Below are 42,015 nucleotides of genomic sequence, written 5' to 3'. Positions count from 1 at the left end.
ACAAAAGGTAATTATAAAATTACATTTATTTTTATTTATAACAATTGGTTCTTTTAATTTTAAGAATGAAAATTTTGTTGAAAAAACATTATTATTATTTACAGCATGAGGAAAAATAGTTGTTTTTCCAATAAAAAGATTTGGATTATTTAAACTTATTGGAGATATTAATGATTCTAAATAAGATTTATTTATATAATTTTTTTCTAAAAGAGGTTTACAGGATAGAGTAATTGCCTCACTAATATCCTTACAATTACCATAACTAAATAAATCTTTTTCGATAAAATTATTATCAAAGCTTTTAGCGTTATCATTTTCAATAAAAAAATTTGAATAATTATTAAAAATAAAATCTTTAAGCTTATTTTTATCAAAATTTAGGTTATTATTTTTTAAATCTTTAACAAAAGAGTCAAAGCATATTTTTTCTCGTTGTTTTTTAAAATTAAATTGTTTTAAACTTTTAATATCTTTTTCATTTAGCAAAGGACTTACTTTGACTAAAGGAATATTACAAGAATGATTTCTTAGATTAATTGTTGTAATAATTAAATCAAAATATGAAAAATCTAGATTATAAAATTCATTTAAAGAAAATGTCTTAGTAGTTTCAATATAGAATGTATTATTTAAACGATCTTCTAAAAATTTAGATGCACTAAGTCCGTAATTACAAATAATCGCAATTTTTTTTATAGGTTTTTTTAGGGAGTTTCTTTCTAAAGCTCTATGAAACATAAGAGTTATAAAAGCAATTTCTTCATTACTTATTATAAAGTTTAGATTTCTTTCTAAATTATTAAAGCTAGATTTTATAGTATAAAAAAGATTTTCATAGATTTCTACAATTTCATTATAGATAGAATTTTCTAGAAATATTTTTTTAGAGCTTCTATAAATCATTGGTTTTATGTGGTTTATAAGTTCATTCATAAGAATTTTATCATGGATTAGATTAATAGAGTAAGATTTTGAAAAACTAACAATAGATTTATAAATTTCAATTTCAATGTTTATCCAATTATTAAAAATAATTAATGGATTACTCTTAGTATAAGATAATCCAATTAAAAAATCAGTTATTACTAATTTTTGATTTTGTGAAAATTCATTCATTTTAGAAATAATTTCAATATATTCAAAACTATTTAAATAAAAATCTTGATTTGTTTTAAAGTAAAGCTTTGGACAAAATTTTATAATTCCAATTAAAAAACAAAAAAATAAATTTAAGCTATTATCAGATATAGTATAAGAAAAATTTTTTCTTATATTTTTAAGAGTTTCATATGAATCAGAGAAAAATTCTAGAAATAAATCATGTATTTGCAGATTAAAGAAACTCATTTTTTTTAGTGCAAAATTGTTAAAAGCAAGATTTTCATATTTATTAAGATACGAAGATAAGAAGTAACATAGATCTAAGTCATTATATTTTAAAATATAAATTGAATTTTCTTTTTGAATAATATTAATATTAAACTTTTCTAAGTATATTTTTAATTTTTTTAAATCATTTCTAAGAGTAGGTTTTGTTATATCTAATTCTTTGGAAAGTCTATTTATATTAATAGACTCTTTCTTTAAAAGAGTCTTAAAAATAATAAGGTCAATTCTTTCTTGTGAGGAGTATGAATAAAAAATTTTCTCAAAATTTTTAAATATGTCATGAAGACAAGAGAAATTATTATTCAAAGTTATATCATTTTTATTAACTTTAATTTTATAATCTGATTTTAATTCATCATTTAGTTCATCAATTTGATATCTAATATTTCTTTCTGAAAGATTAGATTTTTTTATAATTTCTTGAAAAGAACAGTTTTGTTGAAGCATTTCTATTAATTCAAAATGTTTAAAATTAAGACTCATAAGAATCACCTCCAAGTATAAAAAGTATACCACTTAAATTAAAAACAAAAAAGTAAAAAATGTTTCAAAAAAAAAAGAAATGTTTTTTATCTTTTAAAAGTGTTCGTTATATTATACACTTATATTACAAAAGGTTACGGAGGTAATGAAATATGATACGAAAAATATTAAAAGAAGATAATATTCATTTGAATATAGAATCAAAGAATAAAGAAGACATTATTAATATATTAGCTAATTCTTTAGAAAAGACAGGAGATCTAGTGAATAAGAATATTTTTATAGAAGATATTTTTAAAAGAGAAAGCCAAGGAATAACTGGATTAGAAAGTGGATTAGCTATACCACATGGAAAATCTATGGGGGTTAAAAATACTTCGTTAGCTGTGGCAAGATTAAAGCATCCAATAGAATGGGAAACTTTAGATGGAGATCCTGTTGATTTAATAGTTTTATTTGCTGTAACTTTAGAAGATAAAAATGATACACATATAAAAATATTATCAAAAGTGGCAGGTAATTTAGCAGAAGATGAGAATGTAAAGTTTTTAAAAGAAGTACAAGATAAAAATGAAATAATAAAAATTTTAGGTAAGGAGTGGTGAATTATGAAAATAGTAGGAATTTGTGCATGTACCGCAGGAATAGCTCATACATTTATGGCTCAAAAAAAACTTCTTAGTGTAGGAAAAGAAAGAGGGCATGAGGTATTTATTGAAACCCAAGGATCTATGGGTGCAGAAAGTGTTTTAACAGAATGTCAAATAAATAATGCTGATTTTGTAGTTATAGCAGCAGATATCAAAATAGGTGTAGATAGATTTAAAGGCAAAAAATTAATAAAAGTTCCAACAAATGTCGCAATAAAGGGAACAGTTAAATTATTTGAGAAATTAGAGGATGCATACAAAAACTTTTAAGGAGGTTCAAAATGAAATTAAAAGATTTGCAAATAAAGAAACATTTATTAACAGGAATTTCTTTCATGCTTCCTTTGGTTGTTGCAGCAGGATTATGTATAGCGATAGGACAAATAATACCTAGGTTTGGAATTGAAACAAAAATAAGTGAAGTATTGGTTAATTTAGGTGTTTATGGAATGACATTATTAGTACCAGTATTTTGTGCATCTATAGCATATTCAATTGCAGATAAACCAGGTATAGCACCAGGACTTGTATTAGGTTATTTAGCAAATGAAATAAAAGCAGGATTTTTAGGTGGAATCTTATTTGGATTTGTTGTTGGATTCTTTGTTTTATGGTTAAAGAAAAATTTAAAAGTTCCTAAAACTATGGAGGGGCTAGTTCCAGTAATGCTAATTCCTTTAATTTCAATGGTTGTTTGTGGATTAGGAGCATATTTTATAATAGGAATTCCTATAGTTGCTCTTCAAAGTTTTCTATTAGAATTTTTAACTTCTTTAGATGGAAAAGCTAAATTTATAACAGGAGCTATTATAGGTGGTATGGTTGGATTTGATTTTGGTGGTCCTGTTAATAAAACTGCTTCAATATTCGCAGATGGATTAATTTTAAATGGTATTTATGGACCAGAAGCTGTAAAAGTTATGGTTGCGATGATTCCACCGATAGGGTTAGGCCTTTCAGTTCTACTTACTAAGCATAAATATACAAAAGCTGAAATAGAAGGTACAAAAGTTGCATTTCCAATGGGATTATGTATGATAACAGAGGGTGTTATACCAATTGCAGCAAGAGATCCATTTAGAGTTATAGCTGCGAGTGTAGCTGGTGGTATGATTGGTGGAGGATTATCGATGCTATGGGATGTAGGTTCATCTATTCCTTCTGGTGGAGTATTTATAATACCTTTTGTAGAGAATCCTTTAGGATTTGTAGCAGCATTATCAATAGGAAGTATAACGACAGCATTAGTATTATCGATTTCTAAAAAGGTTCCAAGTGAAGAAGATGAAGGAGAGCTTATTATAGAACAAGACATAGAACTTGATGATTTTAATATTGAAACAATTTAAAATAAATAGGAGGAATAAAAATGCTAGTAAATATGAAGGACTTATTAAGTGTGGCTCAACAAAACAATTTTGCGGTAGGTGCATACAATATTGGAAGTGCGGAGTTACTAAAAGTAGCTTTAGAAGAGTGTGAAAAAAATAATTCACCTATTATTTTAGCAATTCACCCAGATGAATTAGAATATTTAACAGATGAATTTGTAGAATATGTAAAAACTAGAGCTACAAATAGTAAAGTACCAGTTGTTTTACATATGGATCATGGTTCTAATAAAAATCAGATTTTAAGAGCAGTTAAATGTGGATTTACTTCTGTTATGATAGATGGATCTCATCTAGATTTCGAAGATAATGTAAAGTTAACTAAAGAAATTGTAGATATAGCTAAACCATTAAATATATCTGTAGAAGCTGAATTAGGGACAATAGGAAATTTAGGAAATTCAGCAGAAGGTGGAGCTAGTGAAATAATTTATACAGATCCTAAAAAAGCTAAAGAATTAGTTGAGAGAACTGGAGTAGATACTTTAGCTGTTGCTATTGGAACTTCTCACGGTTTATATCCAAAATGGATGAAACCAGAGTTAAACCTAGAACTATTAAAAGAGATAAAAAATGAAATAAATATACCTTTAGTTTTACATGGTGGATCTGCAAATCCAGACAACGAAATAGAAGAAGCAGTTCAATTAGGAGTATGTAAAGTTAATATATCGAGTGATATTAAAAATGCTTTTTTCCAAAAGACAAGAGAAGTATTAAGAAATAATGAAACAGCACTAGAACCGTTATTAATATTTCCAGAAGCAATAGAAGAAGGAAAAAAAGTTGTTAAACATAAATTAGGATTATTTAATTGTTTAGGAAAAGCTGATTTATATAATAATATATAAATTTTATAGATAAAAAAGCCCTTTCGGGCTTTTTTATTTTAAAATGAAAATAAACCTAATTAAATATTTTTCATAAAATATTTTTTATCTAAAACATATGCACATACTCTTATTTCATTTTCATATCCAGGAATTTTAATATAAAGATCACCCAATTCACCTTTATAAACATTCTCTATAAGTTCTCTTTCATTATAAATGTTAACATAAAAAGAATCTGTAGCTATAGCTCCATAAAATTTTGTATATTTTTTTAAATAAATTTTTACTTTTGTACAAATTATTGAGTTTTTATAAGGATACTTATACTTTTTTTTAGTTTCAGGATTATAACTCCATCTATAAATCATGTTCATCTCTTTATGTAAACTTAAATAAATTTCAATTGGATGATACATTTCTTGTGTATATGCTATTCCACCATCTTTTGAATAATTTATTAAATAATTTTTGGCTACTTCAAGTTCCTTATATAAATTTTCAAATTCAAATTTATCATATAACGTTATAGTATCTATAATTTTATCAAAATCAACTTTAATCTCATAAACTTTTTCCAATTGTGATAACTTTTTATATTTTTCAAAATATTCATTAGTTTTAGGATTTTTATAACAAATTTCTATAATTATGTAAGTTCCTTTATCTGTTTTTAAAACTATATCAGGAATATAAGTTCCTTTTAATAGATGTACTTCTGTTCTTGACGCAACTATATGATATTTTTCAAATTCTTTTAAGATTGAAAAATATTCTTTCCAATACCTATGAATAAGACTTTCTCCTTTATCTCCACAATCTTTTGATAGATGATAAAAATGTTTAATTTTAATTGTACCATTTCTAACTCTTAATACACTTCCACAATTTCCACAATAATAATCTGTTTTAACTAAAGCATTTTTTATATGAATAATTTCATTGTTTGAATTTAATGCAAACATCTTTACCTCCTTAATTTTTGACTGCAAAATAATTAATTTAAATTCACACAATATTTAGTATCATTATAATATTTTTTATACTTAACTCTTTGAAAAATTCTTTTGTTTGTAAAATCAAACATATTATCTATTTAAACACCTTCGTCATATTTTTTTAATCCTCTTTTACTCTAAACTCATCTAATAGCTTCCCATCAAAAGTTTTCCATTCAGTCCATCCATTAGCACTTCTACCTAAAACCACCCTTGCTGCTGTACTAGGAGATGAAAATAGATAGTCCTTTTCAAAAATATATTTATTATCCTCTTCCTTTAATATATTCAAATCTAGTAACTTTTCTATAATTTTTATATTCTTTACTCCGATACCTGCAGTTTGCTCCTTACTTGCTGTACTACCTTTTAAAACTAAAAAACTATTGTTTTTCAACTTTCCACTTCCTGAAGATCTAGGTCCTTTAGTAAAAAAGATTAAATCTTTTGCATCTACTGCAGCTTCTAAAAATGGTCTATGCCATATATTTAAAATATCTTCAAAAATATTTTCAAACCTTTCATCTAACTTCAAGATATTCCATTTTTCTTGTTGTCCTAACCATTTATTTAAATAAAGCTTACTATTTTTGTGGCCATGTTGCTCGTTATCTCTTTTATCTAAAAATGATTTATTTCCTAAATTAGAATTACTTCCTGTTAATGTTAGATTAGATATTGTATCTTTTAGTGAATTCATCTGTTCAAACTCTTCATTGCTAAAATTTTCATGCCACCCTTTTCCAGGATTTTGAGGAAAAATATGCTCTATAGTTATTTTTTCATTTTCAAAATCAATAAGTTCGTTATGATAGTAATTTTCTAGTCTTTCAAAAACATAGTTTATTTTATTTCTATCTTTATATACTGGCTTTACTTTTAATTGATATTTTAGCTCTTCACCTAAAGGAAAATTTTGTTTTATTATTATATCTGCAAATGAATTATAATAGTTGTTCTTATCAATTTTGGAATATAAACTCATAAATATTTTATTTAATGCATTAGATGGTTCTCCTGTAATATATCTTCTCCAAATATAACTTTCTAATAAGTCCACTATTTTAATCAACTCATCTTTAGAAACTGTTTTTTCTCTATAATCTTTTAGTATTCCCATTAAAAAAGGATTTAAAACTGTTTGATCTAGTGCTTTTAAATATTTTAATTTCTTTCTAACATCTTTATCTTTCTCTTCAATTGGTTTTAAAATAAGTGCATAGCATTCAGAATATTCCTTTATCTCTTTTAATATACAACTATCTTTTAAATAAAACTCTTTAAAGACCTCAAATACCTTTGATTTATTGGGTATCTTATTATTTTTTAATGTTAAATAGTCTCTTATAAAATCGGAAACATATGAGTTTAATTTTGAACCATCTGAAATTTTACAACTATTTTCAATAGGAACCCAAATTTCTTTATATATTTTATTTTGTTCACTTCTTTCTAAATCCATTAAAATATAGTTTCTTATTAAATCACTTTGAGAAAGATCTAATCCTGTAGAGTTTAAACTTTCAAAAATCTTTTGTGGATCATCTTTTCCTTTTTCAAGAGCTATATCTACATAAATTAATTTTTCAATTCCTACAATAATTTCTTTTAACTCATCTTCTGACAAATCTTTTAAACTTTCAAGAAAAAATCTATAGTTTTTAACCATATTTCTATCTCTAAATTCTTCCACCTTACTGCTATTTTCATTTATTATATTCTCTAGTAAAATTAAATTATCCTCTGGTGGAATTAATTTAAATTTAATATCTCTTTCAATATACTCATCAATAATATATCTATTATAAGTTCTATTAAACATTGCCACACTATTAATTTTTTTAAAAGAATGGCATATTGCTAAAAATAGAAGTGTTAATGTTGTCATTCTTTGTTGTCCATCTATAATATTAAGCTCTTTTACACCTAAAGCATAAACTCCTTCATGAATATACACAATGCTTCCCACAAAATGAGAAATTATATCTTTATTTTTAGCTAGAGTTACTATGTCATCTAATAATATTTTGCATTGTTTTTCTTCCCAATTATAATTTCTTTGATAAACTGGAATTGTAAATTGTGTATTTGCCTCTGAAAATAAATCAATTATCTTCCTTTGTTTTGCCTCCATTATTATTCCCCCAAATTTTATAGTAGCCTCCTACTCATTTTCTTCTAACCTCTCTTTTCTCCACTCATAATCTGGCATATGAGTCAACAAGTAGTTATAGAATCTTTTGCCATGATTTGGATACTTTAAATGTGCAAGTTCATGTAAAATAACATACTCAATACAGTATTTAGATTTTTCAATTAATTTTGTATTTAAGTTAATCTTTCTTTTTTCATAGTTACAAGATCCCCAACGAGTCCTCATATCTCTTATTCCAACTTTATCCAAAGATAAATTAAGTGTTTTTACATATTTTTGAACTATCTCATTAAAAATAATCTCACATCTTTTTCTATACCATGTCTCTAAAAGCAGTTTTTTACAATCTCTGTCTTCTATTTTTTCAGTATGAATATATATATATCCTCGATAAAACGTAACTTTTTCCTCTTTAGAATCCATAACTTTTAACCTATAACTACGTCCAAGATACCTAATGCTATCACCACTTATATAATTTTTTTCTTTAGCTACCACAAAGTTTTTTTTAAAAAATTCCAATTGTTCCTTTATCCAACCTTCTCTTTTTACCAAGAGTTTTTCAATATATTCATCACTAGTTTCTAAAGGCACAGTCAATACTATCTCTCCCGTAGGTCTAACCTTTATATTCGGATTTTTTATAACTTTTCTAATAATTTTAATATCCATATTTATCCTTTTTTTCCTAATCTACTCTTACCAATAGACATAATTATCTCTGCAGATTCCTCTATTTCAAACTTCACATTTTCAGAATTCTGTAACTCCCAAAGTTTGTCTTCAATTTCAAGTTCAATCTCATTATGTACATCAACATTTGTTTCCCAATCTGGCTTTTTAGATTTTTTTAAAAGTAACTCAGTACATTCCACTACAAACTCTACTAACTTTTCTTTATTGTTTAAACTCTCTAAAAAAACTTCTCCAACATTATCATATAACGCTTTTCCTAAACCAGAGTTTTTTAACTCTTCAGGATAAGAGTTTTGTAAAGAACTTTCCTCATTAGCTAATAACGTTCTAATCTCTTTAATACTACTTAGATATTCATCTTCTGAAATTCTTTTATTTTTATACTCTTCTAAAATTTTATTTATCTTTTGAACTAAAGAGTCATAAAAAACAGGGTTATCCTCTCTTTTTTCCACAATAGTTTTTGTTAGTGCATTTCTTATAGTATCAGCTTTTGCTCTACTTCCGCCTAAACGAGACACCTCTTTATCAAAATCCTCATGAAATATATTCATTAATTTTGTTAGCTGGTTAGTTTCTCCAGAGCTTATATAAGTATCTAGAAGTTTTTGCATCTGCCCTTCGTACTCTCCAAAATCTATATCTTCATAATAACGTAATCTTACAGCTTTTCTAAGTTTATTATAAAAAGCTGCATCTTTTTTATATTTTGTCATCTCTTCATCTGAAATTATCTCATAAGTTTTTTCACTACCCATTACAAGTTTTAAAGATTTTGAGAACTCTTTAAATAAAAGATAGAATTTTTCTCTAAGCTTTTCATCTTCTAAAAAAACACAAAAATCTTCAAAATCTTTATTTTTTACAGATTTAAACAGATCTGTTAAATGAGAATAGTTTGTTTTTATTTTAGCTATTTCATTTTTTATATCAATCACAGTTCCAATTAAATCATCCTCATCAAAACCATCTAAACTTGTATAACTAGTTAAAGCTTGGTCTAAGTTACCTAAAAGCCCTCTATAATCTAAAACGTAACCAAACTCTTTTCCTGTTGCTAATCTATTAACTCTAGCTATTGCTTGCAGAAGCTTATGCTCCTTCATCTGTTTATCTATATATAGTACTGCTGCTTTGGGTGCATCAAATCCTGTTATTAGTTTATCAGCTACTATAAGTATATCAATCTCATCACCATTTAAAAATTCATCAATTGCCCAGCTTTCGTAAGCCTCATATGAGCCAAACTCTTTTACCTTTTCTGCAATTTTTTTAGCTACATAATTTTTATTTTCACCATCCACAACTTCATGACCTTCTCTAGTATCCTCTTTAGATAAGATAAAAGCAGTTTTTACATCTCCATACTCTTCAAAGATCTCATGATATTTTACTGCTGGATATTTTCTTTCTGCAATTATCATCCCTTTAAATCCTGTATTCTTAAAGTTATTTTTGAAATGCTCATTTATATCCATAGCTATAACTTCAAGCCTTTTTTCACTACTAGCTACCTTCTGAAATCTAGCCCATTTTTCCTCTAAAGATTTCTTTTGCTCTTCGTTTAACCCTTTACATATCAGTTCAAACTTTCTTTCCATCCCTTTTTCATCATTTATCCATTGATCTACAAGTCTTCCCTCATAAAGAAGAGGTAAAACAGCTTTATCCTTTACAGCTTCATCTATTTTATAAGCATGAATTAAGCCACCAAATTTTTGAAATGAACTTTTTTCACTTTTTAAAAGTGGTGTTCCAGTAAATCCTAAATAACATCCTTTTGGGAAAACTTTTTTCATAGCAGCATGTAAATCACTACTTTGACTTCTATGTGCCTCATCAACTAACAAAAATACATTATTATCTTTTATCTCTTCTTTCTCTCTTCTAACAGTGACAAACTTATTTATAATTGTTGTTATCATAGTTTTACCCTGCTTTATCTTTAAAAGTAAATCTCTTCCACTTTCAGCATTTGAGACATCACCAAAATCACAATGAGCAAAAGTTTTACTAATCTGTTTATCTAACTCTTTTCTATCTGTTACAACAACTATTTTAGCTCCACTTACCTCTCTTTTTATAGCCATAGCTAACATAACCATAGTTAAGGATTTTCCGCTACCTTGAGTATGCCAGATAAGCCCGCCACCTCTTTTATTTTCATTGTCAAATGTTTTTATCTTTTTTAGTATCTCTTTTATAGCAAAATACTGTTGATATCTTGCTACCTTTTTTACATTTTTATCATAAATGATATAGTTTCTAATTATTTCCAAGAATCTATTTTTCTCAAAAAATGAAAACACTCCTTTATCAATCTCCGTAATCGATCTATTTCCAACTGGAGGAACTTCGAATTTTTTATCCTCCTCTTTCCAAATAGACCAAAACTTTTCTGGTGTTTCAGTAGTTCCATATCTATATGAGCTTGCATTTCCAGCCAAAAGAATTTGAGAGTATTTAAATAGGTCTGGTATTTCATCTTTTCCTTGGTTTCTTATCATTTGAGATATACCCTCTTTAATACTAACTAAGGCACTCTTTAGTTCAATTACTCCCAAAGGGATTCCATTTACAAAAAGAACAAGATCAGGTCTTCTAGTTTTTTCTCTTTCATCCTGATTTACCCTTTGAACTATAAACTCCTCAGTTACATGAAAAACATTATTTTCAATATTTTTAAAGTCTATGTATTTCATACTAAAAGATTGCCCTACTCCAGTTTGCTCCTCCTCTTTAAATGATTCCCCTAAATTTAAACTTCTATGGATATTTTCATTTATAATAACCTTAGAGTCACCATCTATTGATTCAATCTTATCTATAGCTGAATTAATATTTCTTTCTGAAAATTTAAACTCTTCACCTCTATATATAAATGTATTTATTCTACTCAAACTTTCTTTTAAAATTTTCTTTAAAATAATATCCTTTTCTCTATCTTTATATTTATTTATATCTTCAGGAGATATATAAGTATATCCCATATTTTTTAAAAGATTTATAACATCCTTTTGTGTTTTTATCTCTCTAGTATCCATAATGCCCCCTTAGACTTTTTTAAGCCTTAACTAATCTAATATACATGTTAATTATACTCCATTACTCTACTCTTTTCAATTTTTTCAAAATAAAAAGAGTACTAGTTAGTACCCTTAATAACAATTATATTTTATTGCTTATTTTAAATATTATATATTTTCTTTATTGTGAGCTATAAAAAAATCATCTGTATTTACCAAACAATCTTTTCCAATTTTTCTATTTAAAATGCTTAAAACTATTTTTACATTGTCACTATTACTTATATTCCAAGCATCATTATTAACAGTCAATCCAAGGTCTTTTGTTATATTTAATTCCATTAATTTGGTCATATCAATATCTTCATATTTTCTTAATTTATCAACTTTATAAAGCTCTTTACAATGAGATTTATTTGAAAGAACTTTATTTAAAATACAAGGTAAATTAAAAATTCTATCATGCCTAAAATTAGTTATAACATTTTGAGCATAATTTTTATACATCTCTGAGAACTCAAAAATAACTTCAAATCCCTTCTCTTTTGTAACAAGGAATTTCTCATCTTCTTCAAGAGCAAAAGCCACATCAGCTTCTGGAATAGTAAAATATGGAATATCTAATTCTTCATATTTACCATTCTTAGATAGGCAGATTTTTGTCTTTTTAAATACTAAGCTTCTAGTAAAATCAATAAATAAATGAATTTTTTTAGGTTTATCATTAACTAAATACTCAAACTCTATAATAAACGCTTTTAAATTTTTTGCATCAGTATTTTGTAATACTGCTAAATCATCTATAACAGTTCTGCAATTAAGTATTTTAGTTTTTATTTCTTCGTATTTAAGCACATCATTAATTGGTATGTAATAATAATTTTTTAAATTATTTTCTAAATTTAACTCTTCTACTTCGTCATTATCGCCTAATTTTTTAATCAACTTAATAATTGCATTTCTTGCAATCTCTTTTAAATCAGCTTTTATATTAACTCTTTTTACAAAATCCTGATTATTTTCTTTTAACCAAACTTTAAGACATTGAGTCGTTTGATCTTCCGATATTTTATCAATTAATAAATTTAAATAAGCTATATTCAATGTTTTCCTCCTCGTTCTAAATAAAAAATATTACTACTAATTTCCAATAATTTTATATTTGTATTTTTCTCAATTAAAGCATTTTTTAATTTTGATATAATATATATACTTTGCTCTAAATTATTTCTAATTACTTTAGCTTTATATATATGATATCCTAAAATTCTAATAACTGGATTTAGAGTAATTAATGAGTTACTTGTTATATAAAAAGAAGCTATAACAATAAATAAAATAAGTTGAATTAATTTTGAAATATCACCACCAATAGATAATGAAGGTATTATGTATGTAAATAAATACCCTAAAATATCCGAATCATTATCTTCTGTTTCAATTATTTTATAATACTCAATATTTGTATCTTTTTCTCCTGGTTTTATAGCTTTAAAAAATAGAAAAATACACACCAAAGAAATTAAAATTAAACTAATTAATATAAATATAGGAATATTCCATGAAATTAATGGATAAGAAATTGAATATTTATAAATATTAGATGTCTTTAAAATTAAATCTCCTTTTAAATCTTCATTTAATCCATATTTAATTATCAAAAGAATCCAAAGAGGACAATAGGATGTTAAAAAAGCTAAAATCTTAACAATATTATTTAATTCCATATAAGTCCTCCTTTGCTTTGATTTAAACCCTTACCTCTCCAGTAAGAAGTTTTTGCATTAATCCTTTTTTCTGCTCTTTAAGTTCCTCTAATTTCTTTTCTAAAACCTCTATTTTCTCATCTATTGTTGATAAGAAATTAGCTATCTTTTCTTGCTCTGGAAGAGGAGGAAATAAAAATTTAATCTCAGTCATTTGAGTGACTTTTAAACTAGGCTGAACTGCTCCCATTTGGATCTTTTTAAATTTAACATTATTTTCTTCAAATGTTAATAAATAAAATATAAATATATGGTTTTGGAACTCAAATCTTAATCCCACTATATTCTGAGCAATTATTGATTTTATTGTTTCATCATATATTGAACACAACCCCGTTGCTCCAACTGTTGAAAACAAAATATCATTTTTTTTCAAATATTTTCTAAACCAATTATTATAAACTTCTTCACTTACATATTTCTTTATTATATTATAATCAATTTTTTTCTTTCCTATACTATTTACTTCAATCAAGGGAATGCCATTTTCTTGAAAAGGAGGTGTTTTTCCTCTATTATCAACAATAAAACTTATTGTTTCCCCTAACTTCTTCTCTTCCCATTCAGAATAATCATTTCCATTTTCGTCTTTAAATCTTAACTTTTGGCTAAAGATTTTTTGCATCATCCCTTTTTTAAACTCTTTTTCCTGTTCTATAAGTTCCTCTTGTTTTTCAATTGCCTCATCCCAAGTCATAAGAATTTGAGCTATTTTTTCTTGCTCTTCTTTTGGAGGAATTGGAATTAAAACACCTTCTAAAATTTCTTGACTTACATTATATCTTGTACTTCCCCCAGCTTTTGAAGTTATTTGATTTCTTACAGCAGAATTTTTTAAAACTTTATTTAGAAATATTGGAAAGTAATCACTTATTTTCTTTCCTCTTATAACAAATCCACCAAAAGTTACATTAGGATTATTATCAAGATAAACGCTTGCAGTTCCTACTTCTTCTCTTGTCTCGGAGCTTCTTTGAAATAAAATATCACCATAATTAACATCATATTTATCTAAAGTTTCTTGATTAATGTTCACTTTCCCCACTACTTTATCAAAAGTTATATATTCATTATTTAAAATATCTAAAACATTGATAAATTTAATTCCTGAACCATATTGTTCTTTTGAAGCGTTAATTCCATTTTTAAATTCTAATAACTCTCCTAACCTTTTCACATCCCAATCTCTTGGTAGTATTCCTATTGGAGTTTCTTTGTATCCTGGCTTAATCTCTTTCATTGTTATCACCTTCTAGGTTAAGCTCTTTTAAAAAGGCTTTCATCTTTTCCTCTAAAGTTGTTAGTTCTTTGTTTAACTCCTCTATTTTCCCTTGAACTTTAGGAACATCAATAGCTTCCTCCTCTTCAAAAGTATCAACATATCTAGGGATATTTAAATTGTAATCATTTTCTTGAATTTCATCTAAAGTAGCTATGTGTGAGTATTTTTCAATAACTTTTCTCTCTCTATAAGTATCTATAATTTTATCAATATTTTCCTTTGTTAGCTTATTTTGGTTTTTCCCTTGTAAAAACTCATTACTTGCATCTATAAATAATATATCGTTAGTTGCTTTATTTTTTTTGAAAACTAAAATACAAGCTGGGATAGATACGCCAAAGAATAAATTTGAAGGTAACCCTATTACAGCATCTAAAAGATTCTCCTCTATAAATCCTTTTCTTATCTTTCCTTCACTAGCTCCTCTAAATAGTACTCCTAGTGGCAATACTACAGCTACCCTACCATTTTCATTCATTGATGCCACCATGTGTTGTACAAAAGCATAATCTCCTTTAGACTTTGGAGGTAGTCCATAACTAAATCTACCAAATTTATCATGTTCAGCTTCTTCATATCCCCATTTATCTAAAGAGAATGGCGGATTAGCTACAATTACATCAAATTTCATTATATGGTCATTTTCAACATGTAGTGGATTTCTTATAGTATCTCCCCATTCAATTTTAGCGTCATTTATATTGTGTAGAAACATATTCATTTTAGCTAGTGATTCAGTTGCACCATTTTTTTCTTGACCATATACAGCAAAGTTTGTATTTCCAACCTCTTTAGAAGCCTTTATTAAAAGAGAACCAGAACCACATGTTGGATCATATATTCTATCCCCCTCTTTAGGGTTTACAAGTTTAGCTACAACTGTTGATACCTCTGAAGGAGTAAAAAACTCTCCACCTTTTTTTCCAGAGTCATCTGCAAACATAGCAATTAAATATTCATAAGCATCACCAATAACGTCATTTCCCTTTAATTTAGATGGTCTTAAATCCAAATCTGGATTGTTAAAATCCTCTAATAATGTTCTTAAAAGTGTATTTCTCTCTTTTGTTTTTCCTAAATTAGCTTCTGAGTTAAAGTCAATATTTTTAAATACACCAGATAATTTTCTAAAGTTATCATCCTCTATCTTTAAAAGGGCTCTATTTATTATCTCACCAATATTGTCCTCATCTTTTTGTGAGTATAGCTTATCAAAGCTACACTCCTCATCTAATATGAAAACTCCTTTTTCCAAAGCTCTTTTAATTCTTTCCTCATTACCATTGTATTTAGCTTTTAACTCCTCTACCTTCTCTTTGTGAGAATCTGATAGATATTTAACAAATAACATTGTTAAAATATAATCCTTATATTGGCTTGAGTTTAAAGTTCCTCTAAATGTATCACATGCTTTCCATACTATTCCATTAATTGTTAATTGATCTGTCATTTTTTCTCCTTGTATCACTTCTTTTTCTAAATATATAATATCACAAAATTATTAGAATTTTTTCTATTTTTTATAAAATATTATCTAATAACTTTTAAGGTAATGGTATTAATAAAAAAACAAGAGCTTTTTAAACTCCTGTTTTCACTGGATTTAATACTGCATATTCTATATAAAATATACCTTTATTCTAAAATTTCTAATTCTTTCTAAAGTTTTATCCCTTTTTCAAAATTATATTAAGCCATCTTTCTTTTTCTCTTCCAGGCCTAACATCTCCAGTTTCAAAAGTTTCATAGCAACAAAACTCTAAATCTTTTATTAAATCTAAAAATTTATCCTTTGTAAAACAAGTAAAACTTCTTCCATCTTTCTCATAGTTACTTTCTCCATATTTAAACGATGCATATATAACTCCATCTTTCTTTAAAGCTTTATGACATCTTTTCAATGTTTCTAAAACCTCATCCTCTCTCAGATGAAGTAATGAAGCACAAGCCCAGATTCCTATAAATCTATCTTGGAAATCTAAATCTTTCATATCCGCCACAATAACCTTTTGTCCAATAAATTCACTAGCTTTCTCAGCTAGAACTGGTGATAGATCTAAAGCTGTAACTGTAAATCCTTCATCTAAAAAGTGCTTAGCATCCCTTCCACTTCCGCAACCTAAATCAAGAATTCCTCCTGTTTTTTCTGAAAGTTTCTCTTCAAAAATCTTATAAGTAGCACTCATATCTGCATTTACTGTGTTGTTAAAAAAATCATCTGCATTATCATTATAAAATTTTACTGACATTTACCCCTCCAAATACTATATTTTACACTTTCTATAAAACACTACACTTTAAACAAATACCTATTTTTTAAGTCATAAAGTTAACTTTTTCCTCTTTTATAAGTATTTTTATATAAATTAAAGTTAAAATATGTTGTTTTACTACTTTTTTGACAAAAGTTCATTTTTTTGACTCTCTAATTTCAGTTTTAACCTTTTTGCTAATTTCTACTCTATAAAGATGAGCACCCATATAAAATCGATTGAAACTGCACAAAACCGATTTTAAGGGTGCTCTAATCTTTTGTATTACACTTTGTCTACTTAGAGCTTGATCTCTCTATTTCTTAACTCTCTTTAAGATTCTATCTTTTAAATCAAAGTCTTTCTCTATCTTCTTATTAGTAAGTCTTTCTAAAGCAGATAGATTTCCATAACGACAAATATCGTTCATTTCATCTTCTGTTAGAGAACTCGTTGTCTTTGACATCAACTCTTGAAAACGTCTTTTATTAGATATAAATTCCTCTATACAACTTTCCTCTTTCGTAGAGAAAAGATTATAAAAATCACTGACATAATCTTCTGGAATCACATATGGATTTTCATTTGGAATAAACATAATTTTCATATTTGAACCTCTTGTCACATGGTGAAGAGTATTCTCTGGCGATTCCCATACAGCAAAAGCTTGCTTTTCAAAAAGAATATCTGACTCTAAAATCGATACTCCATATACAATTTTTCCACCATGTAAGTCTATATATTTTGCAACAGTTTCAAAAGAATCATTAATATTGTATTTTCTTATCTGTATGTTATGATCTAATTTTCTTGTTAAAAAAACATAACTTTTAGAATAGATAAATTGCTCTAATTCATTGTAAATAATTTCTGGACAGTTTAATTTTGAGTGAGATTTCATTGGTACCTCCAAAAAAATCAAATATTTTTTGATTTTACTTATATTATACCTCGTATAAGAAACATTTACAACAAATGATTGAATTTAAAACTTTTTTAACATAAACTCTTCTTTGAATCCATTTTAGTTGCCAAGTATAAAAATGGAGTATCCATAGCTGCAACTATCCATTTTAATATATATGTACTCAAAAATATCTCAAACATAACTTCAAAAGAGAAAATCCCAGTAAAGGCTAAAGTTGTAAATAAAATATTATCTACTAACTGACTTACCATAGTACTTCCATTATTTCTAATCCATAGATGCTTTGGAAACTTCTCTTTTAAAATCTTATATAGATATATATCCACATGCTGAGATATTGCATAAGATACTAATCCCACTATCATAAATCTTGGGAACAATCCAAAAATCGATTTTAAATTAGTATGCATCTCTAGTCCATCAGCTTCTGGAGTAAACATAAGTGCAAAATTTATCATAAATGCTATAACTATATTGGTAAAAAATCCTATCCATATAGCTTTCTTAGCCTCTTTTTCCCCATACTTTTCAGAAAGTATATCTGTAACTAAAAATGCACTAGCATAAGGTATATTTCCTAATGAAGCATGTAAACCAAAAAGTTTAACTAAAACCATTACCTCAACACTTGCTATAAACATAGATATTGGAATCCAAATAAAAAGTCCCGTTTTTCCAAAACATTTATAAGCACCTAAAACAATAATAAAACTTAAAAATAGTTTTATTATCCATAACATCTCATTTTGTAATAACATTCCATTCATCATCATATTAATACCCCTTTAACACTATTTCATTATCTTTTTTATTTTCAGGAAAAACTCTGTGAAAGAAAAGCTCAAAGAATCTTTTCTCATCTACCTCTGTATTTATAAATACATTTGGTGTTTTTCTATAAAAATCTCCAATATCTATTAGTGTTTGCCCAATGGCTCTTCCATTTTCAACACACTCTAAATGAGTTAAAACTCCACTACATAGACTTGGTTCTATAAAATAAGCTACTGCTAAAGGATCGTTTATCACACAACCTAAAGTTCTTTCTTGCATCCAATGAAAATCAACATAAAATCCTGTTATATTGTAAATAAAATCAGCTATTTCATTTTTCATCTGCTTTAAATACTCTCTATAGTTTGGTGTTAAAACTATTTTTCTAGTTACATCTAGTGGAATAAGCTCTATTGGCTTATCTACATTTTCAAAAACAATATTTACTGATTCTGGATCTACCCAGTAGTTAAATTCAGCTACTTGAGAACAGTTCCCATTAGTTCTAAAAGCACCTCCCATAGAAACAATTCTTTCAGCTCTTTTTAAAATCTCTTTTTCCCTCTCCACAGCCTTTGCTAAATTGGTCATTGGACCTAATGCTATTATAGATACATCCTCATTCTCTTTTAAAGTTTTAATAAGATAATCCACAGCTCCTAATTTAATAGCATCTTTTGGAATGATAACTTCTGGTAAAACATCCCCAACTCCATCATCTCCATGAGTATCTTGAGCTGTTACTAAATCTCTTTTAATTGGATTATTATCTCCTACGTAAATAGGAATATCCTCTCTTTTTAGTAACTTTAAAACTCGATAAGCATTAACTCCTCCAATTTCCACTGGAACATTTCCAGCACAAATAGTAATTCCAATAACATCTAGCTCTGGTGATTTCAGTGCTAAAATCAGCGCCAGTGAATCATCAATTCCTGGATCACAATCAATAATTATTCTTTTCATAACCTCTCCCTTTCTGGGATCCACACAAACAAAAAAGGCTAGAATAAACCTAGCCCCTTGCTGGTTTTTTTTACAGATGGATCTCCCAAACATCTTTTTTTATAAATTTAATTCTTAAAGAGTATATCATCTCTTTTATATTTTTTCAACTAAATATGACTATAGCTTTATAATATAAAACTTTACTCCATTTATTACAATTGCATCCTCTTTTTTCTTTCCAATCTTATCAAACTTACTGTGAGTGTATCTTCTCACTAATTTAGCTGGATAATCTTTTGAAGTTTTAATAGATATTAACTCAATTGTACTTAAAAGTTCCACTCTATCACTTGAAACTAAATAGTCATCTGCACCATAAGAAAATAAAACTCCTTTATAATAACCATCTGGTTTTATCATCTTAAAGTTAAAATTCTTTCCTGTTTGTTTTACTATGTACTGCCCTAAAGCAGATATTTTTTCTTTCATCTTTACCTCTTTTATATTGTTATTCTACTTTTATCTTTAAAAGCATTTTTTTATGTCCTGATCCACATGGAATTGTACACTTCCCTGTATATTCTCCAACTTTAGTAGGAGTTATTTCCACTGAAGCTGGTTTTCCTGGAGCTGCTTCTAAATTAAATCCTAACTCCTTTGATCCTAATCCATGATCTCCATCTTTACTCACTAAAGTCAATTTTACAGGTTCATCTTTTTTTAAAACAATCTCTTTTGGTTCATATCCCCAGTCGTAAGCTACAACTTGAATCTCTTTTCCTAAAAGCGTTACTGATAAAAGTGTACATAATCCTAAAATTTTAAACATCTTCATATTTTACCTCCTAAACTTAAAATAAGTTAAAAGGTATTACCACCTAAATCTCTTTTTTCATTTTTTCGCAGAATTTTTTTGCTTTAAAACTGCTTTCGTCTATATCTAGTTCTAACTTTTTTATAGAGTTATCCTCTTCAGATAAGTGAGTTAAAATAAAATATCCTAACCCTCTATTTTGATACTTTGGACAAATAAAAAGTTTCTCAACTTTAAATGTTCCCTCTTCATTTTGTGCTTTTAAAAATATAGCTCCTATTATCTCATTTTCTAAAAGCAAAACTTTCCCTATGCTGTTTTCAACAATATTTTTAAAATCCTCATAATTCTCTTTTTTTAAGCTTTTTCTAAATGCATTTCTATTTATATTCCAAAGAGTATTGCAATCACCTGCTTTAAAATCTTTAACCTCTACCATTCTTACCTCCTCTAAACATTCTTTAGTTCCCTTTCAGGTTTTCCAAAATAATATCCTTGCCCGTAACTAACTCCTATCTCTTTTAAAAATTCAAACTGTTCTCTCTCCTCAATTCCTTCTGCTACAACTTTAAGTTTTAAACTTTTTATCATATTTGTTAGCCCTAAATAAACATTTTTTCCTCTTTCACTTTCCTCATTAATACTAGAAATTAATGATTTATCAAACTTAACAACATCTATTGGTAAAGTTGTTAATAAACCTACTGTAGAATATCCTGCTGTAAAATCATCAATTGAAAGATATATTCCATTCTCTCTAAATTTATTTAATTTTACTACTACATCTTCTGCATCATTTAAAAATGTACTTTCTGTTATCTCTATCTCTAAGTTTTTTCCACTTAAAGAATACTTTTTTAAAATATCTAATATAACTTCTACTACATCTTTTCTTTTTAAAGTTTCTATTGACATATTAAAAGACATTCTAAAATTTTTATCCACGATATTATCTCTAAGAAGTTGTTTTGTCTTTTTCACCGCTTCTTCTGCTATTTTATAATCAACTTTATAAATTAATCCTAAATTTTCTGCTATTGGAATAAATTCATCTGGATAAATTTCTCCTAAAAGATTGTTATTCCACCTTGTTAAAGCTTCCGCTCCTATAATTTTTCCATCTTTTAATGCATACTTTTTTTGAAACACTGGATAAAACTCTATATTTATTGACTTACTAATTAAATTTTCGATTATTTTTTTTCTTTTTTTACTCTTTATAAAATTATATGTTGCTTCTTGTGACCAGTTTTCTCTACCCTTTTTTGCTGAATACATAGCTAAATCTGCATATTTAAAAGCATATTCCATTGAGTTCTTCTCTTTTTTTAAATAGTATCCTAAACTAAAAGATATATTATACTTTTTCATTAAATTAGAGCTTTTAAAAAGAGTTTCTAACTTCTTTATTTTGTATTTTATATTTGCTGAATAACAAGAAAATATATAAAATTCATCTCCTGATATTCTAAATATATAGTCATTTTTAAAAACCTCTTTTAATAGTTTTCCAGCTTCAATTAATACTTGATCTCCATAATCATGTCCATGTGTATCATTTAATAATTTAAAATTATTTAAATCCATAAGAAGAGTACATCCAGTTATACTATTGTTATTTTTACAAAACTCATTATAAACTCTTCTACTATATAAACCTGTTAATTCATCTTTTAATAGCTCTCTATTTTTTCTTTTATGCATAAAAACTTTAAAGCTTTGATATAATGCTAAACCTAATAATAATATACAACTCAACGTTACCAAAATAACTAAGTTTTTATGTTTTTCTTGCTCTGTTATAATCTCTTTTCTTTTATTCAACTCTGAATTTTTGAGAATATCTTTTAAATCTACCATCTCTAGTATAGCCTTATTTAAAATATCCCTCAATACTATATTATTTTTATTTAAAGCTAAGTTTATTGGTACATTTTCTAATATTCTTATATTATATTTTTTCTTATCATAAATGTCTGAGTTTAATGATAAGACTGTAGTTAACTTATTGTTCTTTAAATCTGATAACATTTCATCTCTATTTGAATAGATCTTTATGTTATCTTTAAAAAAATATTCCTTTGCTACAGTTTCTTCTATTGAATTTTTTATAACTCCAACTTTTCTCTTACTTGATAAATTTTTCAGAACCTCTATCTGATATACATTTAAATCATAAATTTTTTTAGTGAATATAAACTTTTCTTCTCTTTCAGGAGTTCTAGAAAGAGTTAATATATCAATTTTACCATTATTAAAATCTTCATAAATAGTTGTCCATTCGATTTTTTTCGTTTTTTCTTCTTGTTTTATATTAATACTCAACTTCTTAAATAAACAATCTAATAACCCTGGAAGAACTCCTACAAATTTTTTATCTTTTACAGAATCGCTACTCACATTTTCAATATTTCCGTATGATATTTTTAAAGGTTTCATATTTTGGATATACTCTTTTTCTTCATCTGTTAATGATTTTAAAAATTTATCTTTAAACATAAACTCTTTACGCTTTTTCAACCAATTTTCCATCTTTTTACTATATTTTTCTTCCAAAGCATTATTAATTATATAATTTAAATCTTTATAACTTTTATTAACTCCAATTGAAGTTTCTGGTAATCTACTTATACTTAGTTTATTTGATTCTCCTATTGTATTTAAATTAGTATCTGCAAAATAATCTAATTTTTTTAGATTTACATCATCCACTTTTATTATTTTCATTTGCAATTCATTTTTCATTTTATATCTTTCTAAAAATTTCTCATAGATAGTATTTTTAGTTACATAGACTTTTTTTTCATTTAAATCTTCAGCTGTATTTAATTTTTTATCTCTCGATACAATAACTAGCTCTTCAGCTAAAATTTTATTTGAAAAAACTGCAAATTTTTCTCTTTCATTTGTTTTAGTTAAAAAATTTATAATATCAATTTCACCTTTTTGGAATTCATTGTATATTATATCCCAATTATCTTTTTTTATAACTATATTAAGTTGTAAATAATCTTTTAATAATTCTTCTATAATATCATTTAATGATTGATTTTCTATTTTATCATCAGCAAAATAATTATTTTTTATTCCTAATACCAATTGTTTTTCTCTTATTTTTTCTAAGTATTTTTTTTCTTTATCATTTTTAGGAACATATACATCCATTGAAATTATAAATTTAAAACTTAAAAAGAAAACTAAAAGTATCCTTTTTATACTCATTATCCCCCCTTAAAAAATTATAACCTACAATATCTTTTCCAAAAACTTTTCCATTTCTTCTTTTATTTCTGAAATAGAAAAGAATCTTATTTTTTTTAAAACTTCTAATCCATCATAATAGATAATTAAAACAGGCGTTACAAAAACTAAAAATTCTCCTGTCACTTCAGGATTCTTTTTTATATCTATTGGAAAAAATTTAGAATTTTTATATTCTTTAGAAAGCTCCTCTAACCTAGGGAGCATGATACCATCAACTCAACAACTTTTCGTTTCATCATAGATATATACAAATCCAAATTTCTCATTTTTCATATCTTTATAGTTCATATTCCCCTCCCCATAAATGAATTAATAACTTTTTCTTTCAATTATATCTTGATTTCCATTTTTTTTCTAGGAAAAACTAAAAATTCTTTTCTATTTTTTATTTTTTGGTTTTACTTGTCTTTTACCTGTTTTTTATTTTACCTTTACACTCATGCTTTATAATATTATTAAATTTAAAAATGGGGTGATTTTATGACATTTAATAAAAAAATATTGGGTTCATTGGTTTTAGCAACACTTTTAACTAGTTGTGGTTCTTCTGAAAAACCTGTATCTAAAGACAATAAAACAAAGGAGATTACAGTTTATACTGCTTTAGAAAACGAACAAATTCCTGAGTATCTTCAATCTTTTAAAGAGCAATACCCTAACATAAAACTTAATATTGTTAGAGAATCAACAGGTGTTATCGTTTCAAGAGTTTTAGCTGAAAAAGATAATCCGCAAGCTGATGTTATCTGGGGGACTGCTGCTACTGGCCTTTTAGTTTTAGATGAAGCTAATCTTTTAAAAGAGTATTCTCCAAAAGATATTGAAAAAATAAATCCAAAATTTAAAGATAACACAGGTAAAGATCCTAAATGGGTTGGAAACAATGCTTGGATGACAGCTATTTCAGTTAATACTATTGAAATGAAAAAACTAGGACTAGAGGAACCTAAGAATTTCTCAGATCTTTTAAAACCTGAATATAAAGGTTTAATCTCTATGCCTAACCCAGCTTCTTCTGGAACTGGATTTCTAACAGTCTCTGCTTTAGTTCAACTTTTAGGAGAGGAAAAAGCTTGGGAATATATGGCTAGCTTAGATAATAATATGGGTGTTTATACTCACTCAGGATCTAAACCTGCTAAAACAGCTGCATCTGGAGAGTATCCAATTGGAATATCTTATGGATATCCTGGAATAAAAATAAAAAATGATGGAGCACCTATAAATGTTTATTTCCCTAGTGAAGGTTCTGGTTGGGATTCTGAAGCTAATGCTTTAATAAATAAAAAGAATATCAAAGATGAAGCTAAGGTATTTTTAGATTGGGCTATCTCAGAAGATGCTATGAAAATGTACGCTAAATCTTATGCTATTGTTTCTAGAGATATCAATGTTGCTCCACCAAAGGGATTCCCTGAAAACCCTATCACTCAACTAATTGCTAATGATTTCTCTTGGGCTGCTGCTAACAAAGAGCGTATTTTAACTACTTGGGAAACAAAATTTGGTTCTAAAACTGAGAAAAAATAATATCTTTTTTATAAAGCTACAGAGAAATCTGTAGTTTTTTATTTTTTACAAATTCTTAACCTTTGTTTTACTCTTAGTTTACTTGGTTTTAATTTGTTTTTAACTTAGATGATGTAATATATCTTTAGATGATGAAAACGAGGAGGAGTTAATGAGTTATTTAAAGATAAAAAATGTTGAAAAAACTTTTGGTAAGTTTAAAGCATTGAACAATATAAATTTTGAAATAGAAAGAGGGGAGTTTATCTGTTTTTTAGGTCCATCTGGTTGTGGTAAAACAACACTTCTTAGAATTATTGCTGGACTTGAAAATGTCGATAGTGGTGAAATTTTTTTAAAGGATGAAAACATTACAAAAAAGCATCCAGCTAAGAGAAATATGTCAATCGTTTTCCAATCTTATGCTCTTTTTCCAAATTTAACAGTTGGAGAGAATATTGCCTATGGGATGAAGAATAAAAAAATACCAAAGGATATAATTCAAAAGAAAATAGATGAGTCACTTGAGCTTGTTGGTTTAAGAGGTCAAGAGAATAAATATCCAAATGAACTTTCAGGAGGTCAGCAGCAAAGAGTTGCACTTGCTAGAGCAATCTCTTACTCGCCAGATATTCTTTTGTTAGATGAGCCTCTTTCAGCTCTTGATGCTAAAGTAAGAGAAAAACTTAGAAATGATATAAAAAATATTCAAAAAAAACTTGGAATTACAACTATAATGGTTACTCATGATCAAGAGGAAGCTCTTTCAATGTCAGATAGAATAATTGTTATGGATAATGCTAAAATTGTTCAAGTGGGAACACCTCAAGATATATATGAAAATCCAGCTAACAATTTCATTGGAGATTTTATCGGAAAAGTTAATAAGTTTGAAATCAATGGAACAAAAGTTATGGCTAGACCAGAGGATATCTCTCTTGCTGATGAGCAAACAGATAATTTCTTTATGGGAACATTGGAATCTTGGGAGTATATGGGATCGTACTATAGATTAAAAGTTAATAAAAAGAACTACATTATTGAAGTTGATATCTGTAGAAATAAAATTGCTCATATTCCACTAAAAAAAGATCAACACATATTTCTTAAAGTTGAAAGAACTTTAGGAGGAGGAGTTGAATGGAGCTAGTTTTTAAAAAAACTGAAAAACTTCTTTCAGAAAAAGTTAGAGATATTATCGTTTGGGGAATTGCAATCTTTTTCGTTGTTACTCTTCTTTTTCCACTTATCTCTTTAAGTATAAAAGCAACAGAGGACAATGCTGGAAACTTTATTGGTCTACAAAATTTTATTCAATATCTTACTAGCCCTGGAGTAGTATCTTCATTTTTCAATACAGTTAAAATAGCAACTTTAACTATGGTTATAACTTTAATTTTAGGATTTGGTTACTCTTATGGAATGGCTAGAAGTAACATAAAGGGAAAAGGTATTTTAAAATTTTTAATTCTTCTACCTATATTTGCTCCAACTATGCTACATGGTATCTCATTAGTTTACCTATTTGGAAGAATGGGAGTCATAACTACTGGATTCTTTGGTAGATTCCCTAATCTTGCAACAGATATAAATCTATACGGTTCAACTGGTATTGTAATTAGTGAAGTTATATATACTTTACCTCAAGCCTACTTAATTATCTCTATGGCACTACAAAATAGTGACTATAGACTCTATGAAGCTGCTAAAACTCTTGGAACAAGTAAAGTAAAGCAATTTTTTACAATAACTCTTCCATCTTGTAAATATGCTGTTTTTTCCACAGCTACAGTTTCTTTTATTCTTGCATTCACTGACTTTGGAGCACCTAAAGTTGTTGGTGGAAACTATAATGTTTTAGCTACAGATATTTATAAGCAAGTTATCGGACAACAAAATTTAGGAAGAGGTGCAGTTGTTAGTATCCTTCTACTTATTCCCGCAGTAATCTCATTTTTCTTTGAAAAATCTTTAGAGAAAAAACAAAGAGATACCTTTAATGCAAAATCTATGAACTATCGAATTGAAAATTCAACTGGTAGAGATATTTTCTTCTACAGTTTCTGTTGGTTTATTGGTCTTGGTATATTAGGACTTTTTATTACAGCAGGTGTCGCTTCTTTTGTTAAGATGTGGCCATATAACTTTGAACTTACTTTAAATAACTATAAATTCTTTGACTTTAATGGTGGAGCTTTCCATTTTTATAAAAACTCAATAACTATAGCAATGTTATCAGCTATATTTGGAACTATTATTGCATATCTTGGAGCATATATATGTTTAAAAACTGAGAGTTTAACTAAGCTTAGAAATGTTATTAAGTTTTTCGCAATAGTACCTTTAGCCCTTCCAGGAATGGTTTTAGGTTTAGGATATATCTTTTTCTTCAATATGAACTACATTAGAATTCCACTAATTGGTTGGGTAAATAATCCATTCAATAGTTTATACGGAACTCTTTGGATCTTAGTTCTTGTAAACATTGTTCACTTTTTCTCAGTTGCTTTTATGACAGCGTCAACATCTTTGAAAAAGTTAGATAAAGAGTTTGAAATTGTATCTCTATCTATGGGTGTTCCTTGGTATAAAACATTTTTCAATGTAACTCTACCACTTACTAAACACACTATTGGAGAGATATTCATATATTACTTTGTAAACTGTATGACTACAGTTTCAGCAGCTGTTTTCCTATATACTTCAAAAACAACTCTTGCATCTATTGCAATGGTTAATCTTGATGAAGTTGGAGATCAAGCTAAAGCAGCAGCAATGGGAATTTTAATTGTTGGAACAAATCTTTTAGTAAAAACAATTTATGAAATAATTAAAAAAAGAAATTTTGGGAGGAATAAATAATGAGAAAAGAGATTAAGGCAGTTATATTTGATTGGGCAGGTACTACAGTAGATTATGGATGTTTCGCACCACTTGATGTTTTTGTTCAAGTTTTTAAAGAGATTGGTATTGAGATTACTTATGAAGAAGCTAGAAAACCTATGGGAATGTTAAAAATAGATCACATAAAAGCACTATTAAAGATGGAAAGAATACACTCTTTATGGTTAGAAAAATTTAATAGAGATTACACTATGGAGGATATTAACTCTTTATACGAAAGATTTGAAGAAGTTTTATTCGCTTCTTTAGAAAACTTTGCTGAACCTGTTCCTGGAATGTTAGATCTTCAAAAAGAGTTAAGAGATAGAGGATTAAAAATTGGAAGTACAACTGGATATACAAAAGAGATGTTAGATATTGTTGCTCCTAAAGCTAAAGCTTTTGGATACTGTCCAGATTTTAGAATCACATCAACTGAAGTTCCTGCTGGTAGACCATATCCATATATGATTTATCAAAATATGATTACCTTAGCAATTCCAAATAGGAATTCTATTATAAAAATTGGAGATACAACTGTTGATATGAAAGAGGGTAAAAATGCTGGTGTTTGGACTGTTGGTATCTTAAAGGGTGGAAGTGAACTTGGCCTTTCACAAAAAGAGGTTGAAACTATGGACCATGCTCAGTTAAAAAAATTAATGGATGCAACTGCAAAGAGATTATACTCTGCTGGAGCTGATTATGTTGTTGAGCAAGTTGGTGATTTACCACATATAATTGATGTTATAAATACTAGAATGAATTCTGAAGAGGTTATTTAAAATGAATAAAATTACATCTGAAGGGGATGTGAATACCTCTTCAAATCGTAAAAATTGGCAAGATAAAAATATAAACTATGAAACTAGTTGTGTTCTTAGAGATGATGAAGATATCTTTCTTCATCAATCTCTTTCAACTCCTTGTTTAAATGTTTTAAAAAAATCCAAAGGTATCTATCTAGAAGATATCTCTGGAAAAATCTATATGGATTTTCATGGAAATAATGTACATCAAGTTGGATTTGGAAATGAAGATGTTAAAAATGCCATTATTAATGAAATGGAAGAACTTCCCTTTTCACCTAGAAGATATACAAATAACTCTGCTATAATTTTAGCTCAAAAGCTTTCTGATAAAACAAATGGTGTTTTAAATAAAGTTCTATTTTCACCAGGAGCAACCTCTTCTATTGGAATAGCAATGAAACTAGCTAGACTTGTAACTAAAAAAGATGGCTTTCTATCTTTTTGGGATTCTTTCCATGGAGCTTCAATAGATGCTATCTCTTTAGGAGGAACTGCTCATTTTAGAAATGGTATTGGAAGTCTTCTAACTGGGTGTGAACATCTAATCCCTTATAATAGCTATAGACCCATTTTTGATGAAGATACCTTCTTAACTATTTTAGACTATACTCTAGAAAAGCATGGAGATATTGCAGCTTTTTTTATGGAAACTATTAGAAATACTGAAGTGGAGATTCCATCATATAAACTTATGAAAGGAATAAGAGATATCTGTACTAAACACAATACTCTTTTAATTTTAGATGAGACTGCAATTGCTATGGGAAGAACTGGAAAATTCTTCGCCTTTGAACACTATGATATTGACCCGGATATTGTTGTCATTGGAAAAGGACTTGGCGGTGGAATATTTCCAATCTCTGCTCTTTTAACAAAAGATGAATTTAACATTGGTCAATATACATCTTTAGGGCACTATACTCATGAGAAATCCTCTGTTGGATGTGCTGCTGCTAATGCTGCCATAGATTTTATTGATAATAATAATATTTTAGAAAAAACATCTAATATGGAGAAATTTGTTTTAGATAGATTAAATATATTAAAAAATAAATATGAAATTATCGGTGATGTAAGAGCTATTGGGCTACTCTTTGCAATTGAACTTGTAAGAGATAGAAAAACAAAAGAAAAAGCTGAATCTGAAGCTGATAGAATTCTTTATAATTGCCTTGATTTAGGTCTTAGTTTCAAAGTTTCTAGTGGAATATTAACACTATCACCACCACTTATTATTGAAAAACATGAACTTGAAAAAGCTCTTGAAATTCTTGAAGAGAGTATAAAAATTGAAAATATAAAACTATTTGGAGGAAACAACAATGAATAACAATAACTTAACAGATAAACCATATATTCTTTTAACACCTGGACCACTTACAACATCTTCTGGAGTTAAATCAGCTATGCTTAAAGATTGGTGTACTTGGGATAACGAGTATAACTCTTTAGTTCAAGATATGAGAAAAAGAGTTTTAGATGTTGCTGAAGCTGGAGATGACTATACTATGATTCCTATGCAAGGAAGTGGAACTTTCTCTGTTGAGGCTGTTTTAACTAGTGTTGTTGGTGAGAATGAAAAAGTTTTAATTCTTTCAAACGGTGCATATGGAGATAGAATGAAAACTATTTGTGATACAGCAAAAGTTAAAAATACTATCTATAAAATTGAGCAAACTGAAACTTATGATTTATCTCACTTAGAATCTATTTTAAAGGAAGATAAAGAGATTACTCATGTTGCTGTTGTTCACTGTGAAACTACATCAGGAATTTTAAATCCAATTAAAGAGATTGGAGCAATTGTTAAAAACTACAATAAAACTTTTATAGTTGATGCTATGTCTAGTTTTGGGGGAATTCATTTTAGCATTCCTGAGTACCAAATTGATTTTTTAATTAGTTCATCTAACAAATGTATCCAAGGAGTTCCTGGTTTTGGATTTATTATAGCTAGAAAATCTGAACTTTTAAAATGTGAAGGAAAGGCTCGTTCTCACTCTTTAGATATATTTGATCAATGGAAAGTTATGGAAAGTGGAAATGGAAAATGGAGATTCACTTCTCCTACCCATGTTGTAAGAGCCTTTTATCAAGCCCTTTTAGAATTAGAAGCTGAAGGTGGAGTTAAAGCTAGAGAAAAAAGATACACAGAAAACCAAGATAAACTTGTTAAAGGTATGGACACTCTTGGATTTAAAGCTATTATCACTTTAGAAAAACAATCTCCTATTATAACTACATTCTATGCTCCAAATCATCCTGATTATAAGTTTGAAAATTTTTATTCAAAACTTAAAGAGCAAGGATTTGTTATATATCCTGGTAAGTTAACAAAAGAGGAGAGTTTTAGAATCGGTAATATTGGAGAGGTTTATCCTACAGATATTGATACTTTAATCAATTCTATCAAAAACTCTATGTTTTGGAGATAATATATGTTAATGGAAGAGCGTAGACAACTTATCTTAGATGAAATAAATATTAAAAATATAGTTTATGTTAAAGAGCTTGCAAAAAGATATAGTGTGACTATGGAAACTATCAGAAAAGATTTAGAAGATATTATAAATGAAAATAGTGAGATTAGAAAAGTTTATGGAGGAGCCCTAAAAAGCTCCTCTAACATAGTTGATGAAAGTTATAGTTTAAGAAATGAACTTTTTTCTAACGAGAAGAATATTTTAGCTAAAAAAGGTGTTTCCCTTATCAATGATGGTGATTCAATCTTTTTAGATGCTGGAACTACAATTTCTAAAATGATTCCTTATTTAAAAAATAAAAAAAATCTTAAAATTGTTACTGTTTCTCTCTCTGTTATCAATGAGTTTGTAAATTTTTTCAGTAGTATTGACCATACTCACTCTATATTTCTAATTGGTGGAGAGGTTAAACTAAATCTTTTATCAACATCTGGAGTTAAAACATCTCTAGATATTAGTAACTATTTTTTTGATAAAGCATTTTTAACCTTAGATGGTTTATCTTTAAAAAATGGTGTTACTTCACACAATCATGATGAAGCATTGGTTACTAAAACTGCTTTAAAGCACTCTTTAGAAAATGTTTTTTTAGTTACAGATGAAAAGTTCGATACTTCTAAATTTTATAAAGTTTGTGACTTAAATCAAGTTAACTTCATTGTATCAGTAAATCCAGAGAATAATTTTTTAAAAAATTTAGTTAAAAATTTTAATATAAATCTCTATTAATGTGTTATAATTTTTTTATTAAATAACGGAGGTAGACTATTATGAAAAAAACACTGTTTGTACTTAAAAATTGTGATAGTTGTGATGTAGTTAAAAGTTTATTCAATAATAGACATGATTTAGCTATCTATGATTTGACTGAAGCTAAAGATCTAGCACAAAAACTTAATGTTACTGCTGCACCTACTTTAGTAGTTGAAGATTGGGAAAGTGTTACTAACTACGTTGGAATTGAAAAAATTAAAGAATACTTAAGTGATGAACCTACACCAAATTATCCTTGTGTTTGTTCTGAATAGTTTTACTGATTAAGGGGGATTTTATGATTGAATTTAAAAATGCATTAAAAAATGGAGATTTAGAGAAATTAAAAGTTAAATTAGAAGATGGAATCGATGTTAATGACAGAAGTGGTGAGTACAGATATCCTATACATAAAGCTGTTTTATTAAAAGATACTAATATTGTTAAACTATTTTTAGATTATAATGCAGATATTAATATCCAAGAACCACTACAAGGTAATACACCTATTAATCTTGCCATTTTTAATAAAGATTTACAAATGGTAAATTTTTTAAAAGAAAATGGTGCCAATTTAGATATTAAAAATAGTTGGGGAATGACATCTTTAGAATACGCTATATACCTTAAAAATAATATGAGTTTCGATGATATAGATAACATTATTGAAACTTTAAAATAAAAAAGAGCATTTATATTTTTAAATGCTCTTTTTTTTGTCCTTCATATATGCTTAACTCTCCACTAAATAGGTAAGCCATTGCACAAGCTACAAAAAGATAGCCTGCCATATTATAACCAAATATCTCTATTCCTATTAAAAATGAGGCTAAAAATGTATTTGTAGAAGATGCAAATACAGCACAATATCCAATTGCTGCTAAAAACTCCACAGGAATACCAAACCAACCTCCTAATACTCCTCCTAAACATGCTCCTATAGCAAAAATTGGTGTGACCTCTCCCCCTTGAAATCCTATTCCTAAAGTGAATATAGTAAAGAACATCTTCAATATCCAATCATATGAATATAACTGCTCTTTTGAAAAAGCTATATCAATTAGATTAGTTCCTAGTCCACTATATCTCCCTCCATAAACTAACCAGATTAAAAAGCCTAATATTATTCCACCAAAAAATATTTTTTTTATAGGATCTAAACCAACCATATATTTATTCTTTTTAAAATTTTTTAAGAAAAAAGCAAAGCAATACCCTGCAACTGCAAATATAAACGTTGCCATTAAAAACATTGTTATATCTCTTATATCATTTTTAGGAAACTTCTCTATTAAGAAATGGAAATGCTTCATCTCAAAATACTCTGATACACCAAAGGCTGTATACGCTGCTAAAAATGCTGGAAACAAAGCTTTGTATTCAACAACACCCATATTTAAAATCTCTAAAGAAAATATTGTTGCAGCAAATGGAGTTCCAAAAAGTCCTGAAAATCCAGCTGATATCCCTGTTGAAATAAGAATTTTTTTTAAATCATCTATATTTAACTTTATTTTTTTCTCTACATATCTTGTTATTGTATTTGCTACCGTTGCACCTATTTGTACTGCTACTCCCTCTCTCCCAGCTGAACCTCCAAAAAGATGAGTCGCCCATGTTGATATAATAGAAAATGGAATTAATCTTTTAGGAATAATTACATTTTCCATATGTGCTGCTTCGAATACATAGCCCATTCCTTTTAAAGAACCCTTTCCATATTTTTTATATAAAAATATCATTAAAACTCCCACAAAAGGTAAAAAAATAATTAATTTATTAAAATATTCCACTCGTAGATTTGCTGCTAATATCAATCCTTTTGAAAAAAACACATCTATAAATCCCACTATTAATCCTGTTATAATTGAAAAACCTGAAAAAAATAGAGCTCTAACTATTCTGTCTTTCATCTTTTCCTCCTCTCTATTTACTTTCAGTTACATTTACATCTAAAATATTAAATGGAACATTTACTCCCTCTTTGTTAAATACTTCTAAAATATATGCCATTAACTCTCCTCTAACTTTATAGTAACCATTTGTTGGAGTCCAAACCATAAATAGAATATTTATACTTGAATCTCCATACTCCATTGTATGTATAAAGTTTTCCCTATCTCTATTTAATCCTTCATAGGTATTTGCTATATTCTCCAATATACTAATTACTTTTTTCATATCAGAATCATAAGATACTGATAGCATTAATTTTATACGTCTAAAAAGGTTTGCATCATAGTTTATAATATTTCCGCTAATCATTACATTATTTGGAACTATAACTCTTCTTCCATCTAAACTAGTTATATATGTTGAAAACACCTCTATTTTAGCAACCTCTCCCATTACACCATTTATTTTTATGAAATTTCCTATACTAAAAGGTCTTGTAAAAAATAGCACTACTCCACCAGCTAAATTTGATAGAAACTCTTTTAAAGAGATACCTACACCTAAACCAATGGCACTGATCATAGTAGCTATTGATGCTTCACTAAAACCAAATGCTAATAATCCTATCAAAAAAAACATTACATTTAACCCTAATTTTGTAACTGATTTAGTAAACTGCTTTGTATTAATATCCTGATTAACTACTGGAATTTTATCTATATACTTATCAACTTTTTTCGTAAAATATGAACCTAAATACAATATAATTATAAAAACAAATGTTCTAATTAAAAATTCAATTGCATCATGACCCAGTGTCTGTAGCAATGGCTCCCCTGAACTATTTTTTATTTGTAGTAAACTATTAACTGTTTCCATATTACTTCCTCCTAAAATATACTTTCTCTATAATTTATATTATAGATTCAATAAATATATCCTTTAATTTTTTTATAAATTTAAAAGGAAATCTATAATTTTTTTGTAAAAATATCACAGATACATTAACTAGCATAGGAGGTATTTTTTATGGAAAAATGGAGATGTAAAGTTTGTGACTGGATTTATGACCCTGCTACAGGAGATCCTGATAATGGAGTTGCGGCAGGTACTGCTTGGGAAGCTGTTCCTGAAGATTGGGTTTGCCCTATCTGTGGTGCTGGAAAAGACGAGTTTGAAAAAGAATAATTTTTTTACTGGGGTACTTTTTAATACCTCAGTTTTTTTTACTTTTAAAAATATAAAAAAATTTAGGAGGTTGTCTATGTCTATGTTTTGTTTTCAATGTCAAGAAACTGCTATGAATAAAGGATGTACTGTTAGAGGGGTTTGTGGTAAAGCCTCTGAAACTGCTAATTTACAAGATTTATTAATACATATGGCTAAAACTGTTTCTGCTTATATTGAACTTTTAAATGATAAAATTCCTATAACTAACGACTTGCACCGATGGGTTGTAAATGCTCTTTTTGTTACAATTACCAATGCTAACTTTCACGATGAAGCTATTATAAGGGAGATTGAAACTGGAGAAGCTTACAGAACTGCTTTAGAAATAGAGCTTTTAAATAATAAAATCTCTGTTCCTGAAAAATATGCAAAATATATCAATTGCCCAACTGATCTTAGCTCAGATGATTCACTTTTAGATTATGCTGAAAAAGTTGGTGTATTGAGAACTAAAAATGAAGATATTCGTTCTTTAAGAGAAACTATCATATATGGATTAAAAGGAATGTGTGCTTATGTTGAGCATGCTTTTAATTTAGGATATGAGGATGTTTCTATATATAGATTTATCGAAGAAACACTAGCTAATGTCGATGATGATTCTTTATCTATTGAAGCATTAGTTCAAATGGTTTTAAATGTTGGTAAAGTGGGTGTTGATGCTATGGCTCTTTTAGATAAAGCTAACACAACATCATATGGACATCCTGAAATAACTAAAATCAATATTGGAGTTAGAAATAAGCCTGGAATCTTAATATCTGGACATGATCTAAAAGATTTAGAAATGCTTTTAGAGCAAACTAAAGGTACTGGTGTTGATGTTTACACTCACTCTGAAATGCTTCCTGGTCATGCATATCCATTTTTTAAAAAATATGATAACCTTGTAGGTAACTACGGTGGGTCTTGGTGGCATCAAACAAAAGAATTTGTTGATTTTAATGGTCCTGTTTTATTTACAAGTAACTGTTTAGTACCTCCTAGAGGAACTCTAGCTGAATATCTTGAAAGAGTTTATACTACAAACTCTGCTGGTATGGAAGGATGTGAACATATTCTTGCTGATGAAGATGGATTTAAAGATTTTAGTGAAATTATTGAAAAGGCAAAAGCATGTAAACCGCCTGTTGAAATTGAACATGGTGAAATTATTGCTGGTTTTGCTCATAATCAAGTTTTAGCTTTAGCTGATAAAATTGTTGATGCTGTTAAATCTGGAGCAATAAAAAAATTCTATGTCATGGGTGGTTGTGACGCTAGAATGCAAGACAGAAAATATTATACTGAATTTGCTTTAGCTCTACCTAAAGATTCTGTAATACTTACAGCAGGTTGTGCTAAATACAGATATAATAAATTAGACTTAGGAGATATTGGTGGTATCCCTAGAGTTTTAGATGCTGGGCAATGTAATGACTGTTATTCTCTAGCTGTTATTGCACTCAAATTAAAAGATGTTTTTGAGTTAGATGATATAAATGATTTACCAATAGTATTTAATATTGCATGGTATGAGCAAAAAGCTGTTTTGGTTCTCCTATCTTTACTATATCTTGGATTTAAAAATATTCATGTAGGTCCTACTATTCCTGCATTTTTAAGTTCTAATGTTCTTCAAGTTCTAATTGATAACTTTAATTTAGGAACAATTAGTAATGTACAAGATGATTTAAAAAATTTTTAATAATTAAAAAAAAGGCAAATGTTTAATTTGCCTTTTTTAATATCTGTTTCATCTCTTTTATCTCTTCATCTTGGCTCAAAATAATTCCATTGGACATTTTTATCAGTTCTTTATTTTTTCCAAACTTCAAATACTCTTTAGCCATACTTACAGCTCCTTCATGATGAATAATCATATTTTGTAAATAGCTTTTTGTTATCTCTTCAGCATTATTTGCTTGTCCATCATAAGATTTCATACTTTTCATCATTTTAATCATTATCTTCTTCATTTTAGGAAGAAACTTTTCATTATCATTTCCTCTTAACTCTCCTGATTCTAATAGTTTTTGCATAAACTCAACCTCTTTTTCTTGAGCACGAACTATTCTATCAGCTAAATTTTTAACTTCTGTATTTTGAGTATACTTCAAAACACCTATACTTGATATTATTGCAGCTTCATGATGAGGTATCATATATATTACAAAATTATTTCCAACGTCTTTTGTTAAAAACAGTTGTGAACTATTTGACATCATGAGGCTATGAGCATATTCATCATACTCCTTAAACCCTTTTAAGTTTTGTGGAATAACATCCTTTAAAGGTGTAAGTACTGTATATATTTTACTATCTGATTTTATCTCATAGTTTAACATCTTTTGTAGATGGCTGTCATTTAAGTCATTACTGTACGAATTTAAAGAAACTGTTGAAAACAAAGCTGCAATTCCTACCATTATATTTATATTTTTAAAATCCATTTTCAAACCTCCTTGTATTAAAGTCTGTGATTTATTATTAAATGAAACCTAGGTAATTCCTTTTTAATTTTAAAGGATTTTTATAATAAACTTGTAAAAGTAAGTTAAGTACTACATTAAACAACTGAGGAGGATTTTTTATGTATGATTTTTTAAAAAATTTAGATCCTGTTTTACAGGCTCTTTTGGCCACTTTATTTACATATTTTGTAACAATGCTTGGAGCTGCTATGGTATTTTTCTTTAAGACTATAAATCAAAAAGTATTAAATGGAATGCTCGGATTCGCTTCTGGTGTTATGATTGCAGCTTCTTTTTGGTCACTATTGAATCCTGCCATTGAATTAGCAGAAAATATAGGTTTACCTGGATGGAAACCAGCTGTTATAGGTTTTCTTTTTGGTGGTATTTTTCTTTGGTCTATTGATAAATTTTTACCTCATCTTCATCAAAATCAACCTATATCAAATGCAGAAGGAATTTCTACAAAATGGAGAAGAAGTATTCTTTTAGTTTTAGCTATAACTCTTCACAATATTCCTGAAGGATTAGCTGTTGGTGTCGCTTTTGGTGCTTTAGCTGTAACTGGACCGGAATCTTCATCTACACTGGTTTCTGCAATAGCTTTAGCTATTGGTATAGGTCTTCAAAACTTTCCAGAAGGAGCCGCTGTTTCTATTCCTTTAAGAAGAGATGGAATGAGTAGAAGAAAAGCCTTCTTCTATGGACAGGCTTCTGGTATTGTTGAACCAATAGCTGGTGTTATCGGTGCTATTTTTGTTATTAAAATGACTTTTTTACTTCCTTATGCGCTTGCTTTTGCTGCTGGTGCTATGATATACGTTGTAGCAGAAGAACTTATTCCAACTGCTAAAGAGATTCGTCATGATGATTCAGGAACTATCGGAGTTATGTTTGGTTTTGCTATAATGATGTTTTTAGATGTGGCATTAGGTTAAATAGTTTAATAATAAAAAAATGGAGCTACTTCTGAGCTCCATTTTTATCTTTTTCTACTTTCATTATTATAACCGTCACTTTATTTGTATATTTAGATAACTCATTATAATCTTTTTCTACCTGATCCCAATCTGGTTTTGGTCTCTCTATCTCTTTTGCTATTTTAGAACTCAAGTATTCCATTCTTTCAAGCTCTCTATCTGACATCCCTTTTTTTATGGCTTTCATAACCTCTTTTTCATCCATAGAATTTGATGATACATCATCATCTAAAACCATATCTGACATTAATTCGTTATTTATTTCCTCTTCAAAATTTGGTTCACTTTTATCAAGTCCACCCTCTTTTAGGGTTCTCATCATATTTACTGCCATTTTATTCGTATACATTGATAATTCATTATACAAATCTTCAACTTTAGTCCAGTCTGGTTTTTCCTTTTGAACTTCAGCATCCACTAATTCACCAATCTCATTCATTTTCTCCATATTCTCCGAGTCATCTCCTAGATTTCCCATAACATTTTGAATAAACTGTTCGTTGGCCATATTAGATACTGATACATTTTCAATTGTTGGAGCATTCGTATTTAAATTATTTGTTTCCTCTGCAGAAAAAGATGTAATTGATAACATCATAGATAAGACAATTAAAATAATTTTCATCTTTTTATCTCCTTTTAATTTTATATAATCTTTGTTATATACTACCAAAAGAGAAGTTAAATTCTTTGAAATTAATATAATTTTTACAAATTTATTTAAATATCTATTGGAGCACCTGGTCCTAATGGTATCCCCAAGTATATCCAAATAATAGCCATAATAATCCACATTATTAACATAGCTATAGTATATGGAAGCATCAAAGATATCACAGTTCCTACTCCTGAGTCCTCTTCATACTCCTGAGCTAAACCAAGAACTATTGGCATATATGGAAATAGAGGTGATATTACATTAGTTGTAGAGTCACCTATTCTATAAAGCATCTGAGTTAAAGCAGGATTATAACCTAACATATAAAACATAGGTATAAATATTGGAGCTAATAAAGCCCATTTAGCTGATCCACTTCCAATAAAAAGATTTATAAATGCCGAAAGTAATATAAACATCACAAATAAAGGTATTCCTCTTAAGTTAAGATTTTTTAGTAAATCTGCACCCTCTACAGCTAAAACAAATCCAAGTTTACTCCAGTTAAAATATGCTATAAATTGACCAATCATAAAAACTAAAACAATATAACTAGACATATCTTTTATTCCTAAAGTCATGTATTTAGGAATATCTGACATATCTTTTATCTTTCCAACGCCCTTTCCATAAGTTATTCCTGCTATTAGAAAAAGTATCAATAATAGTGGAATTATTGCATTTAATAGTGGTGAATTTAAAAGAGAACCTGTTGTTGGATTTCTTAAAAAACTATTTTTAGGATAAACAATTGCTACTAAAAACAGAATATACATACTCACATAGATTCCTGCTTTTTTTAGTGCTTTTTTTTCTACTTGATTAACTGCCTCTCTTTCAATTATCTTTTTACCTGTATATTTTCCTAATCTAGGTTCTATAATTTTCTCAGTTACAACTGTTCCTACTATTGCTAATAAAAATGTAGATACTCCCATAAAATACCAGTTATCCACAACTGAAACAGTTATATTTGGATTTACAATTTTCATAGCTTCTGTTGAAATTCCAGCTAATAGAGCATCTGTTCCTGCTACAATTAGATTTGCACTAAAACCAGCTGTTGTTGCAGCATAACCTACAGCTATTCCAGCTAGAGGATGCTTTCCTAAAGAGCAGAATATAAAAGCTGATATTACAGGAACTACAACAATAGCTGCATCTGATGCTATATTTCCACAAATACCAATTAACATAATCATAAACGTAATAACCTTTGGAGAACTATTAAGAATAGTATTTCTCATAAAAGCTGATACTAAACCAACATGCTCAGCTAATCCAATTCCCAAAGTCATAACTAAAACTAAACCTAGAGGTGAAAATCCTGTAAAATTCTTTATTGTATTTTGTAACATAAAATTTATACCCTCACTAGAAAGTAAATTTTTTACTTTTACAACTTCATTTTTAACAGGGTCTATTACACCAACGTCTAAATAATTTAATCCCCAAGATAGTAAAATAATAAAAACACTTAAAAAGAAAAAAAGCATAAATGGATGTGGAATTTTATTTCCAACCTTTTCTATCCAATCTAAGATACCATGTTTTTTTCTTTCATTTACTTTTCCCATTAACTCCCCTCCTACTATCATTTAATTTAGACAAGTGTACCTCAAGAGTTCTGATAACACAATTATATTATTTGTATCTAAAGTATTGATAAAATAAATGTGACAAAAGTACAAAAAATATGGTATTAATTTAAGTAACAATTCTAGGGGAGTGATTATATGTTAAATAATTTAAATACTCATCGAAACTATCTACACACGATACCAGAAATAGCATTAAACGAATTTAAAACTGCTGAGTATATTAGAGAGGTTTTAGATAAAGAAAAGATAGAGTATCATTGTGTTGGAACAAGTACTGTTGCTTTTATTCCAGGTGAAAGTGATCAATGTATCGCTTTTAGAGCTGATATTGATGCTTTGCCATTAACTGAAGAAAGCACTAATCCTTTTAAATCTAAAACTCCAGGTATGATGCACGCATGTGGGCATGATGGACATACAGCCATGCTTTTAACTTTTATTCAGGAGATTAAACTTTTAATATCTAAAGGAACAAAATTAAAAAAATCTTTAGTTTTTATATTTCAAGCTGGTGAAGAGGGAGCTGGTGGAGCTAGATTTATTGTAGCTGATGAGTACTACAAATCTAAAAATATAGAAGCTATATACGCTTTACATGTATATCCTGAGATTAAAGTTGGAGAGTTCGCTGTAAAATCTGGTTTTGTATCTCTTCAAAATATAAATTTAGATATTGTTTTAACTGGAAAAGGGTGTCATGGTGCTCAACCTCATAAAGGTATTGATTCAATACTAATTGGAGCTAAATTAGTAGAAGCCTATCAATCAATTAAATCTAGAAATATACCATCTTATGAGCATTTTTTACTTACAATTGGAGCTTTCCATGCTGGTACAGTTAGAAATATTATTCCTGGAACTGTTAATATGCTTGGAACTATTAGGCTTGAAAATATATCTTTAATACCTTTTATCCAAGAAAGAATGGAGCATATTAATAAAGGGTTTGAACTAGCTTTTGATGTAAAAATTGATATGAAATTTCAACCTTTTTATCCACCAGTGGTTAACGATTCTAATCTTTTTGAAAAAGCTCTAAAAGCTTTAAAAGATAAAAAAGTTTTTACTGATATCTCTTTAAGTGGATCTGAAGATTTCTCTTTTTATT

40 protein-coding genes (1 of these 40 cut by a window edge) are annotated in these 42,015 nt (G+C 27.9%); 17 read left to right on the top strand and 23 right to left on the bottom strand.

The genetic code is table 11. The features are described 5' to 3' along the window. On the bottom strand, positions 1-1,875 hold a 1,875-nt coding region (locus HMPREF0202_RS04095), incomplete at its 3' end, for a BglG family transcription antiterminator (protein ID WP_023049987.1). A 152-nt stretch (positions 1,876-2,027) separates the two neighbouring features. Here HMPREF0202_RS04095 and HMPREF0202_RS04090 point away from each other — a divergent pair. Genes HMPREF0202_RS04090 through HMPREF0202_RS04075 form a run of 4 tightly spaced genes read left to right on the top strand, consistent with a single transcriptional unit; the run spans position 2,028 to position 4,767 of the window. After that, entirely contained in the window at positions 2,028-2,480 is a 453-nt protein-coding gene (locus tag HMPREF0202_RS04090; RefSeq protein ID WP_023049986.1) for a PTS sugar transporter subunit IIA, read from the top strand. A 3-nt stretch (positions 2,481-2,483) separates the two neighbouring features. Further along, positions 2,484-2,795, top strand: coding sequence for a PTS fructose transporter subunit IIB (locus HMPREF0202_RS04085; protein WP_023049985.1), 312 nt, complete (start codon positions 2,484-2,486; stop codon positions 2,793-2,795). 11 nt (positions 2,796-2,806) lie between these two features. Next, positions 2,807-3,874, top strand: coding sequence for a PTS fructose transporter subunit IIC (locus tag HMPREF0202_RS04080; protein ID WP_023049984.1), 1,068 nt, complete (start codon positions 2,807-2,809; stop codon positions 3,872-3,874). A gap of 20 nt (positions 3,875-3,894) precedes the next feature. Next, a complete protein-coding gene (locus HMPREF0202_RS04075) occupies positions 3,895-4,767 on the top strand; it encodes a ketose-bisphosphate aldolase (RefSeq protein ID WP_023049983.1) in 873 nt (290 codons plus the stop codon). A gap of 59 nt (positions 4,768-4,826) precedes the next feature. On the opposite strand, the gene HMPREF0202_RS04070 is transcribed toward HMPREF0202_RS04075, so the two are convergent. The 17 genes from HMPREF0202_RS04070 to HMPREF0202_RS03990 form a co-directional block, all read right to left on the bottom strand. Beyond that, positions 4,827-5,711: a competence protein CoiA family protein gene (locus HMPREF0202_RS04070; protein WP_023049982.1), complete on the bottom strand. Its 885-nt coding sequence runs from the start codon at positions 5,709-5,711 to the stop codon at positions 4,827-4,829. 154 nt (positions 5,712-5,865) lie between these two features. After that, positions 5,866-7,878 carry a DUF4357 domain-containing protein gene (locus tag HMPREF0202_RS04065; protein WP_023049981.1) on the bottom strand — a complete coding sequence of 671 codons (2,013 nt, stop codon included), beginning with the start codon at positions 7,876-7,878 and terminating at the stop codon, positions 5,866-5,868. Between the two features lie 30 nt (positions 7,879-7,908). After that, positions 7,909-8,571, bottom strand: coding sequence for a M48 family metallopeptidase (locus HMPREF0202_RS04060; protein ID WP_023049980.1), 663 nt, complete (start codon positions 8,569-8,571; stop codon positions 7,909-7,911). 2 nt (positions 8,572-8,573) lie between these two features. Continuing rightward, the gene (locus tag HMPREF0202_RS04055; protein ID WP_023049979.1) at positions 8,574-11,639 is read right to left on the bottom strand and encodes a type I restriction endonuclease subunit R; all 3,066 of its coding nucleotides are present in this window, start codon (positions 11,637-11,639) and stop codon (positions 8,574-8,576) included. A 150-nt stretch (positions 11,640-11,789) separates the two neighbouring features. Further along, the gene (locus tag HMPREF0202_RS04050; RefSeq protein WP_023049978.1) at positions 11,790-12,725 is read right to left on the bottom strand and encodes a Kiwa anti-phage protein KwaB-like domain-containing protein; all 936 of its coding nucleotides are present in this window, start codon (positions 12,723-12,725) and stop codon (positions 11,790-11,792) included. After that, positions 12,722-13,348: a hypothetical protein gene (locus HMPREF0202_RS04045; RefSeq protein ID WP_023049977.1), complete on the bottom strand. Its 627-nt coding sequence runs from the start codon at positions 13,346-13,348 to the stop codon at positions 12,722-12,724. Before HMPREF0202_RS04045 ends, HMPREF0202_RS04050 begins: the two co-directional genes overlap by 4 nt. 22 nt (positions 13,349-13,370) lie before the next feature. After that, complete coding sequence (locus tag HMPREF0202_RS04040) at positions 13,371-14,627, bottom strand: restriction endonuclease subunit S (RefSeq protein ID WP_023049976.1); 1,257 nt, start codon at positions 14,625-14,627, stop codon at positions 13,371-13,373. Beyond that, positions 14,614-16,119 carry a type I restriction-modification system subunit M gene (locus HMPREF0202_RS04035; RefSeq protein ID WP_040406289.1) on the bottom strand — a complete coding sequence of 502 codons (1,506 nt, stop codon included), beginning with the start codon at positions 16,117-16,119 and terminating at the stop codon, positions 14,614-14,616. Before HMPREF0202_RS04035 ends, HMPREF0202_RS04040 begins: the two co-directional genes overlap by 14 nt. A gap of 217 nt (positions 16,120-16,336) precedes the next feature. Continuing rightward, entirely contained in the window at positions 16,337-16,918 is a 582-nt protein-coding gene (locus HMPREF0202_RS04030) for a class I SAM-dependent methyltransferase (RefSeq protein WP_023049974.1), read from the bottom strand. A gap of 319 nt (positions 16,919-17,237) precedes the next feature. Next, the gene (locus tag HMPREF0202_RS04025; RefSeq protein WP_023049973.1) at positions 17,238-17,822 is read right to left on the bottom strand and encodes a hypothetical protein; all 585 of its coding nucleotides are present in this window, start codon (positions 17,820-17,822) and stop codon (positions 17,238-17,240) included. Positions 17,823-17,917: 95 nt separating this feature from the next. After that, positions 17,918-18,622 carry a queuosine precursor transporter gene (locus HMPREF0202_RS04020; protein WP_023049972.1) on the bottom strand — a complete coding sequence of 235 codons (705 nt, stop codon included), beginning with the start codon at positions 18,620-18,622 and terminating at the stop codon, positions 17,918-17,920. A 1-nt stretch (position 18,623) separates the two neighbouring features. Further along, on the bottom strand, positions 18,624-19,589 hold the full coding sequence (locus HMPREF0202_RS04015) for a nucleoside hydrolase (protein WP_040406287.1): 966 nt from the start codon (positions 19,587-19,589) through the stop codon (positions 18,624-18,626). A 159-nt stretch (positions 19,590-19,748) separates the two neighbouring features. Then, positions 19,749-20,060: a hypothetical protein gene (locus HMPREF0202_RS04010; RefSeq protein ID WP_023049970.1), complete on the bottom strand. Its 312-nt coding sequence runs from the start codon at positions 20,058-20,060 to the stop codon at positions 19,749-19,751. A 19-nt stretch (positions 20,061-20,079) separates the two neighbouring features. Then, positions 20,080-20,406, bottom strand: coding sequence for a cupredoxin domain-containing protein (locus HMPREF0202_RS04005; RefSeq protein ID WP_023049969.1), 327 nt, complete (start codon positions 20,404-20,406; stop codon positions 20,080-20,082). A gap of 43 nt (positions 20,407-20,449) precedes the next feature. After that, a complete protein-coding gene (locus tag HMPREF0202_RS04000) occupies positions 20,450-20,824 on the bottom strand; it encodes a GNAT family N-acetyltransferase (RefSeq protein WP_023049968.1) in 375 nt (124 codons plus the stop codon). An 11-nt stretch (positions 20,825-20,835) separates the two neighbouring features. Continuing rightward, entirely contained in the window at positions 20,836-23,607 is a 2,772-nt protein-coding gene (locus tag HMPREF0202_RS03995) for an EAL domain-containing protein (RefSeq protein WP_023049967.1), read from the bottom strand. A 24-nt stretch (positions 23,608-23,631) separates the two neighbouring features. Next, entirely contained in the window at positions 23,632-23,853 is a 222-nt protein-coding gene (locus tag HMPREF0202_RS03990; RefSeq protein WP_023049966.1) for a thioredoxin family protein, read from the bottom strand. Between the two features lie 276 nt (positions 23,854-24,129). On the opposite strand from HMPREF0202_RS03990, the gene HMPREF0202_RS03985 reads away from it, so the two are divergent. The 9 genes from HMPREF0202_RS03985 to HMPREF0202_RS03945 all read left to right on the top strand — a co-directional run bounded on the left by HMPREF0202_RS03985 (position 24,130) and on the right by HMPREF0202_RS03945 (position 32,771). Beyond that, on the top strand, positions 24,130-25,179 hold the full coding sequence (locus tag HMPREF0202_RS03985) for a putative 2-aminoethylphosphonate ABC transporter substrate-binding protein (RefSeq protein ID WP_023049965.1): 1,050 nt from the start codon (positions 24,130-24,132) through the stop codon (positions 25,177-25,179). A 151-nt stretch (positions 25,180-25,330) separates the two neighbouring features. Continuing rightward, complete coding sequence (locus tag HMPREF0202_RS03980; protein ID WP_023049964.1) at positions 25,331-26,308, top strand: ABC transporter ATP-binding protein; 978 nt, start codon at positions 25,331-25,333, stop codon at positions 26,306-26,308. Next, entirely contained in the window at positions 26,299-28,020 is a 1,722-nt protein-coding gene (locus tag HMPREF0202_RS03975) for a putative 2-aminoethylphosphonate ABC transporter permease subunit (RefSeq protein WP_023049963.1), read from the top strand. The genes HMPREF0202_RS03980 and HMPREF0202_RS03975 overlap by 10 nt, the downstream gene beginning before the upstream one ends. Further along, positions 28,020-28,826, top strand: a complete 807-nt coding sequence (gene phnX, locus HMPREF0202_RS03970) for a phosphonoacetaldehyde hydrolase (protein ID WP_023049962.1) — start codon at positions 28,020-28,022, stop codon at positions 28,824-28,826. The genes HMPREF0202_RS03975 and phnX overlap by 1 nt, the downstream gene beginning before the upstream one ends. A gap of 1 nt (position 28,827) precedes the next feature. Then, entirely contained in the window at positions 28,828-30,183 is a 1,356-nt protein-coding gene (gene pbfA, locus HMPREF0202_RS03965) for a (R)-1-hydroxy-2-aminoethylphosphonate ammonia-lyase (RefSeq protein WP_023049961.1), read from the top strand. Beyond that, positions 30,176-31,288 (top strand): 2-aminoethylphosphonate--pyruvate transaminase, encoded by a 1,113-nt coding sequence (locus HMPREF0202_RS03960; protein WP_023049960.1) that lies wholly within the window; start codon positions 30,176-30,178, stop codon positions 31,286-31,288. Before pbfA ends, HMPREF0202_RS03960 begins: the two co-directional genes overlap by 8 nt. A gap of 3 nt (positions 31,289-31,291) precedes the next feature. Beyond that, on the top strand, positions 31,292-32,065 hold the full coding sequence (locus HMPREF0202_RS03955; RefSeq protein WP_023049959.1) for a DeoR/GlpR family DNA-binding transcription regulator: 774 nt from the start codon (positions 31,292-31,294) through the stop codon (positions 32,063-32,065). Positions 32,066-32,106: 41 nt separating this feature from the next. Beyond that, a complete protein-coding gene (locus HMPREF0202_RS03950) occupies positions 32,107-32,364 on the top strand; it encodes a thioredoxin domain-containing protein (protein ID WP_023049958.1) in 258 nt (85 codons plus the stop codon). Between the two features lie 23 nt (positions 32,365-32,387). Next, positions 32,388-32,771, top strand: a complete 384-nt coding sequence (locus tag HMPREF0202_RS03945; protein WP_023049957.1) for an ankyrin repeat domain-containing protein — start codon at positions 32,388-32,390, stop codon at positions 32,769-32,771. A gap of 10 nt (positions 32,772-32,781) precedes the next feature. Here the strand turns inward: HMPREF0202_RS03945 and HMPREF0202_RS03940 are convergent, their stop codons facing one another. Both HMPREF0202_RS03940 and HMPREF0202_RS03935 read right to left on the bottom strand, forming a co-directional pair. After that, the gene (locus HMPREF0202_RS03940) at positions 32,782-34,002 is read right to left on the bottom strand and encodes a chloride channel protein (RefSeq protein WP_023049956.1); all 1,221 of its coding nucleotides are present in this window, start codon (positions 34,000-34,002) and stop codon (positions 32,782-32,784) included. 13 nt (positions 34,003-34,015) lie between these two features. Continuing rightward, positions 34,016-34,864 carry a mechanosensitive ion channel family protein gene (locus tag HMPREF0202_RS03935; RefSeq protein ID WP_023049955.1) on the bottom strand — a complete coding sequence of 283 codons (849 nt, stop codon included), beginning with the start codon at positions 34,862-34,864 and terminating at the stop codon, positions 34,016-34,018. 150 nt (positions 34,865-35,014) lie between these two features. On the opposite strand from HMPREF0202_RS03935, the gene rd reads away from it, so the two are divergent. Beyond that, on the top strand, positions 35,015-35,173 hold the full coding sequence (gene rd / locus HMPREF0202_RS14925; protein WP_023049954.1) for a rubredoxin: 159 nt from the start codon (positions 35,015-35,017) through the stop codon (positions 35,171-35,173). Positions 35,174-35,249: 76 nt separating this feature from the next. Next, positions 35,250-36,902: a hydroxylamine reductase gene (hcp, locus tag HMPREF0202_RS03930; protein WP_040406284.1), complete on the top strand. Its 1,653-nt coding sequence runs from the start codon at positions 35,250-35,252 to the stop codon at positions 36,900-36,902. A gap of 22 nt (positions 36,903-36,924) precedes the next feature. Here the strand turns inward: hcp and HMPREF0202_RS03925 are convergent, their stop codons facing one another. Beyond that, positions 36,925-37,647: a DUF305 domain-containing protein gene (locus HMPREF0202_RS03925; protein ID WP_023049952.1), complete on the bottom strand. Its 723-nt coding sequence runs from the start codon at positions 37,645-37,647 to the stop codon at positions 36,925-36,927. 140 nt (positions 37,648-37,787) lie between these two features. Between HMPREF0202_RS03925 and HMPREF0202_RS03920 the strand changes: the two genes are divergently transcribed. Then, positions 37,788-38,606, top strand: a complete 819-nt coding sequence (locus tag HMPREF0202_RS03920; RefSeq protein ID WP_023049951.1) for a ZIP family metal transporter — start codon at positions 37,788-37,790, stop codon at positions 38,604-38,606. Between the two features lie 25 nt (positions 38,607-38,631). On the opposite strand, the gene HMPREF0202_RS03915 is transcribed toward HMPREF0202_RS03920, so the two are convergent. Together HMPREF0202_RS03915 and HMPREF0202_RS03910 are read right to left on the bottom strand one after the other, a co-directional pair. Next, on the bottom strand, positions 38,632-39,273 hold the full coding sequence (locus HMPREF0202_RS03915; RefSeq protein WP_040406282.1) for a hypothetical protein: 642 nt from the start codon (positions 39,271-39,273) through the stop codon (positions 38,632-38,634). 95 nt (positions 39,274-39,368) lie between these two features. After that, positions 39,369-40,883: an AbgT family transporter gene (locus tag HMPREF0202_RS03910; protein WP_040406280.1), complete on the bottom strand. Its 1,515-nt coding sequence runs from the start codon at positions 40,881-40,883 to the stop codon at positions 39,369-39,371. 159 nt (positions 40,884-41,042) lie between these two features. Between HMPREF0202_RS03910 and HMPREF0202_RS03905 the strand changes: the two genes are divergently transcribed. Next, positions 41,043-42,015, top strand: the 5' portion of a protein-coding gene (locus tag HMPREF0202_RS03905) for a M20 metallopeptidase family protein (RefSeq protein ID WP_023049948.1). Its footprint extends 164 nt past the window's final position; 973 of the gene's 1,137 nt are visible here — the first part of the coding sequence; it begins with the start codon at positions 41,043-41,045; the stop codon falls past the right edge of the window.

It is taken from the genome of Cetobacterium somerae ATCC BAA-474, assembly GCF_000479045.1.
GTDB classification, from domain to species: Bacteria; Fusobacteriota; Fusobacteriia; order Fusobacteriales; family Fusobacteriaceae; genus Cetobacterium_A; species Cetobacterium_A somerae.
The sequence above is the reverse complement of the archived record's forward strand: the minus strand, read 5'-3'. Positions and strand labels throughout refer to the sequence as shown.

Coding starts and splice junctions, on each gene's coding strand:
- HMPREF0202_RS04090 (WP_023049986.1), top strand. CDS start 2,028: ATGATACGAAAAATATTAAAAGAAGATAATATTCATTTGAATATAGAA.
- HMPREF0202_RS04085 (WP_023049985.1), top strand. CDS start 2,484: ATGAAAATAGTAGGAATTTGTGCATGTACCGCAGGAATAGCTCATACA.
- HMPREF0202_RS04080 (WP_023049984.1), top strand. CDS start 2,807: ATGAAATTAAAAGATTTGCAAATAAAGAAACATTTATTAACAGGAATT.
- HMPREF0202_RS04075 (WP_023049983.1), top strand. CDS start 3,895: ATGCTAGTAAATATGAAGGACTTATTAAGTGTGGCTCAACAAAACAAT.
- HMPREF0202_RS04070 (WP_023049982.1), bottom strand. CDS start 5,711: ATGTTTGCATTAAATTCAAACAATGAAATTATTCATATAAAAAATGCT.
- HMPREF0202_RS04065 (WP_023049981.1), bottom strand. CDS start 7,878: ATGGAGGCAAAACAAAGGAAGATAATTGATTTATTTTCAGAGGCAAAT.
- HMPREF0202_RS04060 (WP_023049980.1), bottom strand. CDS start 8,571: ATGGATATTAAAATTATTAGAAAAGTTATAAAAAATCCGAATATAAAG.
- HMPREF0202_RS04055 (WP_023049979.1), bottom strand. CDS start 11,639: ATGGATACTAGAGAGATAAAAACACAAAAGGATGTTATAAATCTTTTA.
- HMPREF0202_RS04045 (WP_023049977.1), bottom strand. CDS start 13,348: ATGGAATTAAATAATATTGTTAAGATTTTAGCTTTTTTAACATCCTAT.
- HMPREF0202_RS04040 (WP_023049976.1), bottom strand. CDS start 14,627: ATGAAAGAGATTAAGCCAGGATACAAAGAAACTCCAATAGGAATACTA.
- HMPREF0202_RS04035 (WP_040406289.1), bottom strand. CDS start 16,119: ATGACAGATCAATTAACAATTAATGGAATAGTATGGAAAGCATGTGAT.
- HMPREF0202_RS04030 (WP_023049974.1), bottom strand. CDS start 16,918: ATGTCAGTAAAATTTTATAATGATAATGCAGATGATTTTTTTAACAAC.
- HMPREF0202_RS04025 (WP_023049973.1), bottom strand. CDS start 17,822: ATGAAATCTCACTCAAAATTAAACTGTCCAGAAATTATTTACAATGAA.
- HMPREF0202_RS04020 (WP_023049972.1), bottom strand. CDS start 18,622: ATGATGATGAATGGAATGTTATTACAAAATGAGATGTTATGGATAATA.
- HMPREF0202_RS04015 (WP_040406287.1), bottom strand. CDS start 19,589: ATGAAAAGAATAATTATTGATTGTGATCCAGGAATTGATGATTCACTG.
- HMPREF0202_RS04010 (WP_023049970.1), bottom strand. CDS start 20,060: ATGAAAGAAAAAATATCTGCTTTAGGGCAGTACATAGTAAAACAAACA.
- HMPREF0202_RS04005 (WP_023049969.1), bottom strand. CDS start 20,406: ATGAAGATGTTTAAAATTTTAGGATTATGTACACTTTTATCAGTAACG.
- HMPREF0202_RS04000 (WP_023049968.1), bottom strand. CDS start 20,824: ATGGTAGAGGTTAAAGATTTTAAAGCAGGTGATTGCAATACTCTTTGG.
- HMPREF0202_RS03995 (WP_023049967.1), bottom strand. CDS start 23,607: ATGAGTATAAAAAGGATACTTTTAGTTTTCTTTTTAAGTTTTAAATTT.
- HMPREF0202_RS03990 (WP_023049966.1), bottom strand. CDS start 23,853: ATGCTCCCTAGGTTAGAGGAGCTTTCTAAAGAATATAAAAATTCTAAA.
- HMPREF0202_RS03985 (WP_023049965.1), top strand. CDS start 24,130: ATGACATTTAATAAAAAAATATTGGGTTCATTGGTTTTAGCAACACTT.
- HMPREF0202_RS03980 (WP_023049964.1), top strand. CDS start 25,331: ATGAGTTATTTAAAGATAAAAAATGTTGAAAAAACTTTTGGTAAGTTT.
- HMPREF0202_RS03975 (WP_023049963.1), top strand. CDS start 26,299: ATGGAGCTAGTTTTTAAAAAAACTGAAAAACTTCTTTCAGAAAAAGTT.
- phnX (WP_023049962.1), top strand. CDS start 28,020: ATGAGAAAAGAGATTAAGGCAGTTATATTTGATTGGGCAGGTACTACA.
- pbfA (WP_023049961.1), top strand. CDS start 28,828: ATGAATAAAATTACATCTGAAGGGGATGTGAATACCTCTTCAAATCGT.
- HMPREF0202_RS03960 (WP_023049960.1), top strand. CDS start 30,176: ATGAATAACAATAACTTAACAGATAAACCATATATTCTTTTAACACCT.
- HMPREF0202_RS03955 (WP_023049959.1), top strand. CDS start 31,292: ATGTTAATGGAAGAGCGTAGACAACTTATCTTAGATGAAATAAATATT.
- HMPREF0202_RS03950 (WP_023049958.1), top strand. CDS start 32,107: ATGAAAAAAACACTGTTTGTACTTAAAAATTGTGATAGTTGTGATGTA.
- HMPREF0202_RS03945 (WP_023049957.1), top strand. CDS start 32,388: ATGATTGAATTTAAAAATGCATTAAAAAATGGAGATTTAGAGAAATTA.
- HMPREF0202_RS03940 (WP_023049956.1), bottom strand. CDS start 34,002: ATGAAAGACAGAATAGTTAGAGCTCTATTTTTTTCAGGTTTTTCAATT.
- HMPREF0202_RS03935 (WP_023049955.1), bottom strand. CDS start 34,864: ATGGAAACAGTTAATAGTTTACTACAAATAAAAAATAGTTCAGGGGAG.
- rd (WP_023049954.1), top strand. CDS start 35,015: ATGGAAAAATGGAGATGTAAAGTTTGTGACTGGATTTATGACCCTGCT.
- hcp (WP_040406284.1), top strand. CDS start 35,250: ATGTCTATGTTTTGTTTTCAATGTCAAGAAACTGCTATGAATAAAGGA.
- HMPREF0202_RS03925 (WP_023049952.1), bottom strand. CDS start 37,647: ATGGATTTTAAAAATATAAATATAATGGTAGGAATTGCAGCTTTGTTT.
- HMPREF0202_RS03920 (WP_023049951.1), top strand. CDS start 37,788: ATGTATGATTTTTTAAAAAATTTAGATCCTGTTTTACAGGCTCTTTTG.
- HMPREF0202_RS03915 (WP_040406282.1), bottom strand. CDS start 39,273: ATGAAAATTATTTTAATTGTCTTATCTATGATGTTATCAATTACATCT.
- HMPREF0202_RS03910 (WP_040406280.1), bottom strand. CDS start 40,883: ATGGGAAAAGTAAATGAAAGAAAAAAACATGGTATCTTAGATTGGATA.